Genomic DNA, 56,033 nt, shown 5'->3' with positions numbered 1-56,033 from the left:
CGGCCATGGTGGCCCTGGTGGGCCGCGGGGGCGTCGGGTTCGGGGTGTCAGGGTTTTGCGGCGGCGGGGCCTTGAGGCGGCTAGGGCTTGCGGCGGCGGGGGCTTGCGGTGTCCGCGGCTTGCGGTGGAGGGGCCTTGAGGCGGCCGGGGCTTGCGGCGCCGGGGCTTGCGGCGCCGGGGCTTGCGGCGCCGGGGTCGTCAGGAGCGGCGGCGCTTCTTGGAGGGGTTGCCGGTGCGGCGGGTGCCGCGCTTGGCGTGCCGCTCGCGTGCCGCCTCGTACTCCTGCCGGTGGAGTTTCTCGCCGGGGGCCTCGGTGAGCGAGCGGAAGAAGTAGGCGAGGAGCGAGCCGACGAAGCCGATGGCCAGCAGGCCACGCAGGGAGGCCTGGCGGTCGGGGTCGGGGCGACGGGAGAAGGAGTCCCAGGTGTTGCGGAAGGCCAGCGCGCTGCACACGGCGAACATGACGACGACCAGGACGGTCACGAACGCGCCGGTGTCGGCGATCTGCAGGCCCTGGTAGGCGAAGCGCAGGACCAGGCAGGAGGCGATGGCGGCGACGAGTGAGCCGACGGCCACGGCGGCGCGGCGCAGGGGGTAGCCGTTGTCGTGGTCCACCCAGGTGGTGCCGAAGAAGCGGAGGGGCTCGGGCCGAGGGCCTCCGGTGGAGCCCGCCTTGTCCTGGGTGCCGGGTTCGTCGCTCACGGGACGATTATGGCGGTGGGGCGGGGGCGGGCTCCGGCCGGGCCTAGGAGCAGCGCGGTGCCACGTACCCGTCGCTGCCTGTGTTCACGTAGGTGTCCGAGATGTACTCGCCGCTGTCGATGTTGTCCCAGATGTCGGACGTGCCGTAGTAGCCCGAGACCGTGGTTCCGGGCCGCTGGCAGAAGATCGGGACCGAGGCGCCCACGGGCAGGACGCGGACGATGGAGTAGCCGGTGCCCGGGCCGCTGCGGACGTTGACCCGGGTGTCCGGTGCGATCGGGTAGTACCGCACGGTGGCCGCCGCCGGGGTGGCCACCGCTCCCATCGTCATGAGCAGAGCTCCGGTGGCTGCCGTGAGCAGGACGGATCTACGGCTCTTGGAGATCATGGACGTCCTCAGGATCGGTGGGGTTCGGTCAGGAACCGCAGCGGGGGCGGATGTAACCGTCGCTGCCCGTGAGCACATAGGCGTCCGAGATGAACTCGTCGCTTCCGATGCAGTCCCAGATGCTGCTCGTGCCGTACGGGCCGGCGACGGTCGTACCGGGCGACTGGCAGAGGATGGCGACGCGCGAACCCTCGGGCAGGACACGGACGATGGGGTAGCCGGTGCCCGGGCCGCTGCGGACGTTGAGGCGCACACCCGGCGCGATCGCGTACGTCGTGGATGCCGCCGCGGCCATCGTCGAGACGGCCTCTTCCCCGCCGCCCTCGATCTCTTCCACGTGCTCAACAGACATGAAAAACCTCCCCCGTTGCTCCCCATGACATCCATGGGGCCCCATTGATTCCCCTGAATCGCGCCATGAAACACACGTACGCGATTCGCACGCGGAAGCTAGCACGCCGCCTCTGTCTCGTACGAGCCATCGACTAGGCTCCGTGCGTCGCGCGCGCGGACGTACAGCACGGGGGTGGTTCCATGGCGCCACAGCACGACACCGGAGCGGGCGCGGAAGCGGAACTTCCCGAATACGCCGGTCACTACCGCCTTGAGTCCTGCCTCGGCTCGGGCGGTATGGGTGTGGTGCACCTGGCGCGGAGCACCTCCGGCATGAAGCTGGCGGTGAAGGTCGTCCATGCCGAGTTCGCCAAGGACCCCGAGTTCAGGGGGCGGTTCCGGCAGGAGGTGGCCGCGGCTCGGCGAGTCAGCGGGGCTTTCACCGCGCCTGTGGTCGACGCGGATCCGGAGGCCGAACGGCCCTGGATGGCCACGCTGTTCATCCCCGGGTCCACGCTCTCCGATCATGTGAAGCGGAACGGGCCGATGGACGCCGCCCAGTTGCGCCGGCTGATGGCGGGGCTGGCCGAGGCGCTGCGCGACATCCACCGGGTGGGCGTCGTGCACCGGGACCTGAAGCCCAGCAATGTGCTGCTCGCCGACGACGGGCCGAAGGTCATCGACTTCGGCATTTCTCGGCCAAAGGACAGCGAACTGCGGACCGAGACGGGGAAGTTGATCGGGACGCCGCCGTTCATGGCGCCCGAGCAGTTCCGGCGTCCGCGGGAGGTGGGTCCGGCGGCGGACGTCTTCGCGCTGGGGTCGGTGATGGTGCACGCGGCGACGGGGCGCGGGCCGTTCGACTCCGACAGCCCGTACATCGTCGCCTACCAGGTGGTGCACGACGAGCCCGACCTGGCCGGCGTACCGGCGAATCTCGCGCCGCTGGTGCTGCGGTGCCTCGCCAAGGAACCCGAGGACCGGCCCACACCCGACGAGTTGATGCGGGAACTGCGGTCGGTGGCGGCCTCGTACGACACCCAGGCGTTCATACCGGCGCAGCGGTCGACGGAGCCGTCGCCGCCCGCACGGGATGCGGAGGAGCGGCAAGCGGTACCGATGCACGGACGCCGTCGCAGGCGGGCCGTCCTCGTGGGCCTGGCGCTGGCGCTCGTCGTCGGCGGCGGACTCGCCTGGACGCAGATGCCGGACGGCGGCAAGGCCGCCGCGCACCGGACAGCCGCCGCCGCGCCGTCCGCCTCCCCGGAGTTCAAGTCCTGGGCGACGAAGCCGGCCCGTAAGGCGAGCGGAGTGCCCAAGTGCACCTTCGGCATGCGGAAACTGCTGTGCGTCCAGCACGGACTCGTCTCCGCTCTCGGTCCGGCCGACGGACGGGTGCTGTGGCGGCGCAGCCTGCCCCTGGGCGGCGTCTCCCTGCCGGCACCGGTCGTCTCGGGCGGGCTGGTGCACGTGCTGGCCGGCGGCGGAAAGCGGGTGGAGGCGCTCGATCCGTCGTCCGGCAGGACGCGGTGGAGCCTGGACGTCTCGGCCTACCGCGGCATTCGCTACGCGGGCGGCGTGCTGCTGTTGAGCGGCGCCGACGGCAAGGTGACCGGCGTGGACAGCGCCTCGGGGGCGACGCGGTGGAGCCGACGGATACCCGGGCTGCGCGAGCCGTACTTCGTTTCGTTCCCCGGCAGCCCGCTGGCCATCGCCACGACAGTGACCGAGGACGGGACGAGGACCACCGTCACCGCGGTCGACGCCGCGACGGGGGACGTCCGCTGGGACGCGCTGCTCGACGGCAGCCTGACCCCTGTCGGCGTCACGGGAGGCAGCGTCGTGTTCCTGTCCGTCGACCGGGTGAGCGCCGCGTCGGACACGGTCGTCCGCTACAACCCGGAGACGAAGGCGTCCCGTCGGGTGGCGCTGAGGGTTCCGCTCGGGCAGGCGGGGGCCGTCGTACACAAGCATCTGGTCTACGTCCTGGGCACCGGGGGCTCCCTGACGGTCGTCGACACCGCCGCCGGCAAGCAGCTGTGGTCTCTCGAAACCGCCGTGAGCCGGGGATCGGCACCGGTCACCGACGGCCGACAGGTCTACTTCACCGCCGCCGACGGGCGGCTGCTCGCCGTGGACGCCGCCAAGGGACGGCTCCTCGGGCAGACCTCACCGCGGCTCGGCACGGACACGGCCGCCTTCACGGCCACCTTGCCCACCCCCCAACTCTCCGGCCCCCACGTCTACGCCTCCGCCCCCGACGGCACCGTCTTCTCCGTCGACTCCCGTACGCCCGCCGCCTGGTAGCCCGGCCGCGCCGGAATGCGAAAGGGCCGCCCCCGCAATGGAGGCGGCCCCGTGCTCAGGGCGGCGTCAGCCCAGCTTCGACACGTCCCGCACCGCGCCCTTGTCCGCGCTGGTCGCCATCGCCGCGTAGGCCCGCAGCGCTGCCGACACCTTGCGCTCGCGCGACTTGGGCGCGTATGTGCCGCCCAGGGCCGCGTCCCGGCGCGCGAGTTCGGCCTCGTCGACCAGGAGCTCGATCGTGCGGTTCGGGATGTCGATGCGGATGCGGTCGCCGTCCTCGACGAGCGCGATCGTGCCGCCGGACGCGGCCTCCGGGGAGGCGTGGCCGATGGACAGGCCGGACGTGCCGCCGGAGAAGCGGCCGTCGGTGACCAGGGCGCAGGTCTTGCCGAGGCCGCGGCCCTTGAGGAACGACGTCGGGTAGAGCATCTCCTGCATGCCGGGGCCGCCCTTGGGGCCCTCGTAGCGGATGACGACCACGTCGCCGTGGGTGATCTGCTTGTTGAGGATCTTCTCGACGGCCTCCTCCTGCGACTCGCAGACGACCGCCGGGCCCTCGAAGGTCCAGATCGACTCGTCGACGCCGGCCGTCTTGACCACGCAGCCGTCCACCGCGAGGTTGCCCTTGAGGACCGCCAGGCCGCCGTCCTTGGAGTACGCGTGCTCGGCGGAGCGGATGCAGCCCTCCGCCGCGTCCTCGTCCAGCGCCTCCCAGCGCTCGGACTGCGAGAAGGCCTCCGCGGAGCGGACGCAGCCGGGGGCCGCGTGCCACAGTTCCACCGCCTCGGGGGACGGGGAGCCGCCGCGCACGTCCCAGGTCTTCAGCCAGTCGCCCAGGGACGGGCTGTGGACCGAGTGGACGTCCTCGTTGAGCAGGCCGGCGCGGTGCAGTTCGCCGAGCAGGGCCGGGATGCCGCCCGCGCGGTGCACGTCCTCCATGTAGTACGTGCGGTTCTTCGCGACGTTCGGGGCGACCTTGGCGAGGCAGGGCACGCGGCGCGAGACCTCGTTGATCTCCTCCAGGCCGAACGGGACGCCCGCCTCCTGGGCCGCGGCCAGCAGGTGCAGGATCGTGTTGGTCGAACCGCCCATCGCGATGTCCAGGGCCATCGCGTTCTCGAAGGCGGAAAAGGTCGCGATCGAGCGGGGCAGGACCGTGTCGTCGTCCTGCTCGTAGTAGCGCCGGGTGATGTCCATGACCGTCCGCGCGGCGGAGACGTAGAGCTGCTTGCGCGCGGTGTGGGTGGCCAGGACCGAGCCGTTGCCGGGCAGGGAGAGGCCGATGGCCTCCGTCAGGCAGTTCATCGAGTTGGCGGTGAACATGCCGGAACAGCTGCCGCAGGTCGGACAGGCGTTCTCCTCGATACGGAGGATGTCCTCGTCCGAGATCTTGTCGTTCACGGCGTCGGAGATCGCGTCGACCAGGTCGAGGGTGCGGACCGTGCCGTCGACGAGGGTCGCGCGGCCGGCCTCCATGGGGCCGCCGGAGACGAACACCGTCGGGATGTTCAGGCGCAGGGCCGCGTTCAGCATGCCCGGCGTGATCTTGTCGCAGTTGGAGATGCAGACCAGGGCGTCGGCGCAGTGCGCCTCGACCATGTACTCGACCGAGTCCGCGATCAGGTCGCGGGACGGGAGGGAGTACAGCATGCCGCCGTGGCCCATCGCGATGCCGTCGTCCACGGCGATCGTGTTGAACTCGCGCGGGATGCCTCCCGCTTCGACGATCGCCTCGCTGACGATCCGGCCGACCGGCTGCAGGTGCGTGTGGCCCGGCACGAACTCCGTGAAGGAGTTGGCGACGGCGATGATCGGCTTCCGCCCGATGTCCGCGCCGGGTACACCGGAGGCGCGCATAAGGGCGCGTGCGCCCGCCATGTTGCGGCCGTGGGTGACTGTGCGGGACCTCAGCTCGGGCATCGTCGCTCGCTCCTTCAGACAGATAGGGCTGCTGACGAGACTACGCCGGTCATCCAGGGGTCGGGACGCGGTGTCCGGAATGCGGGACGATCGTCTCGTACGGCCGTGCCGTCGTCGTAGGGACTCGGCAGCGGTAGCGCTCAGCAGCCGGTAGCGCTCAGCAGCCGGTTGCGCTCAGCGCCCGGTGAGATGCCCCTGCACCACCGGCGCCACCCGGGCGATCACCTGCTCGATGTCCGCCGAGGCCAGCGGCTCCAGCTTGATCACGTACCGCATCATGGCGCACCCCACCAGCTGCGCGGCCGCCAGCTCGGCGCGCAGCTCCGCGTCCGGCGCGTCCAGCTGAGCGGCGACGCGGCGCATCAGCTGGGAGGCGATCAGACGTCGGAAGACGGTGGCGGCGGTCTCGTTGTTGACGGCGGAACGCAGGATCGCCAGCAGGGGCGTACGAGTGGCGGGGTTCTCCCAGACGCCGAAGACGAAGCGGGTCAGCCGCTCGCCGACGCCGTCCAGCGGACCGTCGGCGATCGCCTCCGGCGCGTTCAGCGCGGGCGCGAAGGCGACCTCGATGGCTGCCGCGAAGATCTGTTCCTTGGTGCCGAAGTAGTGGTGCACCAGCGCCGGGTCCACGCCGGCCGTCTTCGCGATGCCCCGTACGGACGTCTTGTCGTATCCGCGTTCGGAGAACTCCTCGCGGGCCACGGTCAGGATGCGGTCGCGGGTGCCGGCGGACTCCGTACGGGTACGCCGGCCCCGGCGCCGGGAGGTGACCTCGGGCCCGGTCACGGCCGGGGCACCCGCACCGCGGACGCGAGGTGCAGGCGGGTGAAGGCCAGGGCCTCCGCCAGGTCGGCCTCGCGCTCGGCGCCGGACATCGCACGGCGGGTGTTGACCTCGATGACGACATGGCCGTCGAAGCCGGTCCGGGCGAGACGTTCCAGCAGCTCGGCGCAGGGCTGGGAGCCGCGGCCGGGCACGAGGTGCTCGTCCTTCGCCGACCCCTTGCCGTCCGCGAGGTGCACATGGCCGAGACGGTCGCCCATGCGGTCGACCATCTGCAGCGCGTCGGAGCGGGCCGTGGCGCTGTGGCTGAGGTCGATCGTGAAGTGGCGGTAGTCCTCCTTGGTCACGTCCCAGTCGGGGGCGTACGCCAGCATCTCGCGGTCGCGGTAGCGCCAGGGGTACATGTTCTCGACGGCGAACCGCACGTCCGTCTCGTTCGCCATGCGCCAGATGCCGGTGACGAAGTCACGGGCGTACTGGCGCTGCCAGCGGAAGGGCGGGTGGACGACGACCGTGCTCGCGCCCAGCTTCTCCGCCGCCGCCTGGGCGCGCTGGAGCTTGACCCAGGGGTCGGTGGACCAGACGCGCTGCGTGATGAGCAGACAGGGGGCGTGTACCGCCAGAATCGGGATCTGGTGGTAGTCGCTGAGTCTGCGCAGCGCCTCCATGTCCTGGCTGACCGGGTCGGTCCAGACCATGACCTCGACACCGTCGTACCCGAGGCGCGCGGCGATCTCGAAGGCCGTCGCCGTGGACTCCGGGTACACGGAGGCCGTGGAGAGCGCGACCTTCGCATCCGGGATGCACACTGGCTCCGCCATGCCGACAGATTACGGGGTGCGGTGGGCGGGGTGCGGGGCCCCTATTCGCCGTTGTGGGATTCACCACGGGCGTGTGCGGGTGTTTTGTGGCGTGTCGCACGTTTCCCCGCGCCCCCGGTCGCTACGCCGACCCCATGTGATCGAGTCGGCGCAGGATCACGCCCTCGCGAAGCGCCCATGGGCAGATCTCCAGGCTGTCCACGCCGAACAGGTCCATCGCACCCTCGGCGACCAGGGCGCCCGCGAGCAGCTGGCCCGCCCGGCCCTCCGAGACGCCGGGCAGTTCGGCCCGCCGGGCCGTCGTCATTTCGGCCAGTTTCGGGACCCAGGCCTCCAGGGACTCCCGCTTCAGTTCACGCTGGACGTACAGGCCCTCCGCCGACCTGGCCGCGCCCGCGAGCCGGGCGAGCTGCTTGAAGGTCTTCGACGTCCCCACGACGTGGTCGGGGGTGCCGAGGCGGCTGAACTCGCCGACGGTACGGGCGATCTGGGCGCGCACATGGCGGCGCAGGGCCCTTATCGGCTCCGGGCCGGGCGGGTCGCCGGGCAGCCAGGCCGCGGTGAGACGGCCGGCGCCCAGGGGGAGGGAGACGGCGGCGTCCGGTTCCTCGTCCATGCCGTAGGCGATCTCCAGGGAGCCGCCGCCGATGTCGAGGACGAGCAGCTTGCCCGCGGACCAGCCGAACCAGCGCCGGGCGGCGAGGAAGGTGAGCCGGGCCTCCTCCGCGCCGGTGAGGACCTGCAGCTCGACGCCGGTCTCGTCCTTCACGCGCGCGAGGACGTCGTCGGCGTTGTCGGCCTCGCGGACGGCGGAGGTCGCGAAGGGGAGGACGTCCTCGACGCCCTTGTCCTCGGCGGCCTGAAGGCACTCGTGGATCACGGCGACCAGCTTCTCGACGCCCTCGGGGCCGATCGCTCCGCTGTCGTCGAGGAGTTGGGCAAGGCGCAGCTCCGCCTTGTGCGAGTGCGCGGGCAGGGGGCACGCGCCGGGGTGTGCATCCACCACCAGCAGATGCACCGTGTTCGAACCCACGTCGAGGACACCGAGTCTCATGTACGGAACGCTACTGCCCGCTGGGCCGTACTCCGTCCTCGGTGGGGTCGCGAGAGCCGTAGGCTGGTCCTGTGCCAAAGACGAAAAAGGCAAAGGACGACAAGTCGGCGGTGGCAGCCACGGCCGCCGAGGGTCCTTTGCGGGCGAAGTCACAGAAGCCGTCGAAGACTCCGAAGCAGGTGAGGATGTCGAAGAAGGCCCGGGAGGCCGACGAGAAGGGCCTCGACTTCGCGCGCGCGTGGGTGGAGTTCCCTGATCCGGCGGACGACGAACAGGTCTTCCGGTGCGATCTGACATGGCTGACCTCTCGTTGGAACTGCATCTTCGGCAGCGGCTGCCAGGGCATCCAGGCGGGCCGCGCCGACGACGGCTGCTGCACGCTGGGCGCCCACTTCTCCGACGAGGACGACGAGAAGCGCGTCGCCGAGCACGTGGCGAGGCTCACGCCGGACATCTGGCAGCACCACGCCGAGGGCACGGAGCGCGGCTGGGTCTCCGAGGACGAGGACGGCGACCGCCAGACCCGTCCGTACCAGGGCTCCTGCATCTTCCAGAACAGGCCCGGGTTCGCGGGCGGCGCGGGCTGCTCGCTGCACATCCTGGCGCTGCGGGAGGGCCGCGAGCCGCTGGAGACCAAGCCGGACGTCTGCTGGCAGCTTCCGGTCCGGCGCACCTACGACTGGATCGACCGCCCCGACGACACCCGGGTCCTGCAGGTCTCCATCGGTGAGTACGACCGCCGGGGCTGGGGTCCGGGCGGCCACGACCTGCACTGGTGGTGCACGTCGGCGACCTCGGCGCACGGCGCGGGCGAGCCCGTGTACGTGTCCTACCGGGCGGAGCTGACCGAGCTGATGGGCAAGGCCGGCTACGACCGTCTCGTGGAACTGTGCGAACAGCGACTGGCGTCGCAGCTGCCCCTGCTGGCCCCACACCCCGCCGACCCGACGGTCTGAGGGGCCTGAGCGGCGGAGGGGGGCGACCGCGGGGGGCGGGGCGGGTGACGGCGACGGTGATGGCGACGGCTGCATGATCCGCCGGCGGCGGGCGGCGAGGGCGAGGGCTGCATGATCCGCCGGGCGGCGGTCGGCGCGCGTGACGGCTGCGGGATCCGCCGGGCGGCGGGCGCTGGAGATGCCGACACCGGCTCGACCCGCCGGGCGACCGGCACAGGCGACGGCGGCACCGGCCCGATCCGCGCCCCACGGCCTGCGGGCGACAGCGACACCGGCCCCATCCGCCGGACCGTCGGCACAGGCGACGCCGACACCGGCCCGATCCGCGCCCCACGGCCTGCGGGCGACAGCGACACCGGCCCGATCCGCCGGACTGTCGGCACAGGCGACGCCGACACCGGCCCGATCCGCGCCCCGCGGCCTGCGGGCGACAGCGACACCGGCCCGATCCGCCGGACTGTCGGCACAGGCGACGGCGGCACCGGCCCGATCCGCGCCCCACGGCCTGCGGGCGACAGCGACACCGGCCCCATCTGCCGGACTGTCGGCACAGGCGATGCCGACACCGGCCCGATCCGCCGGACTGTCGGCACAGGCGACGGCGGCACCGGCCCGATCCGCCGGGCGACCGGCACAAGCAGCACCGCCCCTAAGCGCCGGACAGCCTGCACGGGCGACGTCCGCGTGGTCCGCCGGATTGCCCTGGGCGGCGACGGCGTAGGGACGTTCCGCCGGGTGGCCACCGCGGGCTACGACGTGGACGGGCTCGGGGTGCCGCTGTCTCCCGGCGGTGGTGTCGAGCCGCCCGGGTCGGAGGGGGCGGAGTCGGTGGGTGTGGGGTCGGGGGACGAGGGCGGGTCGGTCGGGCTCGAGGGCGCCGAACCGGTCGGGTCCGGGTCGGACGGGGGCGGCGGGTCGGCGGGGGCGGTGGGGCCGGGGCCGGACGGGTCCGAGGGGCTGGGCGCGGTGCCGTAGCCGTCGATGGTGACGACGGCGCCGGCCGGTGCGATCGCCACCCGCGCGCTCCAGTGGCCGGAAGGCTCGCGCAGATGGTCGACGTACACCTTGATCGTGAACGTCTCGCCCGGTGCGAGGGTTCCCGACGACTTGCTGAAGTAGAGCCAGGAGGCACCGGTGGTCGCGGACCAGCTGACCGGTGCGGAACCGGTCGCGGTGAGGGTGACGAGGGTGGTGTCGCCGCTGTGGCCGGCCGACACCCGCAGATGGCCCGCGCCCTTCCCGCCGGCACCGGCGACGCCGATGACCTCGACGGAGACGTCCGTCCTGGCGCCCTTGCCGAAGCGGCTGTCGGGCTTGGCGCTGGCGTTCCCGGCGTTCTCGTAGCCGCCGGCCGCCTCGCCGTCGAGGGTGTCGGCGCCGTGCGCCTCGCTGGCGCTGGCGGAACGGCCGTCCGTGCCCTCCCCAGCCGGGTCGGCCCGGTAGGCGGCCCACAGCGCCAGCACCGGGGCCGCCACGACGGTGGCCACGACCGTCGTCGTCACGGCACGCGCGCGCAGCCGGTCGCGGCGGGCGGCCCGGTCCTTGGGGTCCATGGGGAAGCCGCGCCGGTCGAACCGGGGCAGAGTGGCGCCACGCGTGCGTGCGTGATGCGCCAGCGCGACGTGCAGGGCCGCGCGGGGCGCCTCCAGCACCGGCAGCTCGGCCGGGGTGACCATCGCGCCGGGCCACCGCCCCGGGATCGCGCGCTCGGCGGCGCGCCGGCAGAGCGGGCAGTCGTCGACGTGCCGGACGAGCTCCTTGCGCACCGCCGAGCTGAGCACCAGCTGGTGGTCGCCGGCGAGCCGGGCCACGGCCGGGCAGCCGCCGGTCTCCACGACGGCGAGGGCCGCGCGCGTGCGCTCCACCTCGCAGGCGGCGGAGGCGAGCAGTTCACGGGCGGCCGCGAGGTCCAGTCCGAGGACGGCGGCGACCTCGTGGGCGGCGAGGTGGTGGCGCACGGCGAGTTCGAGGGCCTCTCGCTGCTCCGGGGTGGTGCCGGCCGCCTCCGGCCAGGCGAGCTGGGCGAGTTGGCCCCGGCGCCGCTCCTGGACCTCCTCGGAGACGGGTGGTCCCGGGGGCGCCTTCTCGCCGCCGTGTCGGCCCGCCGCGTGCGTGCCCTGACGTTTCTGCTTGGCCTCGGCGAGCTTGCGCAGGCACGCCCAGCGGGCCAGGGCGTACAGCCAGGCGCGATGGTCACCGGCCGCTTCCGGGCCGCGGCGCTTCTCGGCGAGCGCGAGGACGTCGCCGAGGGCCTCGGTGGCGCTGTCGTGGTCGCACAGGACGGACAGGCAGTAGGTGAACAGCCCGTCCAGATACGGCTCGTAGCGCGCGGGCGGTCGCTGCGCCAAGGTACGCGCGGCGGTGCGGTCACGCGCCTCTCGGCGCGCCCGGTGTGCGCCGGTGGTGCGGGTCGAGGTCTCCGGACTGCTGCTCATCATCCGTGGAAGGTAGGCGCCGGAGAGCAGGCCCTTCTGCCCACTTGAGCACATTTACTCCGTACGGGTGAAACGATCCCTCAATCGAGTACAGGAACCTTTCGTTCCATGGCCGGTTCGACGCTGAGTGGCCGATTCACGTGGGGCGCCTTCCGTGCTGCCGGGCGGTGCTCCGGGGACGCGCCCCCACGTGTTGTCAGTGCCGCCAGCTACGGTTCTCGACATGGCTGCCCGTACCAAGACCACCAAGGACCGGCCCTCCTACCGCTGCACCGAGTGCGGCTGGCAGACGGCCAAGTGGCTCGGTCGCTGCCCCGAGTGCCAGGCCTGGGGGACGATCGAGGAGTACGGCGCGCCCGCGGTCCGTACGACGGCGCCCGGCCGCGTCACCACCTCCGCCGTGCCCATCGGCCAGGTCGACGGCCGCCAGGCCACCGCCCGCTCGACCGGCGTGCCCGAGCTGGACCGCGTGCTCGGCGGCGGTCTGGTGCCCGGTGCCGTCGTCCTGCTCGCGGGCGAGCCCGGGGTGGGCAAGTCGACGCTCCTGCTGGACGTGGCGGCCAAGTCGGCGAGCGACGAGCACCGCACCCTCTACGTCACGGGCGAGGAGTCGGCGAGCCAGGTCCGGCTGCGCGCCGACCGCATCAAGGCGATCGACGACCACCTCTACCTCGCCGCCGAGACCGATCTGGCCGCCGTTCTCGGTCACTTGGACGCCGTCAAGCCGTCCCTCCTCATCCTCGACTCGGTGCAGACGGTCGCCTCTCCCGAGATCGACGGCGCCCCCGGCGGCATGGCGCAGGTCCGCGAGGTCGCGGGCGCCCTCATCCGCGCCTCGAAGGAGCGCGGCATGTCCACACTCCTCGTGGGCCATGTCACCAAGGACGGCGCGATCGCCGGCCCCCGCCTCCTGGAACACCTCGTGGACGTCGTCCTCTCCTTCGAGGGCGACCGCCACGCCCGCCTCCGCCTGGTCCGGGGCGTCAAGAACCGCTACGGCGCCACCGACGAGGTCGGCTGCTTCGAACTGCACGACGAGGGCATCACGGGCCTCGCCGACCCAAGCGGACTTTTCCTGACACGACGTGACGAACCGGTCCCCGGTACCTGCCTGACGGTGACCCTGGAGGGCCGCCGCCCCCTGGTGGCCGAAGTCCAGGCGCTCACGGTCGACTCCCAGATCCCCTCGCCCCGCCGCACCACCTCCGGTCTCGAGACGTCCCGCGTCTCGATGATGCTGGCCGTCCTGGAGCAGCGCGGCCGCATCAGCGCGCTCGGCAAGCGGGACATCTACTCGGCGACCGTCGGCGGCGTGAAGCTCTCCGAGCCCGCCGCCGACCTCGCCATCGCCCTCGCGCTGGCCTCCGCCGCCAGCGACACCCCGCTGCCGAAGAACCTGGTCGCGATCGGCGAGGTGGGGCTCGCGGGCGAGGTCAGACGGGTCACGGGCGTCCAGCGCCGGCTCTCCGAGGCGCACCGTCTGGGCTTCACGCACGCACTCGTTCCGGGCGATCCCGGCAAGATCCCTCCCGGCATGAAGGTCCTGGAAGTCGCCGACATAGGAGACGCTCTGCGGGTCCTTCCGCGCTCGCGTCGCCGAGAGGCCCCACGGGAGGAGGAGGACCGCCGGTAGACTTTGCCCAGGTCTCGCCCGTCCGTACGACCGAATGTGCGACACGGGGGCGCCCCAGAACCTGCGACCGGAGGAGTGCAGTGGCAGCCAACGACCGGGCAGCAGCTCCCGGAAAGTCCGGCGGGAGTTCCGGTGCCGATGGCCTGATGCGCGCCTCTCTGAGCGCCGTGGCACCCGGCACGGCGATGCGCGACGGGCTGGAGCGCGTGCTCCGCGGCAACACCGGCGGACTCATCGTGCTCGGCTTCGACAGGACCGTCGAAGCCATGTGCACGGGCGGTTTCGTCCTGGACGTCGAGTTCACGGCCACGCGTCTGCGCGAGCTGTGCAAGCTGGACGGCGGCATCGTGCTCTCCTCCGACCTGTCGAAGATCCTCAGGGCGGGCGTCCAGTTCGTCCCGGACGCGACGATCCCCACGGAGGAGACGGGCACCCGCCACCGCACCGCGGACCGCGTCTCCAAGCAGGTCGGCTTCCCGGTGGTCTCCGTGTCCCAGTCGATGCGTCTGATCGCCCTCTACGTGGACGGCCAGCGCCGTGTGCTGGAGGACTCGGCGGCGATCCTCTCCCGTGCCAACCAGGCCCTGGCGACCCTGGAGCGCTACAAGCTCCGTCTGGACGAGGTGGCCGGCACCCTCTCGGCTCTCGAGATCGAGGACCTCGTCACCGTGCGGGACGTCTCCGCGGTGGCGCAGCGTCTGGAGATGGTCCGCCGCATCGCCACCGAAATCGCCGAATACGTGGTCGAACTGGGCACCGACGGCCGTCTCCTCGCCCTCCAGCTGGACGAGTTGATCGCCGGCGTCGAGCCCGAGCGTGAGCTGGTGGTCCGCGACTACGTCCCCGAACCGACCGCCAAGCGCTCCCGCACCGTCGACGAGGCCCTCTACGAACTCGACGCCCTCACCCACGCCGAGCTCCTCGAACTCACCACGGTGGCGCGGGCGTTGGGCTACACGGGCTCCCCGGAGGCGCTGGACTCGGCGGTCTCCCCGCGCGGCTTCCGCCTCCTGGCCAAGGTCCCCCGTCTCCCCGGCGCGATCATCGACCGGCTGGTGGAGCACTTCGGCGGCCTGCAGAAGCTGCTCGCCGCGAGCGTGGACGACCTCCAGACGGTGGACGGCGTGGGCGAGGCCCGCGCCCGAAGCGTCCGCGAGGGCCTGTCCCGCCTGGCCGAGAGCTCGATCCTGGAACGCTACGTCTGACCGGGGTCTTCTCTAGTCGTTCTTGAGCACGAAGGACGTCTGCGTCTTCCCGTATCCCGACGCGGCCAGCTCCACCAGATAGGTCCCGGCCCCGGCCGAGCCCGCCGGAGGCGTCGCGCACTCCGGAGCGCTCGGCTTGCGGTCCCACTTCACCGTGTAGGTGATGCTGCTCCCGGCGGGCGCCCGGAACAGCAGGCTGCCCGCGGTCTTCGGGCAGTCCGCCGAGGACCAGTAGTCGTCGGCGCTGTCGGTCGACTTGGAGATCGTCAACACCGCGCTCTTGGGCCCGAGATCGACCTTGCAGTCGCCGCCGGAGGAGTTCTTCGCGGTCACCAGCAGCGTGACGGTGTCACCGGGACTGTAGGTGTTGTGCAGACTCCGCACACTCAACTTCACCGCACCGGCAGTGCAGTTGGGCAACGTGGACCCGGCCGGCACGGTGTCCCCCTGCCCGACCCCGCTCCCGGCACCGCCACCGCTCGCACCGCCGCTGCCGCCGGAGCCGCCGGAGCCGCCCGACGCCGCCCCCGACCCACCGCCGTCACCGGAGCCCGAACTCCCGCCGGAGCCCGTCCCCCCGGCATCCGAACCGGAACCCCCGCCACTCGACTCGTCGCGCCCGCCCGGGGCTTGACTGATCGCGGGCCCCGAACTGGACGGTCCCGCACTGATGGTGGGCGCGGGAGTCTTTCCGTTCGCCCCGTCGTCCTTCTTGCCGCCTCCGCCGCTCGAGGTCACGATCCACGTGATCAACAACGCCAACAGGACCAGCACGGACAGCAGTACGACCCTCCGGCGCCAGTAGATGGTGGAGGGAAGCGGCCCGACAGGATTGCGCAGAGATCCCACGGCGCAAACTGTACGAGAGATCGGCGCCTTCGCTTGCCGTACCCGCCGCCCGCACCGCAACTTTTCCGGATCATCATCCCGGAGACGACGACCAGGCGCACCCGCGCACGCACGGGAGCGCGTCGTGATGCTGCGGTGCGACCCGCCGCACACGCGCCCCGCACGCGTTCCACTTCTCCAGCGGGCGAACGCCCTGCAGGCGGCGGGCTCACGGCACCGCCACGCCACGCCCGCGGCGGGCGCGCCGCACCGCCACGCCCCGACCCACCACACGCCCCCGGCGCCACACCGGCCAAACCACCACACGCCATGGCAGGATCGGAAGGCCATGACTGCGCTCACGAACACCTCCGCGGCCACCGCCGAGCCCCCCACCCCCGAGACCGCCCCGCAGACCGCCACCCCGGAGACGGCCGTCGCCCCCACGGCGCTCCACTCCCCCGTCATCGACTGGTTCACCGAGAACGCCCGCGACCTCCCCTGGCGCCGCCCCGAGGCCGGCCCCTGGGGCGTGATGGTCAGCGAGTTCATGCTCCAGCAGACCCCGGTCAACCGCGTCCTGCCGGTCTACGAGCAGTGGCTGTCCCGCTGGCCGCGCCCCGCCGACCTCGCCGAGGAGCCCCCGGGCGAGGCCGTCCGCGCCTGGGGCCGCCTCGGCTACCCGCGCCGCGCCCTGCGGCTGCACGGCGCCGCGGTCGCCATAGCGGAACGCCACGGCGGCGACGTACCCACCGACCACGCCCAGCTCCTCGCCCTGCCCGGCATCGGCGAGTACACGGCCGCGGCGGTCGCCTCCTTCGCGTACGGCCAGCGCCACCCGGTCCTCGACACCAACGTCCGCCGGGTCTTCGCCCGGGCCGTCACCGGCGTCCAGTACCCGCCGAACGCCACCACCGCCGCCGAACGCAGGCTCGCCCGCACCCTGTTGCCCGAGGACGAGCACACCGCCTCGCGCTGGGCGGCGGCCTCCATGGAACTCGGCGCGCTCGTCTGCACCGCCAAGAACGAGTCCTGCCACCGCTGCCCCATCGCCGCGCAGTGCGCCTGGCGCCTGGCGGGCAAGCCCGAGCACGACGGCCCGCCGCGCCGCGGCCAGACCTACGCCGGCACCGACCGCCAAGTCCGCGGCAAGCTCCTCGCCGTACTCCGTGAAGCCCACGCGCCCGTCCCGCAGTCGGCGCTGGACCGGGTGTGGCACGAACCGGTGCAGCGGGCGCGCGCGCTGGACGGACTCGTCGCCGACGGACTCGTGGAGCCCCTTCCCGGTGGTTTGTATCGGCTGCCGTTGACGTAGACCGCCGAAACATCACGGCCGCCACAGAGCCGAATCACCCCAAACTGCCACCAACTGGTGTGCTGCTTTACCCCGTTCCTACGTCCGTTACACAACCGACGTACAGCCGATTGCCAGCCGAGGGCTGCCGCGCACAGCGCCGTGACAACGCGTCCGTAGCTTCATTCCCACGGAACAGACCGACGGCGAGGGGCCGACGGAAACGGGGATCAGGAGGCGGTTCGACATGGCGCAGGGCGAGGTGCTCGAGTTCGAGGAGTATGTCCGCACCCGGCAGGACGCGCTGCTGCGCAGCGCGCGCCGGCTGGTCCCGGACCCGACGGACGCCCAGGACCTCCTCCAGACGGCGCTGGTGCGGACGTACGGCCGCTGGGACGGCATCGCGGACAAGCGCCTCGCGGACGCCTACCTGCGCCGCGTGATGATCAACACGCGTACCGAGTGGTGGCGGGCGCGCAAGCTGGAGGAGGTCCCGACCGAGCAGCTGCCGGACGCGAGCGTCGACGACTCCACCGAGCAGCACGCCGACCGCGCGCTCCTTATGGACATCATGAAAGTTCTGGCACCGAAGCAGCGCAGCGTCGTGGTGCTGCGACACTGGGAGCAGATGTCCACGGAGGAGACGGCCGCCGCCCTCGGCATGTCGGCCGGCACGGTCAAGAGCACGCTGCACCGGGCGCTCGCCCGGCTCCGCGAGGAGCTGGAGAGCCGCGACCTGGACGCACGCGCGCTGGAGCATGAGGAGCGGGAGCGTTGCGCGGTCTGACCCCCGCCGGGCCCGAACCGGGCCGGGGGAAAGTGCAGGCGGCGTGTACGGCGGTGGCCGTGCTCGCCGCCGTCGGCCTTTTGGCGTCCGCCTGCGCGACCGGCGGCACCGGCGCCCGCGACGAGGGCCCGGCGCACGCGGATTCGGTCGCGGGCGTCGCCAGCACGCCCTCGTCCAGCCCCGCCCCGTCGAAGGCGGTCAAGCGGGTGGACGCGGTCAAGCTCGTCAAGGACGACCCCGCGGTCTCGGCGGAGGTCAAGCGCGAGCTGAAACCGTGCGTGGCCGACGAGTACCCGGTCGACGTGTCGTACGGGGAGCTGACCGGAGGACCGGCCGACGACGTCGTCGTCAATGTGCTGACCTGCGGGGACGCGGTGGGTGTGGGTTCGTACGTGTACCGCGAGCAGGGCGGCCGGTACGAGAATGTGTTCCAGGCCGAGGAACCCCCGGTGTATGCGGAGATCGACCGGGGCGACCTGGTGGTGACCAAGCAGGTGTACGAGAAGGGTGACCCGGTGTCGAGCCCGTCCGGCGAGATCGTCACGACGTACAGCTGGGCCTCGGGTCGCTTCACCGAGCGGTTCCACACGCGCAACGACTACAGCAACGCGGTCGGAGGCGGCGCGTCACCCTCGTCGTAGGGTCGGCCTCGCCACGAGGAAGAGTGAACCGATCGGCCCCCGCGGAACGATTCATCTGTAGCGGGCCGCACACCTCCACCACGACCGAGACAAGAACTGAGAGCACCGGGATGGCAGACCAGACCCACGTCCTGTTCGTCGAGGACGACGACGTCATCCGCGAGGCCACCCAGCTCGCCCTGGAGCGGGACGGCTTCGCGGTCACCGCGATGCCCGACGGCCTGTCGGGTCTGGAGGCGTTCCGCGCGAACCGGCCGGACATCGCGCTGCTCGACGTCATGGTGCCCGGCCTCGACGGGGTCAGCCTGTGCCGTCGTATCCGGGACGAGTCGACCGTGCCGGTGATCATGCTGTCGGCGCGCGCCGACTCGATCGACGTGGTCCTGGGCCTGGAGGCGGGCGCCGACGACTACGTGACCAAGCCGTTCGACGGCGCCGTGCTGGTCGCGCGGATCCGCGCGGTGCTGCGGCGCTTCGGTCACGCCGGCGGCGACGAGAAGCCCGACGACGGCGCCGACGGGATGTCCGGCGGAGTGCTGACCTTCGGCGAGCTGGAGATCGACACCGAGGGCATGGAGGTGCGCCGGGCCGGGCAGCCGGTGGCGCTCACCCCGACCGAGATGCGGCTGCTCCTGGAGTTCTCCTCGGCGCCGGGCACGGTCCTGTCGCGCGACAAGCTGCTGGAGCGCGTGTGGGACTACGGCTGGGGCGGGGACACGCGCGTGGTCGACGTCCATGTGCAGCGGCTGCGTACGAAGATCGGCCAGGACCGGATCGAGACGGTCCGCGGCTTCGGCTACAAGTTGAAGGCCTGAGCGGGGACGGCACGGACATGCGGGGGACCTTCCGGAGCCAGGGGAGACGCGAGGTGGGCGGTATCCGTACCGGCCTGCGCTGGAAGCTCAGCGCCGCCATCGCGCTGGTCGGCGCGCTGATCGCGATCACGCTGAGCCTGGTCGTGCACAACGCGGCCCGGGTGTCGATGCTGGACAACGCGCGCGACCTCGCCGACGAGCGGCTGCAGATCGCCCAGCGCAACTACGAACTGTCCGGCCGGCTGAACTTCCCCAACCTCCAGCGGGACGACCCCGATCTGCCGAGGGCGCTGCGGGAGAAGGTCGACGAGGGCCGGCGGGCGACGTACGTCACCGAGCGGCACAACGGCGTGCCGGACATCTGGGCCGCCGTCCCCGTCAAGGACGGCCATGTGCTGTCCCTGCACACCGGGTTCACCGACCGCAGCACGGACATCCTCAAGGACCTCGACCAGGCGCTGGTCATCGGGTCCATCGCGGTCGTCCTCGGCGGCAGCGCGCTCGGCGTGCTCATCGGCGGCCAGCTGTCGCGCCGGCTGCGCAAGGCGGCGGCCGCGGCGAACCAGGTCGCCAAGGGCGAGACGGACGTGCGTGTGCGGGCCGCGATCGGGGGTGTGGTCCGGGACGAGACCGACGACCTGGCCAGCGCCGTGGACGCCATGGCGGACGCCCTGCAGCAGCGCCTGGAGGCCGAGCGCCGGGTCACGGCGGACATCGCGCACGAACTGCGTACCCCGGTGACGGGTCTGCTGACGGCGGCCGAGCTGCTGCCGCCCGGCCGCCCCACCGAGCTGGTCCTGGACCGCGCCAAGGCCATGCGCACCCTCGTCGAGGACGTCCTGGAGGTGGCCCGCCTGGACGGGGCCTCCGAGCGGGCCGAGCTGCAGGACATCCTGCTGGGTGAGTTCGTCACCCGGCGGGTGGCGGCCAAGGACCCGCACATCGAGGTGCGGGTGGTGCACGAGTCGATGGTCACGACCGACCCGCGCCGCCTGGAGCGCGTCCTGTTCAACCTGCTCGCCAACGCCGCCCGGCACGGCAAGCCGCCGATCCAGGTCACCGTCGAGGGACGGGTGATCCGCGTCCGCGACCACGGGCCCGGCTTCCCCGCCGACCTGCTGGCCGACGGCCCGAGCCGCTTCCGCACCGGCAGCAGCGACCGGTCGGGCCACGGGCACGGTCTCGGCCTGACGATCGCGGCCGGCCAGGCGCGGGTCCTGGGCGCCCGCCTGACCTTCCGCAACGTCCGCCCGGCCGGGTCCCCGGACCACGTGCCGGCCGAGGGCGCGGTGGCGGTGCTGTGGCTCCCGGAGCACGCGCCGACCAACACGGGCAGCTACCCGGTGCTGCCGTAGCCGCTGCCGTGGCCGCCGTCAGACGGTGGCGACGAGCAGCTCCTCCCCGCGCGAGGGCCGCAGGCCGTCCGTGCGGTCGGCGAAGTACCGCTTCTCCAGGTCCGCCGCCGACACATGGCGGGTCTCGTGGAAGCCCGCCTCGCGGGCCAGGGCGAGGATCCGTGCGGGCCGGTAGAAGCTGAGGAAGGGGGTGCCCGCCGCGCGGGCGCCCGCCATCGCCACCCGCAGCTGCGCCTGCTGCTCCGGCTCCACGTCCTCGACGGGCCGCAGGAAGGTCGTGACGAACGCCGACCCCGGGGCCAGCCCGGCGACCAGCCGGAAGGTGGCCGTGACCGCGTCCTCGCTGAGGTACATCGTGACCCCCGCGGAGGCCACGACCGCGGGCCGTGCGGGATCGAGTCCCGCCTCGGTCAGCCGTCCCCACCAGTCGCCCTCGAAGTCGACGGGCACGAACCGCAGCCATTCCGGGACGTCCAGGCCGAGGCCGGCCAGCCGTCGCCGCTTCCAGGCCTGCGGGCCCGGCAGGTCGACCTCGAAGACCCGCAGACCCAGCCGCACGGCGTCCGCCGCCCGCCGCTGGGCGAACGTGTCCAGCCCGGCACCGAGGACGACGTACTGATCCACCCCGTGCTCCGCCAGCTCCTCGAGCAGGTCCTCGACGAACCGGGCGCGCGCGACGATGGAGGCCCGGGTGCGGCGCGTGGCGTCGACGTCCATGTCGGGCCGCTCCCCCCACCCCTCGCCCGGGTCCGCGATCCGCAGCCCGAGCTCGTCCTCGATGACGTGCGGCGGCGCGTCGGCCCGCAGGTGCAGGGCCCGCCACAGGGCGACCCGTACGGCGGTGTGCTCGGGCGCGGGCTCCTCGGCGCTCACCCGAAGTCCTTGGAGAAGTCCAGCTCCTCGCTGCGCTGGGTCAGCGAGTACCAGTTGCCGTTGTCGTCGCGGAAGATCGCCTCGATGCCGTACGGCCGCTCCTGCGGGGCCTGCAGGAACTCCACACCACGGGCCCTGAAGGTCTCGTAGTCGCCGCGGCAGTCGTCGGTACGGAACGCGCCGGCCCCCAGCACCCCCTTGCTGACGAGCTTCTTCAGCGCCGCGGCGGACTCGGGGTCGAGTCCGGGCCCGTCGAGGCTCATCAGGGTGAGTTCGAGGTCGGGCTGGTCCTTCGCCGCGACCGTGACCCACTTCATCTCGCCCATTTCGACCTCGCTGCGGACCTCGAAGTCCAGTTTCTCGGTGAAGAAGGCCTTGGTGCGCTGCTGGTCGAAGGTCCATACCGTGCTGATGCCGAGACCGAGGATCATGGCTGTGCTCCCTGTTCGGTGCCGTCGTCCTGTCCGTCACCGTAGGCAGGGCGGGGTTCAGGGCGCTTCTTCGGAGTTGCTCTCCCTGCGCGGGAACCCGCCGGCCCACAGCATCGCGTAGCAGCCGGGTATGAGCGCGGCTCCCCGGCCGACGTGCTCGGTGCGGTACTCGCTCGGTGTCAGGCCGGTGCGGGTCTTGAAGCGGGCCGAGAACGTCCCGAGGCTGCTGAAGCCGACGAGGTGGCAGATCTCGGTGACGCTCAGGTCCGCGCTGCGCAGCATCTCCTCGGCGCGCTCGATCCGGCGGTGCGTCAGGTACTGCCGGGGCGTCTCGCCGTAGGCCTCCTTGAAGGTCCGCAGGAAGTGGAAGCGGGAGTACCCGGCGTGCGCGGCGACGGCGTCGAGGTCCAGCCCGGGATCGGCCCAGTCCCGGTCCATGGCGTCCTTGGCCAGCCTCAGCTGCCGCATCCTGTCCATACCGTGATGGTGGCACGCGGCACTGACAACGGCCCGTGGCGGCGGTGGATACGGCGATGGCGGCACCTGCGTGCGGTGGCCGCGGCGATGGCGGCCCGTGTCTGGGGTGGACGCGGCGAAGACGGTTCGTGTCTGCGGACGACACAGCGAATCCGCCCCCGCCCGGCCGCGGACATGACGAAGGCCCCCGGGGCGGACACCTGCCGGGGGCCTTCGGGTCACTGCGGGATCAGACGGCCTCGACGACCGTCGGCTGCACCGGCGCGTCCTCCGTCGAACCCTCGCTCTTCGGTCCGGTGCCGCGCAGCGCGACCTCCTTGACGAAGACCGCGGCGATCAGGGCGACGATGGCCACCACCGAGCCGAGCAGGAACGCCGAGTGGACACCCGCGGACACCGCGTGCTGGTACGCCTCGCGCGCCACCGCCGGCAGCTTGGCCAGGCTCTTGGCGTCCAGCGACGCCGACTTCTCGGTGATCTTCGAGCCCAGTGCTCCGGCCCGCTCGGCCATCACGTGCTGGACGCGGTTGTTGAACAGGGCGCCCATGATCGCGACGCCGAAGGAGGAGCCGAGCGTACGGAACAGGGTGGTCGAGGAGGACGCGACGCCCATGTCCTTCATCTCGACGCTGTTCTGCGCGACCAGCATGGTGATCTGCATCAGGCAGCCCATGCCCAGACCGACGACCGCCATGAACACGCCGGAGGTGAACCGCGTGGTGCCGGTGTCCATGGTGGACAGCAGGTACAGCCCGACGATCATCAGGACGCTGCCGACGACCGGGAACAGCTTGTAGCGTCCGGTGTTCGTGGTCACCCGGCCGGCGACCATCGAGGTCACGAGCATCGCGCCCAGCATCGGCAGCAGCAGCAGACCGGAGTTGGTCGCGGACGCGCCCTGCACGGACTGCTGGTACAGCGGCAGGTACAGCGTGGCGCCGAACATCACGAAGCCCGTGATGAAGCCGATGATCGACATCAGGGTGAAGTTGCGGCTGCGGAAGATGTGCAGCGGCACGACCGGCTCGGCGGCCTTGGTCTGCCAGAACACGAACCCGATCAGCGCAGCCACGCCGATGCCGATCAGCTCCATGATCCGCGCGGAGGTCCAGGCGTACTGCGAACCGCCCCAGGTGGTGACCAGCACGATCGAGGTGATGCCGACGGTCAGCAGGATCACGCCGAGGTAGTCGATGCCGGCCTTGGCCCGCTTCTTCGGCAGGTGCAGCACCGCGCTGATCAGGCCGAGGGAGACCACGCCGAGCGGCAGGTTGATGTAGAACGCCCAGCGCCAGCCCCAGTTGTCGGTGATGGTGCCGCCGACCAGCGGTCCGCCGATCATCGCGATGGCCATGACGCCGGCCATCATGCCCTGGTACTTGCCCCGCTCCCGGGGCGGGATCAGATCACCGATGATCGCCATGACGCCGACCATCAGACCACCGGCGCCGAGGCCCTGTACGGCGCGGAATCCGATCAGCTGGCCCATGTCCTGGGCCATGCCGCTGAGCGCCGAGCCGATCAGGAAGATCACGATCGAGGTCATGAACGTGGTCTTGCGGCCGAACATGTCGCCGAGCTTGCCCCAGACCGGGGTGGCCGCCGCGGTGGCCAGCGTGTACGCCGTCACCACCCACGACAGGTGCTCGAGGCCACCGAGCTCGCCCACGATCGTCGGCATCGCGGTGCCCACGATCATGTTGTCCAGCATCGCGAGCATCATGGTGATCATGAGCGCGAGCAGGACGACGCGCACGCTCTTCGGCTGTTTGTCCGGCTCGGTCTCTACCGTCTGTGTGTCCGCCATCGCTCCCACTCCCCTGCGGTCCTGCACACTTCCTCCCGGTCGGCCACTTACTTGCCGACCGGCTAGTTGACTACACTGAGGAAAAGTAGACCCGTAACTAGCCGGGCGTCAAGTAAGTTTTCTAGTCGGGCGACAAGTAAGTTCGCAGGGGGCGTGAGGAGCGCGACAATGGGCGGCACGATGGACGGCACCAAGCGGCAGCGCCGCGGAAACACTCGCCAGCGCATCCAGGACGTGGCGCTCGAACTCTTCGCGGATCAGGGCTACGAGAAGACCTCGCTGCGCGAGATCGCCGAGAGCCTGGACGTCACCAAGGCGGCGCTCTACTACCACTTCAAGACGAAGGAAGAGATCCTCGTCAGCATCTTCGAGGATCTGTCCCAGCCGATCGAGGAACTGATCGAGTGGGGGAAGCTCCAGCCGCACACGCTGGAGACCAAGCAGGAGATCATCCGCCGCTACAACGAGGCCCTGGCCGAGGCCCTCCCGCTCTTCCGCTTCATGCAGGAGAACCAGGCGACGGTGAAGGAACTGCGCATCGGCGAGATGTTCCGCAACCGCATGATGGGCATGCGCGACATCCTCATCGACCCGGACGCCGCGCTCGTCGACCAGGTCCGCTGCATCAGCGCGGTGTTCGCGATGCACGCCGGGATGTTCGCCCTCAACGACCTGCCGGGCACCGACGAGGAGAAGCGCGAGGCGGTCCTGGAGGTGGCGACTGCCCTGGTGGTACAGGCCCACCAGGGCACGCACGCCGCGGACTGACGGCTCAGACGCCCAGGCCCTTGGAGCGCAGGAAGGCCACCGGGTCGATCGCCGACCCGTAGTTGGGGGTCTTGCGGATCTCGAAGTGCAGGTGCGGTCCGCTGGAGTTGCCGGTGTTGCCGGACAGGGCGATGTGCTGGCCGGTCCGGACGACCTGACCGACCCTGACGTCGATCCGCGAGAGGTGGGCGTACTGCGAGTACGTGCCGTTGCCGTGCCGGATGACGATGGCGTTGCCGTACGCCGGGCCGTCACCGGCGCCGTTCGAACCCGCCTTGACCACGGTGCCGCCGTGCGCGGCGACGACCTCGGTGCCGCTGGCCACGGCGAAGTCCTGACCGCTGTGGGTGGACTGCCACATGCCGCCGGCCTGGGCGAACTTCGCGGAGAGCGTGTACTTCCGGACCGGGTGGACCCAGGAGACGGCCTTCTTCGCGGCAGCCTTGGCAGCCGCCTTCTTCTTCGCGGCGGCCTTCTTGGCGGCCGCCTTCTTCACGCTCGCCGCCTTCGCCTTCGCGGCCGCGGCGGCCTTGGCGGCCTTGGCCTGGGCAGCCGCCTGCGCCTCGACGGCGCTCGCCACGCCGGAGACGGAGACGGAGGCGGAGTTGGTCGCCGAGGTGGTGTCGGCGGCGACCGCGACCCCGGCACCCAGCACGGCCGACACGCCGAAGCCGGCGGCCAGGACGGCCGCACGGGTGCGCAGGGCGGACGTACGGGAAGAACGGGACGTGACACGCGGGGACATCGAGACCTCAGGGGGTGGGGGGCAGAGAAAAGCCACCCGGTGCGCAAGCAGCCGCCGGATGGGCAGATCCTTGGTAACCCGAGCCCACATCAATCCCAAAATGGGACATCTACGACGCACTCTAGTAATTGAACGCGAAACTTGATGTTCTGCGACGAAAAAGGCCCTGCCGCAGCACTATCGGTCGTAGTACCGGCCTGATCGCCTGTGCGGCATGTCACCGGCCCCGAAAACTTCGATCGGCCCCATGTGACGTACATCTCTGGCCACTTACCCGTCGGTAACCCTACGGTTCCCCTCGCGCCACCCTTGCCCTCGAACATGCACAGGACAACGACATACGGACGCGAGAGGACCCCCCATGAAGAGCCGACGCCCCTGGGCTCGCCGCACAGCCGTCATCACCGTCTCCGCCTCGGCCCTGGTGGCGCTGGCCGCCCCCGCGAACGCCGCGACGAGCACCGCAAGCGTCGACTACGCCACCTGGCAGAAGGACTGCCAGGGCGTGATGGACCAGGCCCTCCCGTACATCAAGGAGCGCATCGCCGCCGCCGGGGCCGGTGAGAAGCAGGCGATCGTCTTCGACATCGACAACACCACCCTGGAGACCGACTTCGGCTTCAGCTGGCCGCAGCCGGCCAACAAGCCCGTCCTGAACGTCGCCCAGTACGCCCAGCAGCACGGCGTCTCCCTGTTCTTCGTCACCGCCCGCCCCGGCATCATCTACCTGCCCACCGAGTACAACCTCGAGCACGACGGCTACCAGGTGTCCGGCCTCTACGTCCGCGGCCTCATCGACCTCTTCAAGGACGTCGCCGCCTACAAGACCGCCCAGCGCGTCGACATCGAGAACAAGGGCTACGACATCATCGCCAACATCGGCAACAGCGCGACCGACCTCTCGGGCGGCCACGCCGACAAGACCTTCAAGCTCCCGGACTACGACGGTCAGCTGTCCTGACCTCACCGCTCCGCGGGCATGCGGAAGGGGCCGGTGCCCGAAAGCACCGGCCCCTTCTGGCGTCGCCGTGAGGCTTACGCGTCCTTGCTCAGGTTCGGACCCGCTCCGCCGGCCGCCTGCTCGATCGGCGGGACGTCCGGCAGGGCCGACTTCTCCTCGCCGCGGAAGGTGAAGGTCTTGGTCTCGCCCTCGCCCTCCGTGTCGACGACCACGATGTGGCCGGGCCGCAGCTCGCCGAAGAGGATCTTCTCCGAGAGGGTGTCCTCGATCTCGCGCTGGATGGTCCGGCGCAGCGGCCGGGCGCCCAGCACGGGGTCGTAACCCTTCTGCGAGAGCAGCTCCTTGGCGGACTGGGAGAGCTCGATGCCCATGTCCCGGTCCTTGAGGCGCTCGTCCACCTTGCTGATCATCAGGTCGACGATCGCGAGGATGTCGGTCTGGGTCAGCTGCGGGAAGACGACCACGTCGTCGACGCGGTTGAGGAACTCGGGGCGGAAGTGCTGCTTGAGCTCGTCCGACACCTTGTTCTTCATGCGCTCGTAGTTGGTCTTCGTGTCACCCGAGGCCGCGAAGCCCAGGTTGAAGCCCTTGGAGATGTCCCGGGTGCCGAGGTTGGTCGTCATGATGATGACCGTGTTCTTGAAGTCCACGACCCGGCCCTGGGAGTCGGTCAGGCGACCGTCCTCCAGGATCTGCAGCAGCGAGTTGAAGATGTCCGGGTGGGCCTTCTCGACCTCGTCGAACAGGACGACGGAGAACGGCTTGCGGCGGACCTTCTCGGTCAGCTGTCCGCCCTCTTCGTAGCCCACGTAGCCGGGGGGCGAACCGAAGAGACGCGAGACCGTGTGCTTCTCGCTGAACTCCGACATGTCGAGGGAGATCAGCGCGTCCTCGTCACCGAAGAGGAACTCCGCGAGGGCCTTGGACAGCTCGGTCTTACCGACACCGGACGGGCCGGCGAAGATGAACGAGCCACCGGGGCGCTTGGGGTCCTTCAGACCGGCACGCGTACGGCGGATCGCCTTCGACAGCGCCTTGACGGCGTCGACCTGGCCGATGACCCGCTTGTGGAGCTCGTCCTCCATGCGCAGCAGACGCGAGGACTCCTCCTCGGTCAGCTTGAAGACGGGGATGCCGGTGGCGGTCGCGAGGACCTCGGCGATCAGCTCGCCGTCGACCTCGGCGACGACGTCCATGTCGCCGGCCTTCCACTCCTTCTCCCGCTTGGCCTTGGCGGCCAGGAGCTGCTTCTCCTTGTCGCGCAGGGAGGCGGCCTTCTCGAAGTCCTGCGAGTCGATCGCGGACTCCTTGTCGCGGCGCACGCCCGCGATCTTCTCGTCGAACTCACGCAGGTCCGGCGGAGCCGTCATCCGGCGGATGCGCATCCGGGAACCGGCCTCGTCGATCAGGTCGATCGCCTTGTCCGGCAGGAAGCGGTCCGAGATGTAGCGGTCGGCCAGGGTGGCCGCCTGGACCAGCGCCTCGTCCGTGATGGAGACCCGGTGGTGGGCCTCGTACCGGTCGCGCAGACCCTTGAGGATCTCGATCGTGTGCGGCAGGGACGGCTCCGCGACCTGGATGGGCTGGAAGCGGCGCTCCAGTGCCGCGTCCTTCTCCAGGTGCTTGCGGTACTCGTCCAGCGTGGTCGCACCGATGGTCTGCAGCTCACCGCGCGCCAGCATCGGCTTCAGGATCGAAGCGGCGTCGATGGCGCCCTCGGCGGCACCCGCACCGACCAGCGTGTGCAGCTCGTCGATGAACAGGATGATGTCGCCGCGGGTGCGGATCTCCTTGAGCACCTTCTTCAGGCGCTCCTCGAAGTCACCGCGGTAGCGGGAGCCGGCGACCAGCGCGCCGAGGTCGAGGGTGTAGAGGTGCTTGTCCTTGAGGGTCTCGGGCACCTCGCCCTTGACGATGGCCTGGGCGAGGCCCTCGACGACGGCGGTCTTGCCGACGCCGGGCTCACCGATCAGCACCGGGTTGTTCTTGGTACGGCGGGACAGCACCTGCATGACCCGCTCGATCTCCTTCTCGCGCCCGATGACCGGGTCGAGCTTGGACTCACGAGCGGCCTGGGTGAGGTTCCGGCCGAACTGGTCGAGGACCAGGGACGTCGAGGGCGTGCCCTCGGCAGGCCCGCCGGCGGTGGCGGTCTCCTTGCCCTGGTAACCGGAGAGCAGCTGGATCACCTGCTGCCGCACCCGGTTGAGGTCTGCGCCCAGCTTGACCAGGACCTGGGCGGCGACGCCCTCGCCCTCACGGATCAGGCCGAGCAGGATGTGCTCCGTGCCGATGTAGTTGTGGCCCAGCTGAAGGGCCTCGCGGAGCGACAGCTCCAGGACCTTCTTGGCACGGGGGGTGAAGGGGATGTGCCCGGACGGGGCCTGCTGGCCCTGGCCGATGATCTCCTCCACCTGCTGGCGGACCGCCTCGAGCGAAATCCCGAGGCTCTCAAGGGCCTTGGCGGCGACACCCTCACCCTCGTGGATCAGGCCCAGGAGGATGTGCTCGGTGCCGATGTAGTTGTGGTTGAGCATCCGGGCTTCTTCCTGAGCCAGGACGACAACCCGCCGCGCGCGGTCGGTGAACCTCTCGAACATCGTTAATCGCTCCTCAGAGCGGTCAGGCAGTGGGGGGAACTTCCCCTCCCTGTCCTTCCGCAGCTTAGTCCCGCAAGCGGGGACCGCTCATTCCAACTGCCGACACCGTCGATGGCCTCCTGACCCCGAACGCCGACATCTGCTCCAACCCGATGGTGCGAGACGATGTTCCCGCAGGCCAGGCAGTTACCCCACTCGCCAGTACGCCGATGGCGAACGTGAGACCACCTTGCCTGCGTGTCGCCCCCTCCCACTAGGGATGTCTTACCCGCTGGGACTGACACTCCATGCCGCGCGCCCCCCATCCCTCCGCTATGGGCGAACAACCTTGCGCCTCCCCGCACCCCCGCACGCCCCCTTTTCCGAAACTCTGCGCATTCGCAAGAACACCCAGCGTAACTCGACGGCACTTCTCACGGTTGCAATTGGCATGGTTGGCAGCGACCCCCCGGTCATCACGGATCTCACGGTCCCACTCCCCCGCCGGCCTCTCGAGGCGGGCTCGCGAATCCGCGACTGGTACGAGAACGAATTGGAGTGGCCGACGGTGCCCGCGCGACCGGGTACTCCACTGCGGCTTTCCGTGGGCGAGCGCTTCGACGTCCTGGACGTGCCGGCGGAAGCGGGCCGGGCGGGTCTGCGCCATCTCGCGCCGTACTCTCCGGTGGCCCTCCAGGGCGAGCGGATGCGGCTGCTGGTGGCGCCGGGCAGCGCGGAGGAGCTGCCGGGGCTGCTGGACTGGCTGGAGTGGGGAGGTCTGGTGCCCGATCTGATGGCGATCGGCGAGGGCGGCGTCATGGACGCGCCGTCACCGCCGGACCGCGGGAACACCCTGCAGGGGGCCGCCGTATGGCTGCGGCCCCCCGAACCGGGGCGCGCGGTCGAGGCCTCGCTGCCGACGCTGTCGGCCGCGGGGGACGTCGGTGGCGCCCCCGATCTCGTACGTCTCGTGGGCACGGTGGCAGCGCACTGCCACCGGTTGTGGCTGCGGCGCGCGTGCGCCCAGCCTTCGGCCATTGCCGCGGCCAGTGATCAGGCGTTGGCCTTCTCGTAGGCCTCGCGGATGGACGCGGGAACACGGCCGCGGTCGTTGACCTCGTAACCGTTCTCCTTCGCCCATGCCCGGATCTGCGCGGTGTCCTGGCTGCCACCGGAAGCGGCACGCGTCTTTCCGCGCCCACCCGAAGCACGGCCTCCGGTACGACGACCGCCCTTCACGTAAGGGTCGAGAAGGCCGCGGAGCTTGTCCGCATTCGCGGTCGTGAGATCGATCTCGTACGTCTTGCCGTCCAACGCGAACGTAACGGTCTCGTCCGCCTCGCCGCCGTCGAGGTCGTCGACAAGAAGGACCTGAACCTTCTGTGCCACCGGATTTCCTTTCATCGATAACTTGAGGGCCTGGGGTCTGCGGCGTCCGCCGTTTCACCGTCCCCTGTTATATGCAGTACTGCAGTACGTCGGAAAGCAAACCGCTTTTCCGGGAAAAACACAAACCCCTCGACAGCGGGACTGCCGGTCAGGCACAGTCAGGGAAGATGCGCGTTTCGGACATAGGGAACGTGGGCAAGGTGAGCGGCCGAATACTTCCGGTGATCGGTGATCACAGATGCAGAAGCATCCGGCTGTTGCCCAAGGTGTTCGGTTTCACCCGTTCGAGACCGAGGAACTCCGCGACGCCCTCGTCATAGGAACGCAGCAGCTCCGCGTAGACATCCGTGTCCACGGGCGTCTCACCGATCTCGACGAAGCCGTGCTTGGCGAAGAAGTCGACTTCGAAGGTGAGGCAGAAAACGCGGCGAACACCCAGCCAGCGCGCTGTGTGCAGCAACTTCTCCAGCAACTGGTGTCCGACACCGGCGCCCTTCAGGCCCGGCTTCACCGCGAGAGTACGAACTTCCGCGAGGTCTTCCCACATGACGTGCAGGGCACCGCAGCCGACGACCTCCGCGTTGTCGTCTCGTTCGGCGACCCAGAACTCCTGGATGTCCTCGTAAAGCGTGACCGTCGCTTTGTCGAGCAGGATGCGGCCACGCACGTACGTGTCGAGGAGACGACGCACGGCCGTGACATCGCCGGTACGTGCCCGGCGGACGGTGATGGCTTTAGCGCTGACTTCAGGACCTTCGAGACCTTCGGGGCTCTCTGCTGACATGAGCGGACGCTATCGCCCGTCGTCGTCGGGTGCGGAGCCGGGGTTCTCCTGTTCGGTCGTCTCTTCCGGTCCTTGGACGATCCGTACCGCGTCTCGCAGGGCCAGTCGCTGTTCCTCGCTCATCATCCCGAAGAACGCGACGAGAGCGGCCGCGGGGTTGTCACTCTGGGACCAGGCGTCGTTCATCAGCGCGGCCGCGTACGCAGCCCGTGTGGACACGGCCTCATATCGATAGGCCCGGCCTTCGGCTTCGCGGCGCACCCAGCCCTTCTGATGGAGATTGTCCAAAACGGTCATCACCGTGGTGTACGCGATGGACCGTTCCTGCTGAAGGTCTTCCAGGACTTCTCGAACGGTGACCGGGCGGTTCCACTTCCACACCCGCGTCATGACCGCGTCTTCGAGTTCTCCCAATGGGCGAGGCACAGCTCGCACAATAGTGGCAGAACTCGACATTCGCGTGCCGGACGTGCAGCTTTCCTGGCAAACGGCACAAAAAGGGCGTACGACTCGGATGCCGAGCCGTACGCCGGTGCCAGGCGCCAGGGAGCGGGGCCCCGTCAGCCGTCGGTCTTCGCGATCTCCTGCCGCACCGCCTCGGTGCGCGCGAGGGCGGCGTCGACGACCGCGTCCTCCTTGGCCTTGTTGGCCCCGCCCTGGGTCTTCACGATCACCCTGATCACGCCGATGAAGAACACGGCCATGACGACCGGGGGCACGAGCGCGGAGACGTAGTCCATGCCTCCAGAGTAGCCAGCGGGCGAAGGAGGGCCGGGGCGGGGGCGGGTGTCGGCCGGGCAGGCCCTGTCGTCTCAGCCCACGGCGAGCTGCGGGGGCGGGGTTGCCGAGGTGGGCGGCGGGGTCGGCCTGCGGCGGGGGAAGACCTCGCCGGGGGTGGGGATGGGGCGGCCCGGCTTGGGATCGGCCGGTGCGGGAGCGGGAGCGGGGGCGGGCTTGGCAGGCGCCGGCTTCTCCGCGGGTTTCTTCTCGGGCTTTCGCGCGGGGTCCGGGCCGGCTTCGCCGCAGGAATCCGTCCTCGCGCCCTCCAGAACGCCCGAGAGGCCCCCGGGGAGCGCCGTCAGGCGGGTACGGGAGGCGGGGACGGCCGCGGCTGCCGGACGGGCCGTGGCGCGCGCCAGGCGGGCGCGCACGTCCTGCTCCGCGAGCACCTGACAGCGCCCCAGCAGAGCGGCCGCGACCGAGTTGCCCCGCAGCGCCCTGAGCGCGGCCAGGTCGTCGGGGCCAGGCCGGTACCCGGTCCCCAGCGTCTCCTCCAGCAGTGCCAGATAGCCGACGGCGGTTCCGGGCAGGGCGGCGCGGTAGCGGGCGAGGTCGGCCACCAGGAAGGCCCGCAGCCGGGCGCCCTCGCGCATCGCCTCGTCGAGGGACTCGGCGAGGCGGAGGCAGTCCTGGACGTCCTCGGCCGAGGCAGGGCTGGGGTGGAGGGCGAGGGCGAGGGCGCGACGGAGCACACGCAGCTCCTCCACGCCGAACGCCATGCCGCCTCGGGATCCGTATGGCGTGGGCATGCGGCGACGATACGCGCTAATCAGACAAATTCGACATAAAGGTCCGGTGTGGCGTACGAGAGCCACCCGGTTGCCGTGCGGGGCCGCTCGCCCCCGACGGCGAGCACCGCGCTGGGCGCGCGGCACCCGCCGGACTCAGCCGTGCCCTCGCCCGGCCGCCCCGCCCGTCCTCACATCCGCGACACGTTCCGCTCGTACACCAGGCGCAGTCCGATCAACGTCAGCCACGGCTCGTGCTCGTCGATCACGGACGACTCCCCGAGCACCATCGGCGCCAGTCCACCCGTCGCGATCACCGTCACCTCGTCCGGGTCGTCCGCGAGCTCGCGCGCCATCCGGCCCACCACTCCGTCGACCTGACCGGCGAACCCGTAGATGATGCCGGACTGCATCGCCTCGACCGTGTTCTTGCCGATCACGCTGCGGGGCCGCGCCACCTCGATCTTGCGCAGCTGAGCGCCCCGGACGCCGAGCGCCTCGACGGAGATCTCGATACCGGGGGCGATGACCCCGCCGACGTACTCCCCGCGCGCGGAGACCGCGTCGAAGGTCGTCGCCGTACCGAAGTCGACGACGATCGCGGGACCGCCGTAGAGCTCGACGGCCGCGACGGCGTTGATGATCCGGTCGGCGCCGACCTCCTTGGGGTTGTCGGTGAGGATCGGCACACCGGTCTTGACGCCGGGCTCGACGAGCACGGCGGGCACGTCCCCGTAGTAGCGCCGGGTCACCTCTCGCAGTTCGTGCAGCACGGAGGGGACGGTCGCGCAGATGGCGATGCCGTCGATGCCGTCGCCCAGCTCGTCACCGAGCAGCGGGTGCATCCCCATCAGGCCCTGCAGCAGCACCGCCAGTTCGTCCGCCGTGCGGCGCGCCTCCGTGGAGATGCGCCAGTGCTCGACGATGTCCTCCCCGTCGAAGAGGCCCAGGACGGTGTGGGTGTTGCCCACGTCGATCGTCAGCAGCATGGCCCGTACCTACTCCGCCGCTCGCAGGTCGAGACCGATGTCCAGGATCGGGGAGGAGTGGGTGAGCGCTCCTACGGCGAGGTAGTCCACGCCGGTGGCCGCGTACGCGCGCGCGTTGTCCAGCGCGAGCCGTCCCGAGGCCTCCAGCGCGGCCCGCCCGTGCACGAGGGCGACGGCCTCCTCGCACTCGCCGGGCGTGAAGTTGTCCAGCAGGATCAGGTCGGCTCCCGCGTCGACCGCCTCGCGCAGCTGGTGCAGCGTGTCGACCTCGACCTCGATCGGCAGGTCCGGGAAGGCCTCCCGCACGGCCTTGAAGGCCTGCGCGACACCACCGGCGGCGACCACGTGGTTGTCCTTGACCAGGGCCGCGTCGGACAGCGACATCCGGTGGTTGACGCCACCGCCGCAGCGGACGGCGAACTTCTCCAGGGACCTGAGCCCCGGCGTCGTCTTGCGGGTGTCACGGACCCGGGCCTTGGTGCCCTCCAGCACGTCCGCCCACGCGCGCGTGGCGGTCGCGATGCCGGACAGGCGGCACAGGAGGTTGAGCGCGCTGCGCTCGGCGGTGAGGAGGTCACGCGTGCGCGTGGTGACCGACAGCAGCTTCTGCCCGGCCTCCACCCGCTCGCCGTCCTCCACGTGCCGCTCGACCTCGAACTCGTCCGTGCACACCACGGACAGCACCGCTTCGGCGACCCTGAGGCCGGCCACGACGCCCGCCTCGCGCGCGGTGAAGTCGCCGGTGGCCACGGCGTCCTCGGGGATCGTCGCGACGGTGGTCACGTCCACGCCGTGGTCGAGGTCCTCCTGGATGGCGACATTGGCGATGTCCTCGACCTCGACGGGGTCGAGACCGGCGTCGGCCAGGAGTTGGGCGAGCGCGGGGTCGAGCCCGCACTCCAGGTATTCCGCGTCCGCGTCGGCGCCCGCGCCACAGGCGCAGCCGTCACCGCAGCCGCCGTTGGACGCGAGGGGGAGGTCGGGGGTGCTCACTTCTGTCACTGCTCCTGAAGGCGCTGCCGGGGCTGCCGAGTCGGCCGGGTAGGGGGGAAGTCTGGGCTATCGGTGGTGTCTACGGCGAGTGTGCGGTCCGGATTCAGCCGTACGACGATGTGGCGGCGCCATGCCGCGTCGTCGCGCTCGGCGTGGTCCTCGCGCCAGTGGCAGCCCCGCGTCTCCTCGCGCAGGCGGGCCGCGGTGACCAGGACACGGGCGACGCACAGGAGGTTGGTGGCCTCCCAGGTGTCGACGCCCGGCTCGGAGGTCTTGCCGTTCTCGTCGAGGGCGTCGCGGGCGTCCGCGTGCAGCCGCTGGAGCTCGTCGGCGGCCTTCTGCAGGGACTGCGCCGAGCGCAGGACGCCCGCTCCGTCGGCCATGATCCGCTGGATCGCGAAGCGGTCCTCGGGGGCGAGGAGCGGGTGCGCGGGCCTGTCCGGGTGCTCGACCGGTTCGGGCACGCGCGCGTGGAGGCCGTCGGCCGCGTGCACCGCCGCGATGTCGGCCGCGATGCGCTCGGCGTAGACGAGGCCCTCCAGGAGGGAGTTGGACGCCAGCCGGTTGGCGCCGTGCACGCCGGTGCAGGCGACCTCGCCGCACGCGTACAGGCCCGGGACGGTGGTGCGGCCCTGGGAGTCCGTGCGGACGCCTCCGGAGGCGTAGTGGGCGGCCGGGGCGATCGGGATGGGCTCGGTGACCGGGTCGATGCCGTTGGCGCGGCAGGCGGCCAGGATCGTCGGGAAGCGCTGCTCCCACATGTCGGCGCCGAAGTGCCGGGCGTCGAGGAACATGTGCTCGGCGTCCTGCTCCTGCATGCGGCGCATGATGCCCTTGGCGACGATGTCCCGGGGCGCGAGCTCGGCGAGTTCGTGCTGTCCGACCATGAACCGCACACCGTCGGCGTCGACCAGGTGGGCGCCCTCGCCGCGTACCGCCTCGGAGACCAGCGGCTGCTGGCCCTCGGCGTCCGGGCCGAGGAACAGCACGGTCGGGTGGAACTGCACGAACTCCAGGTCGGAGACCTCCGCGCCGGCGCGCAGGGCGAGCGCCACGCCGTCACCGGTGGACACCGACGGGTTGGTGGTGGCGGAGAACACCTGTCCCATGCCGCCGGTCGCGAGGACGACCGCGGGGGCGTGCACGGCGCCCACGCCGTCGTGCTGACCCTCGCCCATGACGTGCAGGCTCACACCCGCCGTACGGCCGTCGGCGTCCGTCAGCAGGTCCAGCACGAGCGCGTTCTCGACGGTGCGCAGCCCGCGCGCGCGTACCGCCTCCACCAGCGCCCGGGAGATCTCCGCGCCGGTCGCGTCACCGCCCGCGTGCGCGATACGGCGGCGGTGGTGGCCGCCCTCGCGGGTGAGCTGCAGATCGCCCTCTTCGGACTCGTCGAAGTGCGCACCGGTGGCGATGAGGCGGCGCACGGCGTCGGGGCCCTCGGTGACGAGGATGCGCACGGCCTCCTCGTCGCACAGGCCGGCGCCGGCCACCAGGGTGTCTTCCAGGTGCTGTTCGGGGGTGTCGCCCTCGCCCAGGGCCGCGGCGACGCCGCCCTGCGCCCAGCGGGTGGAGCCGTCGTCGAGGCGGGCCTTGGTGACCACGACCGTGTTCAGACCGGCGGCCTCGCAGCGCAGCGCGGCGGTCAGGCCGGCGACTCCGGAGCCGACGACCACGACGTCGGCGGAGATGGCCCAGCCCGGTGCGGGCGCGTGCAGTCGTATGCCTGTGCTGGTCACGAGGCGGCTCCGAAGGTGAGAGGAAGGTTGTCGATCAGCCGGGTCGTCCCGACCCGGGCGGCGACGGCAAGCACGGCCTCGCCGGTGAAGTCGTCCCCGATCTCGGTGAAGTCGGCGGGGTCGACCAGGGCGAGGTAGTCCAGCTGGAGCGGCGGCGACAGGCGCGCGGCGTCGTCGAGGACCTGACGGGCCGCGGCGCGTACGGCGGAGGGGGCGCCGTGGAAGGTGCGGCGCGAGGCGTCCTCGCCGAGGGCGGTGGCGGGACGGGACTTGGCGACGGCGTGCGCGTCGGCGGCCGCCCGGGACTCCCCGAGGGCGCTGAGCGCTTCGGCCCGCGCGTGCGTGGCGGGTGCCGCCAGCGCCCGCGCGCGCAGCGCCTCCTGCGCCGCGTGCCGGTCGCGGCCGGCGAACAGCGCGCGGGAGAGGTTGAGCGCCGTGCGCCGTTCCGCGGGCGAGAGATAGCGGTTGCGGCTGGAGAGCGCGAGGCCGTCCTCCTCGCGCACCGTGGGGACGCCGACGATCTCGACGCCGAAGTTCAGGTCGCGCGCCATACGGCGGATCAGGGCGAGCTGCTGGGCGTCCTTCTGCCCGTACAGGGCGACGTCCGGGCGGGTGAGGTGCAGCAGCTTGGCGACGACGGTGAGCATGCCGTCGAAGTGGCCGGGGCGGGAGGCACCCTCCAGGCGCTCCCCCATCGGGCCGGCGCTGACGCGCACCTGGGGCTCGCCGCCCGGGTAGACCTCGTCCACGGAGGGCGCGAACACGACGTCCGCGCCGGACAGCCCGGCGAGCTTCACGTCGGCGTCCAGGGTGCGCGGATAGCGGTCCAGGTCCTCGCCCGCGCCGAACTGCAGCGGGTTGACGAAGACGGTGACGACGACCTGGCCGTCCGGCCCGGCGATCTCGCGCGCGGTGCGGATCAGGGTGGCGTGCCCCTCGTGCAGGGCGCCCATGGTCATCACGACGGCGCGACGGCCGGTACGCGTGCGTGCGTGCAGTTCTTCGGCGGTGCGCAGCAGGGTGGTGGTCATCGGGCGTCTCCCTCGGCGCCGTCGGTCCCGGTGGCGAGTACCCCGAGGAGGTCCTCGGCGAGCTCCGGCTTGAGCAGGCCGTGGGCGAGTGCCCGGTCGGCGGTCGCGCGGGCCATCGCCAGATAGCCGGCGACGGTCTGCGGGGCGTACCTGCGCAGCTCCGCGACATGGGCGGCGACCGTGCCGGCGTCCCCGCGCGCGACCGGGCCGGTCAGGGCCGCGTCACCGGAGCGCAGGGCGTTGTCGAGGGCGGCGCCGAGCAGCGGGCCGAGCATCCGGTCGGGGGCCGATACCCCTGCCTCCCGCAGCAGCTCCATGGACTGCGCGACCAGCGTGACCAGGTGGTTGGCCCCCAGGGCGAGCGCGGCGTGGTAGAGCGGGCGCATCTCCTCGGCGATCCACTCCGGTTCGCCGCCCATCTCGATGACGAGGGCCTCGGCGGCCAGCCGCAGCTCCTCCGGCGCCGTGACCCCGAAGGAGCATCCGGCGAGCCGCTGCACGTCCACGGGGGTGCCGGTGAACGTCATCGCCGGGTGCAGGGCCAGCGGCAGCGCGCCCGCGCGCAAGGCGGGGTCCAGCACCTTCGCGCCGTAGCGCCCGGAGGTGTGCACGAGCAGCTGCCCGGGCCGCACGGCCCCGGTCTCGGCGAGGCCCTCCACCAGGCCGGGCAGGGCGTCGTCCGGCACGGTCAGCAGGACCAGGTCGGCACGCTGCAGCACCTCGGCGGGCGGGACGAGGGGCACGTCGGGCAGCATCTCGGCGGCGCGCCTGCGGGAGACGTCGGAGACTCCGGAGACGGCGACCGGGCGGTGTCCGGCGAGCTGGAGGGACGCGGCGAGTGCGGGGCCCACACGACCGGCGCCGACGACGCCGACGGTGAGCCGCGCGGGGCGGTCCCTGGGGTCTGGCTGTTGGCTTGTACTCACGCGACGGCGGCCTTCCCGTTCCAGTCCGCTCCGGGTACCGGACGATTTCTCGTCATGTTAACGCGATCGGTTCGAGGGGCGTCCGGTTGTCCACAGGCTGTGGGTTATCGCACGTTGTTCGCCCGGCCCGAACGCCCGTGGAAATCCGGGTGCTCGCACGGAGCGGGGACGGGCATGATCCGGGCCATGAGCGATGCGGTGGAGCAGGACGGGCGGGCGGGGGAGCCGGAGTCCGAGGAGGAGCGGGTGCCCGGGAGGGAGCCCGTGTCCGAGGACAAGCGGGTGCACGAGGAGGAGTCGGTGCACGAGGAGGACTCCATTTCCGAGGAGGACCCGGTTTCCGAGGAGGAGCGGGCCAGGCGCCGGCGCGCACGGCGCATCAGCGCGCTGCGGGGCGCGCGGCGCGTGCTCGGGCGCCCCGGTCACCTCAACACGCTCCGGGAGCGCCTGGCGCTGCTGGACGGCGTGGGCGACGTCCACGACCTCGACCAGCCGTCGGACATCTACGGCGACGGCGTCGTCGAGGCACTGGAGACGAAGGTCGCCGGGCTGCTCGGCATGGAGGCCGCCGCGTTCTTCCCGACGGGCACGATGGCCCAGCAGGTGGCCCTGCGCTGCTGGGCGGGCCGCACCGGCGACCCGACGGTCGCCCTGCACGCCCTCGCCCACCCCGAGGTGCACGAACGCGACGCGTTCAGCCGGGTCAGCGGACTGCGCCCGGTGCGGGTGACGAGCGAGCCGCGGCTCCCCACCGCCGACGAGGTACGCGACTTCGACGAGCCCTTCGGAGCGCTGATGCTCGAACTGCCCCTCAGGGACGCCGGTTTCGTGCTGCCCTCCTGGGAGGAGCTCACCGCGGTCGTGGACGCCGCGCGCGAGCGCGACGCGGTGGTGCACTTCGACGGCGCGCGCCTGTGGGAGACCACCGCGCACTTCGGCCGCCCCCTGCATGAGATCGCGTCCCTGGCCGACAGCGTCTACGTGTCGTTCTACAAGTCCCTCGGCGGCTACGGCGGTGCCGCCCTCGCCGGCCCGAAGCCTCTGGTCGAGGAGGCGAAGGCCTGGCGGCACCGCTACGGCGGCCAGATCTTCCAGCAGTTCCCGACCGTGCTGTCGGCCCTCGCCGGACTGGAGCGCGAGCTGCCCCGGCTGCCCGAATACGTCGCCCACGCGCGCGTGGTGGCCGCCGCGATCCGCGAGGGGCTCGCGGCGGCCGGCGTTCCGTGGGCGCGCGTGCACCCTGGAACACCGCACACGCACGAGTTCCAGGTCTGGCTGCCGTACGACGTCGACGTGCTCTCGGAGGCGGCGATCCGGCAGGGCGAGGAGACGGGGACCGTTCTCTTCGCCAACGCCTGGGCCGAGAGGGGCCCAGGCGTCGCCGCCACCGAGGTGAGCGTCCGCGCCGAGGCCCTGGAGTGGACGGCCGACGATGTGCGGGCGGCGGTCGCGGAGTTCGTCTCCCGCCTCACCGAGGAGACCGGCGAGGCGGGCACGGCCGGTACGACCGGAGGCGTCAGCAGGTAGAGCGCTGCCGCCGATGCAGCCACCGGCCCAGGGCCAGCCGCATCGGCCCGTGGGCCGGGCGGCCGGCGACGACGGCGCGGAATTCGCGCTCGTCGCGCCACTCGCGCACGACCTGCCAGTCGTTCACGCCCGGCGCGGGCGGGGCGGGCTCGCCGGCCTGCCGGGCGCGGTAGGCGTCGAGGAAGTACTGCTGCGTGATGCTCATGGCCGATGGCCCTCTCGGGACGTGGAGACGGGAATTCGTGGGCTCCGCGGCTGCCCCGGAGTCCCAGGCTGCGCCGCGCCGGCCGGGAAGTCGTGCCGATTGACGGGCCCCGTCAATCGGGGTCGGCGTTGTCAGTGGCGGGGTGCACCATGAGGTCATGAGCGTGCGCATCGACATCGCGGGGCTGCGGCCGGAGAGGGTCGCCGTCGTCCCCTCACCCCTGGCCGAGCTCTGCATGGCGCTGCACGCGCTGTCCGAGCCGGGCCACCACCCCGGGCTGCAGGGCTGGGTGACCGGCGTGACCGCCCGGCTGGACTCGCACCTGGCCGACCGGTTGTGCGAGGCGGACTTCCTGTGGCGGACGACGTTCTCGGACCTCTTCCTGCCGTACGCGGGCATCCCGGGCGCCCTCCCCGGCGCGACCCTCGCCGAGGAACTGGACCTGCTGGACAAGCTGTCGGACGAGCAGTTCGTGGACGCGGCACTGGAGTTCTCCTGCGCCCTCCCCTACGGCGTGCCGGGCCCCGGGCCGCTCTCCGACGCGGATCTGCGCCGCCGCGCTCTGGAGCTGGCCGCCGCGCGCGGCCCGCAGCAACTGCGGTTCGGCGAACGGCTGCTGACCGACCCGCCCCGCATCCGGGCCTGGCTCAGGCAGTTCCTGCAGGACTGCGACGAGGCGTTCTTCGCGGAGACCTGGTCCCGGCTGCGCCACCAACTCACGGCCGACGCACGCCACAAGACGGATCTGCTGCGCCGCAGGGGTCTCACCGAGGCGCTGACCTCGGTCTCCCCGGCCGTGACCGTGGACGAGACGGCCGGCCTGATCACGATCGACAAACTGGGCAGCGGCCGTACGGCCACGGCGGGCCGCGATCTGCTCCTGGTGCCGACGAGCCTGGGCTGGCCGCACCTGATGGTCCTGCACCGGTACGGCTGGCAGCCGGTGCTCCACTACCCGGTCGGCTCCCCCGAACTCGCCGCCCCACCCTCCGTGGAGCAGCTCACCCTGCGGATGACCGCGCTGTCCCACCCCGTGCGGATGAGACTGTGCCGCAGCCTCGCCCGCAGCGCGTTCGCGACGAGCGAGCTGGCGCAGATACACGGCATGTCGGCCCCCGAGATATCCCGGCACCTTGGCGTCCTGAAGAAGGCGGGCCTGATCACCACCCGCCGCCGCGGACGGTACGTCCAGCACCAGCTGGACGTGACGGTGGTGGCCCGTCTGGGCAGCGACTTCCTGGAAGGCGTGCTCAGGTAGTCCAGAGGGCGGACGCTCCCCGCGCGACCCGTCAGTCGAACCGGATGTGCCGGACGCCCACCCGGGCCTGCCGCATCCTCGTGCGCAGGACGCCCTCGTTGTTGGGCCGCAGCGTCAGCCCCGCGAGCACGGCGATACGGTCCGCCGTCTTCGGGACGGTCGACTGGTCCGTCCACAGGTGCTCGGCGAACTGCGGTTCCTGCAGCCGCTCCAGACAGTGGTCGAGCTGCCGCACGGCCCAGGTCTCCCGCCCCAGACCTGCGTTCTTCCCGCCGAGGAACTGAAAGAGGTGCCCCAGGCCGCGCTCACGCAGCCGCTTGAGTACGGTCTCGCGCTGGGCCAGCAGCGTGAAGTGCCGTACGTCGTGGCCGAGTTCGCGCAATCGACCCACGGTCTCCTCGAAGTGACCGGAGTCCGTGACCGTCATGGGAGCGATGACGACACCCTCGTGCTGGGTGAGGGCGAGGTCCAGTACCTCCACCACACCCTGCCGCCAGGCCTTCAAGTCCTGGAAATCGCCGCGCAGTTCGGGCGGGAGCATCCGGCGCAGACCGAAACCGGCGTGCTCGGGGTCGCAGATGACGCTGCCCCGCAGGCGCCGCTGGATCTCATGCGCGGTCTGGGTCTTGCCGCCCCCGAAAGGGCCGTTGATCCACAGGAGCATGCGCAGACCCTAGTGGCCGCCGGTCACGCGAGGATCACGCTCCCGTGGATCACCCGTGCCCACCCGCGCGCACCAGCCCCGTCTCGTACGCCAGCACCACCACCTGGACCCGGTCCCTGAGCCCCAACTTGGTCAGTATGCGGCCGACATGGGTCTTCACCGTCGCCTCCGACAGCACGAGCCGGGCCGCGATCTCACCGTTCGACAGCCCCTGCGCGACCAGCACCATCACCTCGCGCTCGCGGTCGGTGAGCCGCTCCAGCTCCTTGTGCTGGGGCTCCTTGCCGGCGCTCGGCAGCATCGGCGCGAACCGGTCGAGCAGCCGGCGCGTGGTCGACGGCGCCACCACCGCGTCGCCGCTGTGCACGGCACGGATGGCGTGCAGGAGCTCAGCGGGCGGCACGTCCTTGAGCATGAACCCGGAGGCGCCCGCCTTCAGCCCGGAGAAGGCGTACTCGTCGAGGTCGAAGGTCGTCAGGATCAGCACCTTCGGCGGGTTCTCCTCCTGGCAGATACGGCGGGTGGTCTCCACACCGTCGAGCTTGGGCATCCGGACGTCCATCAGGACGACGTCCACGGCCGTCGAACGCAGCACCTGAAGCGCCTCGACACCGTCCCCCGCCTCCGCGACGACCTCCATGTCCGGCTGCGCGGCGAGCACCATCCGGAACCCGGTGCGCAGCAGCACCTGGTCGTCCACGAGCATCACGCGGATCGTCATCGGGGCCTCTTCCGTTCGCTTCGGCTGGGTCGTTCCATGGGCGTTACAGGTGTCAACGGGGTGCGTATGCGCATGTCAGTGCGCGGACTTCAGCGGCAGCAGGGCACTGATGCGGAATCCGCCGCCCGGGCGCGGGCCCGCGTCCAGGGTGCCGCCGACCATACCGACCCGCTCGCGCATCCCGATCAGGCCGTGCCCCTGTCCGTCGGCGCCGCCCTCCTCGTACAGCTCGTGCGGGGCGCCCTTGCCGTCGTCCTCCACGAGGAGTCCCAGGCCGTCGTCGAAGTACACCAGCCGCACGCTCGCGCCCGCGTTGGGCCCGCCGTGTTTGCGGGTGTTGGTCAGCGCCTCCTGGACGATGCGGTACGCCGTCAGCTCCACGCCGCTGGGCAGCGGGCGCGGGGTGCCCTCCACCTTGAAGTCCACGGGCAGGCCGGAGGTGCGGCACTGCTCGATCAGCTCGTCGATCTGCTCGACGTCGGGCTGCGGGACGTACTCACCGACCTCCTTGTGCTCGCCGGTGCGCAGCACGCCCAGCAGGCGGCGCATCTCGGCGAGCGCCTGGCGACCGGTGGTGGAGATGGTCTCCAGGGCCTTCTTCGCCTGGTCGGGGGCGGTGTCGAGGACGTAGGCGGCGCCGTCGGCCTGCACCACCATCACCGACACGTTGTGCGCGACCACGTCGTGCAGCTCGCGCGCGATCCGGGCGCGTTCGGCCGCCACCGCGACCTTGGCCTGCGCCTCGCGCTCCTTCTCCAGCCGGGCGTTGCGCTCCTCCAGCTGCGCGAAGTAGGCGCGCCGGGTGCGGATCGAGTCGCCGAGCACCCAAGCGAGCGCGAACGGCACCGTCTGGAAGACCACCACCGCGACATGGCCCAGGGTGCTCGAGTGCTCCACCGGCCAGCGGATCTCCGCCGCCGTCGCGGCGGACAGGCCCACGGCCAACCCGATCCGGGAGGCCCAGCGGGCACCCATCACGGCCACCGTGTAGACGATCACCAGCATTGCGAAGTCGGCGACCATCGTCGCGACGTTCAGCGCGAGCTGCGCGACGCCGAGGCCGATGGTCAGCAGCAGCATCTTCTCCGGCATGCGCCGCCGCAGGGCGATCACCAGGCACAGGAGCAGCGAGATCGGAACGATCAGGGCCGGCGACAGCGTCCCCCGGGTGTCCCCATGGCCGGCCTCGCTGACCAGCGAGATCCCGAACACGAAGACGGCCCAGAAGGTGTCGACCCCGGTCGGGTGTCTGCGGAGGAAGTCATAGAGGCGCTGCACGTAACCCAGCGTAGGGAAGCGAGATGCGTGCAGGGGTCAACCGGAGGGCCGATCCGCGTCGGGCGCGCGTACTCCGCAAGGTGGAGGCTCCGTTCGCCTGTGCGCTTAGCCTGGGCCGGTGACGGAAGAGGCGGCGGGCGAGTGGCACGGCTGGCGGGCGGCGACGGAGGCGGCCCTGTACGGGCCGGAGGGCTTCTACCGCCGGCCCGAGGGACCGGCCGGGCACTTCCGTACGTCCGTCCACGCCTCGCCGCTGTTCGCCGGGGCCGTGGCGAGGCTGCTGTGCCGGGTCGACGAGGCTCTGGACCGGCCCGCCCGCCTGGACTTCGTCGACATGGCGGCGGGGCGCGGGGAACTGGCCGCCGGCGTCCTGGCCGCCCTGCCCGCCGACGTGGCCGCACGCACGCGCGTGTACGCCGTCGAAGTCGCCGACCGCCCCGCCGGCCTGGACGAACGCGTGCAGTGGCTCCCCGAGCCGCCGCACGGCGTCACCGGACTGCTGTTCGCCAACGAGTGGCTCGACAACGTGCCGCTCGACGTCGCCGAGGTGGACGCCGACGGCGTGCCGCGCCGGGTCCTCGTACGCCGGGACGGGACCGAACGCCTCGGAGAGCGAGTCGACGGGGCCGAGGCGGAGTGGCTGGCCCTGTGGTGGCCGCTGAGTGGTGGGGCGGGGACGCCCGGGGGCGGCAAGGCCGGGTCCTCGGGCGGCGAGGAAGGGCTGAGGGCCGAGATCGGGCTTCCACGGGACGAGGCCTGGGCCGGGGCGGTCGCCGCGGTCGACCGGGGGCTCGCGGTCGCCGTGGACTACGCACACACCGCGGGCGCGCGCCCCCTGTTCGGGACGCTCACCGGGTTTCGCGCGGGGCGCGAGACGGCGCCCGTGCCGGACGGGTCGTGCGACATCACGGCGCACGTCGCGCTGGACGCGTGCGCGGCTCGCGGAGAGGCGACGGTGGGGGCGCGCACGGCGCGCGAAACCGGGGGCGGAGCGGCGCACACGGCGCGCGATATGGAAAACCGAGAGGCGCGCACGGCGCACTCAGCGGCGCATACCGTCCCCCGCGCGCTCCTCCTGCGCCAGCGCGACGCCCTGCGCGCCCTCGGCATCACCGGCGCACGCCCCCCGCTCACACTGGCGTCCACGCAACCCGCGGCCTACGTACGCGCCCTCGCGAGCGCCGGCGAGGCAGCCGAACTCACCGCTCCCGGCGGCCTCGGCGACTTCGGCTGGCTGCTGCAGCCGGTGGGCATCCCGGCCGCGCCGATCGACTGACCGACCGACCGCCGCACCCACCGGCCCGGCCCGGCGACCGGCCCGCCCCCACGAGCAGCCCGGCCCCGAGACCACCCCGGCCCCGCGACCGCTACTTGTCGATGTCCCCGACCACGAAGAACAGCGACCCCAGGATCGCCACCATGTCCGCGACCAGCGTCCCCGGCAGCAGCTCCACGAGGGCCTGGATGTTGTTGTACGACGCGGAGCGGAGCTTCAGCCGGTACGGGGTCTTCTCGCCCTTGCTGACGAGGTAGTAGCCGTTGATGCCGAGGGGGTTCTCGGTCCAGGCGTAGGTGTGGCCCTCGGGCGCCTTGAGGACCTTCGGGAGCCGTTGGTTGATCGGCCCGGGCGGGAGCTCGGCGAGCCGGTCGAGGCAGGCGTCGGCGAGGTCGAGGGAGTTGTGGGTCTGCTCCAGGAGCACCTCGAAGCGGGCGAGGCAGTCGCCCTCCTGCCGGGTGACGACCCTGAGGGTGTCCTGCAGCTCGCCGTAGGCGAGGTACGGCTCGTCGCGGCGCAGGTCGAAGTCCACGCCCGAGGCGCGCGCGATCGGCCCGCTCACGCCGTAGGCGTGCACCGCTTCGGGGGCGAGCGGCCCCACGCCGCGCGTGCGCCCACGGAAGATCTCGTTGCCGAGCACCAGGTCGTCGAAGCGGTCCATGCGCGAGCGCACGTCGGCGACGGCGGCACGCGCGCGTGCGGCCCAGCCCGCCGGCAGGTCCTCCTTCAGGCCGCCGACGCGGTTGAACATGTAGTGCATCCGGCCGCCGGAGACCTCCTCCATGACGTTCTGGAGGACCTCGCGCTCCCGGAACGCGTAGAAGACCGGTGTGATGCCGCCGAGCTCCAGCGGATAGGAGCCGAGGAACATCAGGTGGTTGAGCACCCGGTTCAGCTCCGCGAGCAGGGTGCGCGTCCACACCGCGCGCGTGGGCACCTCCATGCCGAGCATGCGCTCGACGGCGAGGACGACACCCAGCTCGTTCGAGAAGGCCGACAGCCAGTCGTGGCGGTTGGCGAGCATGATGATCTGGCGGTAGTCGCGCGCCTCGAAGAGCTTCTCCGCACCGCGGTGCATGTAGCCGATCACCGGCTCCGCGTGCGTGATCCGCTCGCCGTCCAGCACCAGCCGCAGACGCAGCACGCCGTGCGTGGACGGGTGCTGCGGTCCGATGTTGAGCACCATGTCGGTGCTCTCCGCGGCGCCGCCGATTCCGACCATGGTCTCCGTCGTGGGAGTCATGGACACAGTCTCTCCTACGTACGCTGGCCGTATGGAAACGGGGAGCCCGCGGGACGCGGGCACGCGGGGGGACGGGACGACGGAGCCGGTGTGGCGCGGACTGCCGCCCGGCCTGCTGCGGATGCGGCGCCTGCTGCTGGTGGTGTGGCTGGGGCTGATCGCCCTCGTCCTGGGGGTGCTGCTGAACCTGTTCGCCGGGCCGGCCTGGGCGGCCTTCGCCCTGCTGCCGCTCGCGCTGATGGCCTGGGGCTGGGTGCTCCTCGGCCGCAACTGGCGCTCCTGGCGGTACGCCGAACGCGCCGACGACCTGCTGATCAGCCGGGGCGTGCTGTGGCGCGAGGAGACCGTCGTGCCGTACGGGCGCATGCAGCTGGTGGAGGTGACCTCCGGGCCGGTCGAGCGGCACTTCGGGCTGGCCAGCGTGCAACTGCACACGGCGGCCGCGGCGACCGACGCGACCATCCCGGGGCTCGAACCGGCGGAGGCGGAACGTCTGCGCGACCGGCTCACCGAGCTCGGCGAGGCACGATCGGCGGGCCTGTGACCACGCAGGACGTCGACGACGCCGTACGGGAGAAGAAGCCGGTCGCCGAGCGGCGGCTGCATCCCGTGACGCCCCTCAGGCGGGCCTGGGCACCGGTCGCGGTGGTCATCGGGTGGGCCCTGCACGACCCCGACCAGGCGCAGCGCCAACTGACCAGGCTGACGACCATGACCCTGCTGATCGCGCTCGCCGTCCTGGTGCCGACCGCCGCCCTGTACGGCTTCCTCAGCTGGTGGTTCACGCACTTCGCCGTGACGGAGAGCGAACTGCGCATCAGGACGGGGCTGTTGTTCCGGCGCACCGCGCACATCCGGCTCGAGCGCGTCCAGGCCATCGACGTCACCCAGCCGCTCCTCGCGCGCGTGGCGGGCGTCGCGAAGCTGAAACTCGACGTCATAGGGGCCGACAAGAAGGACGAACTCGCCTTTCTCGGGGAGGGTGAGGCGCGTGCGCTCCGCGCGGAACTCCTGGCGCGCGCCGCCGGTTTCGCGCCAGAGACGGCGCATGAGGTCGGAGAAGCGCCGGCGCGCGAGCTGCTGCGCACTCCCCCGTTCCAGCTCGCGATCTCCCTCCTGCTGACGGGCTCCACCTGGGGCGCCCTGGCCGCCGCCCTCGTCGTACCGCCCGTGCTGTGGCTGGCCACCCACAGCGTGTGGACGGTCCTCGCGACCGGCGTGCCCTTGCTCGGCGCGGCCGCCACGAGCAGCGTGGGGCGCTTCGTCGGCGAGTACGACTGGACGGTGGGCGAGTCGCCGGACGGGCTGCGCATCGACCACGGACTGCTGGACCGGACGCACGAGACGGTGCCGCCCGGGCGGGTGCAGGCCGTGCGGATCGTGGAGCCGCTGCTGTGGCGGCGGCGCCGCTGGGTCCGGGTGGAGCTGGACGTGGCCGGGTCGTCCAACTCGGTGCTCGTGCCGGTCGCTCCGCGCGAGCTCGCCGAGGACGTCGTCGCGCGCGTGCTGCCCGGGGTGAGCGTGCCCGCGGCCGCGGCGCTGTCGCGGCCGCCGCGCCGGGCCTGGCGGTGCGTGCCGGTGTGGTGGCGCGGTCACGGACTGGCCGTCACCGAGGCGGTGTTCGCCTCTCGGCACGGCCTGCTGCGACGGCGCCTGACGCTCGTACCGCATGCGAAGGTGCAGAGCGTGCGGCTGACGCAAGGGCCCTGGAAGCGGCTGTGGCGGCTCGCGGACGTGCACGTGGACACCGGGGCCAACAAGTCCGTCACGGCCCGGCTGAGGGACGCCCAGGAAGCGGCGGAGCTGCTGCGGGCGCAGGCGGAGCGGTCACGGACGGGACGGCGTGACGCCCTGCCGGACCGGTGGATGGCCTGACCGGCGCCGGACCGGTGGATGGCCTGATCGGCGCCCGGGTGGTCTGATCCCAGCCCGGGCCGCTGCCGCGCCGAGTCTCCGCCGCGAGGCCGAGCGTCTAGGAAACCGCGCTCCGTACGCTCCGCAGCCCCTGCAGGTCGATCTGTTCCGTCTCGTCGTGTGCCGTCAGGTCGATCACCTGGCCGACACCGCGCGACTCCTCGTCGGCGGGCTTGAAGTCCGCCTCGGCCTCGGCCTTGTGGAGAGCGAGGGCCTCCTGGCCGACCACGTCGGCGAGGTCCTCGTTCTGCACGGACTCCAGGTCGCCGGACGACGACTCCTTCTTGGTGCCGAAGAAGTCGAACCCGCCCTCGACCGAGGGGCGCCGCACGGGCGCGGCCGGCACGACGGCCACCGCGGTCGGCTCGACGAAGTGCCCGGAGGGCTGCTGGGCGGAGGGCGCGGGCGTCCGGGCCGGAGTGGTGGCGGCCGCGCGCTCATGCTCGTCGACCGCCTCGGGCTGCCCCTGCGCCTCGTCCTCCTGCGCCGCGGCCTCCGTGTCGTCCTCGGCGGCCCCGGTCACCGTGGCGACCGGCTCGGCGGCGCCCTTCGCGGCGGCCTCGGCCGCGTGGGCCTCGGTGCCGGCCTTGGCCCGCACCGGCCCGCCCTTCGCGGCCTTGGTCGTCCCCGGACCGACACCCTTCCCGGGACCGTCACCCTTCCCGGGGCCGTCCCCCTGCGGGGAACCGTCGTCCTCAGGTCCGGTGCCGTCCTCGGCACCGCCCTCACCGCTCACACCGGCGTCACCCTCAGGAGAACCGTCACCGTCCCCCGCGAAGCCCTCGTCCTCCTCGAAGCCCTCTTCGAAGTCGTCCCCGAAGTCGTCCTCGGAGTCCTCGTCGAACTTCTCCAGCGCCGCCTTCGCCCGAAGGAACAACTGCGACCCCTCGGGCGAGAAGACGGCGGAAGTCTCCACCTTGCCGTCAGCCTTCTTGCCGTCCGCCTTGCCGTCAGCCTTGTCTTCCGCGTCGGCCGCGGCCTCGCCGTCGGCCGCAGAGGCAGCCACAGCCTCGGCGTCCTTCGGGGACTTCGCCCCCTGCGCCGGCACCGGCGGCAACGCGCGCGTGGGGGTGGGCTCCCCGGCCTCTATCTCGAGCAGCCGGCGGCCCTCCAGGGCGCTCGCGCGCTCGGTCTCCGCCGTGGCGTACCGCCGCAGCAGGGCCGCGTGTTCGTTGCGCAGGCCCGCCAGTTCCGCCCGTTTGGCGCGCAGCCGCTGCTCCAGCTTGGTGCGCAGCTCGCGCGACTCGTCGAGGTCGGCCTCCAGCTCCGCGACCCGCTCCTCGTGCCGCCACTCGTCGCTCGCACGCGCGCGCGTGAGGTCGGCGACCTGTTTGCCGGCCTGCGCGTCCCAGCGGCGCATGACGGCCGCGCCGACGACCGCCGTGGCGGCGGCGAACGCGGCGACGACACGGAGCGCGGCCGGCGAGGAGAAGACCCAGGGACCGAAGGCGCAGACAAGGGAGACGCCTGCTATCGCCGACGGAGGCAACAGCCTGTGCAGAGGCGGGGAATGGCGGTGACGTCCACGTGGCATGGCCAGAAACTTACCGCGCGTAGGCGACCCATGGCGCCCCGCCCCGCAAAAACACAGCCATAACGAAACGTTCACAGGGCATCAGGAAATGGCTCCCGTCAATTCGGCAAGATCATCGTCTGCCGAACCCGGCGAATCCCCTGTCACCGGTCGCTCAGCCGTCCACTGATCCACTGCAGTGTCGCGGGAATCTCGCGCCGCCAGGTGTTGAAGTTGTGACCTCCGCTGTCGAGGATGATCGACGAGATCCGCGTCAAGCGGGTGGCCTGCACACGCTCTATGAACTTCAGGGTGTCCTTGTAGTTGGATTCCCCGATCCGGCTGCTGGTGACGAGCAGTGAAGTGTCGGGCGCGGGCAGGTGCTTGAGGCACCACCACAGATCCGCCCGGTCGCGCAGATTCCTCTCACCCCGGAAGAGATCACCCGTGGTCGGGTCCAGGGGCGCCTTGTAGTACGGCGACAGCCCCGCTCCGGCCGCGTAGGAGCCGGGATGGTGCATGGCGAGTTTCAGCGCGCAGTAGCCGCCCGTGGAGTCGCCGATGATCCCCCAGCCACCGGGTTTTCTGCCCACCCTGTAGTGCGCGATTACGGCATCCGGCAGATCCTTGGCGAAAAACGTCTCCGTCTGCGGGCCGCCCGGGATGTCGACGCACTCGGTGTCCCGCGGCGGCGCGACCGTCGGCCGCATCATCACCAGGATCATCGGCTGCATACGGCCGTTCTTCGCGAGCGTCTCCGCGGTGCTCGGATAGCGCAGTTTGTCCACGAGCGCCCGCGCCGTACCCGGATATCCGGTGAGAACGACGGTCGCGGGAAACGTACGGGTCCGGTACCGCGGCTGGAAGTACTCCGGCGGCAGATACACGTACGCGGGCGTGGCGATGTGGGTGCGGCGGCCGACGATGTCGACCTTCTGGATCTGCCCGCCGGACTGCGGCGGGGCTCCGCCGGCCCCACGCACGTGTGCCGTGTCGATCACCTGCAGCGGGCCGCCCGAACCGCCGAGCGCCGTGTGGTTGACCACCACGCCCTGGTCCTTCTCCTGACCGAACAGGTCCGCCCAGCTGGCGTAGAAACCGAAGGCCTGGTTGGCGGCGAGACCCAGGGAGGCGAAGAGGGCCAACTGGGTGCCCAGCAGCAGGCACACGCGCCCGCTGACGGCCCGCCAGTGCCGCCGCGCCAGACGCGGCCACAGCCACACCGTGCCGACGAACAGCAGCACGGCGAACGCGATCGCCAGCCACAGCACCTTGTTGCTCGTAAGACCCATGACCTGCTTCCTGCCTGCGGTTCTCAACCGGCTCCCCCGCGCCTTCGCAAGGGCTTGTCCGGGACTTTCCATGGCCTTTGGACCGGCTTTGAGGAGACGCTGGAACCTGGCTCCCCGAGACACCGTCCTAGAGGGCGCAATGTCGCCGGATGCCCCGATCGGCACCGGATTCAAGGTCTCTCGCAGAACTACGGGATGCGATGTCTGTCAGGACAGATGAGGAAATGTCGGGCGGGGTTCCCTCTCGATCACGCAACGCTCGGCGCGTACTGCGAGGTCCGCGCCCCGAGGCCGTCCCCGTCCTCGTCGCCAGAGCCTGTGCGCTCGTGGGCGTCCTGGACATCGCCGCGGGCGTCTTCCCGCGCTTCCGGCACAGCCGTATGCACACCATCGCCGAGGTGCTGCCGGGAGCGTTCGGGCCGTTCGCGGCCGCGCTCTCGCTCTGCGCCGGCGTGCTGTTGCTGCTGCTCGCGCACGGGCTGAAGCGGGGCAAGCGGCGGGCGTGGCGGGCCGCGGTGGCGCTGCTGCCGGCAGGTGCCGTCGCGCAGTTCACGTACCGCCACTCCCTGATCGGAGTGGTCATCTCGCTGGCGCTGCTCGCTCCGCTGCTGCGCCACCGCGACCAGTTCAACGCGCTGCCCGACCCGCGCAGCCGGTGGCGCGCGCTCGCCAACTTCGTCCTCATGGGCGCCGGATCCCTCGTTCTCGGGTTGATCATCGTCAGCGTCCACCCGAATCGCATGGTCGGCGACCCGAGCCTGGCCGATCGCATTACGCACGTCCTCTACGGCCTGTTCGGCTTCGAGGGCCCGGTCGACTACCAGGGCAACACCTCCTGGACCGTCGGGTTCTCCCTGGGCGCCCTGGGGCTGCTCACCGCGGTGACGACGATCTACCTGGCGTTCCGCCCCGAGCACCCGGCGGCACGCCTGACCCCGGAGGACGAGGCGCGTCTGCGCTGCCTGCTGGAGAAGCACGGCCGGCGCGACTCCCTCGGCCACTTCGCCCTGCGGCGCGACAAGGCCGTCGTCTTCTCGCCCAGCGGCAAGGCGGCGGTGACGTACCGCGTCGTCTCCGGTGTGATGCTCGCCAGTGGCGACCCCATCGGTGACGTGGAGGCCTGGCCGGGCGCCATCGAGCGCTTCATGGACGAGGCCAAGGCCCACTCCTGGACGCCCGCCGTGATGGGCTGTTCGGAGACGGGCGGTGAGGTGTGGACCCGCGAGACCGGCCTCGACGCCCTGGAACTGGGCGACGAGGCGGTGGTGGACGTCGCGGATTTCTCTCTCGCCGGCCGCGCGATGCGCAACGTGCGCCAGATGGTCAAGCGCATCGAGCGCGCCGGTTACGAAACCCGGGTACGACGTGTACGTGACCTCGGCGACACCGAGCTGGCGCGGATCCGGCAGGCCGCCGAGGACTGGCGCGGCACCGACACCGAGCGCGGCTTCTCCATGGCCCTGGGCCGGATCGGCGACGCCGCCGACGGCGACTGCCTGATCGCCACCGCCCACAAGGCGGACGACCAGCCGGGCGAGTACGGCGATTTGAAGGCGATCCTGCACTTCGTCCCCTGGGGCGATGACGGTGTCTCCCTGGACCTGATGCGCCGTGACCGCTCGGCGGACCCCGGCATGAACGAACTCCTCATCGTCGCCGCCCTCCAGGCGGCCCCGAAGTTCGGCATCACGCGCGTGTCGCTCAACTTCGCGATGTTCCGCTCGGCACTCGCGCGGGGCGAGAAGATCGGCGCGGGCCCGGTGCTGCGCGCCTGGCGCGGGCTGCTGGTCTTCCTCTCGCGCTGGTTCCAGATCGAGTCGCTGTACAAGTTCAACGCGAAGTTCCAGCCCCGCTGGGAGCCCCGCTTCGTCGTCTACCGCGCCTCGGCGGACCTGCCCCGCATCGGCTTCGCCGCCATGCAGGCGGAGGGCTTCGTCAACCTCGCCCTGCCGCTGCCGCGCTTCCTGCGCCGTCGCAGGTCCGCGCCGCGCGTGTGCGCCCACTCCGTCGCGGAGCGCGACGTACGCGCCGCGTGAGGGACCCCGAGCGCGTGGCGTGACCGACGGCCGGACGGGACGACCGGACGGCCGTACGCCCCGAAGGACAGGCCCGGACGGAAGCCCCGCCCCTCCAGCCCGAGGGGCTTCCGTCCGGGCCGTCGCGTTCCACGGCGGACCGTGGCGTCTTACGGTCCGGTCCGGGGCCTACGCTGAACGTATGAGCAAGCAGAGCGGACGCGGGCGCGTCGCGGGCCTTCCCGAGTGGGACCGCTGCGCGGTCATGGGAGTCGTGAACGTCACCCCCGATTCCTTCTCCGACGGCGGCCGCTTCTTCGACACCACGGCCGCGGTCAAACACGGGCTGGAGCTGGTCGCCGAGGGCGCGGACCTGGTCGACGTCGGCGGTGAGTCCACCCGCCCGGGCGCCACCCGTGTCGACGAGGCCGAGGAACTCAGGCGCGTCATCCCCGTCGTGCGCGGCCTCGCCTCCGAGGGCGTCACCGTCTCCGTCGACACCATGCGCGCGTCCGTCGCCGAGCGGGCCCTCGCCGCCGGCGCCCGCCTCGTCAACGACGTCAGCGGCGGGCTCGCGGACCCCGCGATGATCCCCGTCGTCGCCGCCTCCGGCGCCCCCTTCGTCGTCATGCACTGGCGCGGCTTCCTGGAGGGCGGCAACGTCAAGGGCGCGTACGACGACGTCGTCACCGAGGTCGTCGACGAACTGCACGCGCGCGTGGAGGCCGTCCTGGCCGGCGGCATCGCCCCCGACCGCGTCGTCGTCGACCCCGGCCTGGGCTTCTCCAAGGACGCCGAACACGACCTCACCCTCCTGGCCCACCTCGACCGCCTGCTCGTGCTCGGCCACCCGCTCCTCGTCGCCGCCTCCCGCAAGCGGTTCCTCGGGCGCGTCCTCGCGGGGCCGGAGGGCGCGCCGCCGCCCGCGCGCGAGCGCGACGCCGCGACGGCCGCCGTCTCCGCGCTCGCGGCGCACGCCGGCGCGTGGGCGGTGCGCGTGCACGAGGTGCGCGCCACGGCGGACGCGGTACGGGTCGCGCGCGCCGTGGAGGAGGCGCGCACCGCCGAGCGCGCGCCCCACCCGACCGCCCCCGGCGCAGAGGGAGCCCGGTGAGCGCCCCCCACACCGACGTCGAGCAGGTCGAGGCGGCCAACACCGCCTTCTACGAGGCCCTGGAGCGCGGCGACTTCGAGGAGCTGTCCTCTTTCTGGCTCACCCCCGCCGACCTGGGCGTCGACGAGGAGTACCACGACCCGGCGGACGCCGGCGTGGTCTCCTGCGTGCACCCCGGCTGGCCGGTGCTGACCGGCCGCGGCGAGGTCCTGCGGTCGTACGCCCTGATCATGGCGAACACCGACTACATCCAGTTCTTCCTCACCGACGTGCATGTCTCCGTCACCGGCGACACCGCCCTGGTCACCTGCACGGAGAACATCCTCAGCGGCGGCCCCGCGCCCGAGGGCGGCGAGGAGCTCGGACCGCTCGTCGGCCAGCTGGTGGTCGCCACGAACGTGTTCCGCCGCACACCCGACGGCTGGAAGATGTGGTCGCACCACGCCTCCCCGGTTCTGTCCGAAAACGACGAGGCCGAGGACGAGGACACCCCCACCTGACGGGGTAGGCGACCCTCCGAGAAGACCCGCCGGCACCCTCACGGGTCACATCGGCACCCGCCGGGAGCAAGAAGTGGTTGGAATCACGACGTGCCGGGTAGGGGCGGCTACCAACCCGTGAGCCGCCGGGTTCCCCAGGGGAAACACACGATGAAACCTCCTGGTCCCGGCACTGGCTCGCGCCCCCGTGGCCGGGGCCTGTCAGTGTCCGCGGGTAGATTCGTTCGAGGCCGGTGTGCCGCCCGCACACGGCAGTGACCGGCCGTCACCGACGATTGCAGGAGTGATTCGCGTGGATCGTGTCGCGCTGCGCGGCCTGAAGGCCCGCGGGCACCACGGTGTGTTCCCCAAGGAACGCGAGGAGGGCCAGACCTTCATCGTGGACCTCGTCCTCGGGCTGGACACCCGGCCGGCCGCGGCCGACGACGACCTGACGAAGACCGTGCACTACGGCATCGTGGCGGAGGAGGTCGTGGCCGTCGTCGAGGGCGAGCCCGTCAATCTCATCGAGACGCTCGCCGAGCGCATCGCCCAGGCCTGTCTGAAGCACGACGGGGTCCAGGAGGTCGAGGTCCGCGTCCACAAGCCGGACGCGCCGATCACGGTCCCCTTCGACGACGTGACCGTCACCATCACCCGGAGCCGAGTATGACCGCGTTCTTCACCGAGGGTCACAGCGACCCGACCGTACAGCCGGTGCCCGCCTCCGTCGTGCAGCAGGTGGACGCCGCCGACACCACCCTGCACAACCCGAAACGCGCCGTGATCTCCCTCGGCTCGAACCTCGGCAACCGCCTGGAGACCCTCCAGGGCGCCATCGACGCCCTGGAGGACACCCCGGGCGTCCGGGTCAAGGCCGTGTCGCGGGTGTACGAGACGGAGCCGTGGGGCGTCGAGCCGGGCAGCCAGCCCTCGTACTTCAACGCGGTGGTGCTGCTGAAGACCACCCTGCCCCCGTCCTCGCTCCTGGAGCGGGCCCACGCGGTCGAGGAGGCCTTCCACCGTGTACGGGACGAGCGCTGGGGCGCGCGCACCCTCGACGTCGACATCGTCGCGTACGACGGTGTCCTCTCCGACGACCCGCTGCTGACCCTTCCGCACCCCCGCGCCCACGAACGCGGCTTCGTCCTCGCCCCCTGGCACGACGTCGACCCCGACGCGCAGCTGCCCGGCCGCGGCCCGGTCGCCGGCCTCCTGGACACCGTCACCCGGCACGGCGTGGAGCCCCGTGAGGACCTGGAACTCCACCTGCCCGA

The 56,033-nt window shown here is 71.6% G+C and carries 54 protein-coding genes (1 of these 54 only partly in view); 22 read left to right on the top strand and 32 right to left on the bottom strand.

What is annotated here, in order from left to right; translation table 11 throughout:
* Positions 1–198: 198 nt before the first annotated feature.
* The 3 genes from ACIGDI_RS40730 to ACIGDI_RS40720 form a co-directional block, all read right to left on the bottom strand.
* Positions 199–702 carry an EamA/RhaT family transporter gene (locus ACIGDI_RS40730; protein ID WP_200705972.1) on the bottom strand — a complete coding sequence of 168 codons (504 nt, stop codon included), beginning with the start codon at positions 700–702 and terminating at the stop codon, positions 199–201.
* Positions 703–745: 43 nt separating this feature from the next.
* Positions 746–1,033 carry an SH3 domain-containing protein gene (locus ACIGDI_RS40725; RefSeq protein WP_272177578.1) on the bottom strand — a complete coding sequence of 96 codons (288 nt, stop codon included), beginning with the start codon at positions 1,031–1,033 and terminating at the stop codon, positions 746–748.
* 85 nt (positions 1,034–1,118) lie between these two features.
* Positions 1,119–1,442 (bottom strand): SH3 domain-containing protein, encoded by a 324-nt coding sequence (locus ACIGDI_RS40720; protein WP_399907543.1) that lies wholly within the window; start codon positions 1,440–1,442, stop codon positions 1,119–1,121.
* Positions 1,443–1,624: 182 nt separating this feature from the next.
* Here ACIGDI_RS40720 and ACIGDI_RS40715 point away from each other — a divergent pair, with 182 nt between their 5' ends.
* Positions 1,625–3,730, top strand: a complete 2,106-nt coding sequence (locus ACIGDI_RS40715) for a serine/threonine-protein kinase (RefSeq protein ID WP_399907541.1) — start codon at positions 1,625–1,627, stop codon at positions 3,728–3,730.
* A 66-nt stretch (positions 3,731–3,796) separates the two neighbouring features.
* Here ACIGDI_RS40715 and ilvD read toward each other — a convergent pair whose 3' ends face one another.
* From ilvD to ACIGDI_RS40695, 4 genes are all read right to left on the bottom strand, one after another.
* A complete protein-coding gene (gene ilvD / locus ACIGDI_RS40710; protein ID WP_399907539.1) occupies positions 3,797–5,650 on the bottom strand; it encodes a dihydroxy-acid dehydratase in 1,854 nt (617 codons plus the stop codon).
* Positions 5,651–5,824: 174 nt separating this feature from the next.
* Positions 5,825–6,436: a TetR family transcriptional regulator gene (locus tag ACIGDI_RS40705; protein ID WP_399907537.1), complete on the bottom strand. Its 612-nt coding sequence runs from the start codon at positions 6,434–6,436 to the stop codon at positions 5,825–5,827.
* The gene (locus tag ACIGDI_RS40700) at positions 6,433–7,254 is read right to left on the bottom strand and encodes a sugar phosphate isomerase/epimerase (protein WP_142154288.1); all 822 of its coding nucleotides are present in this window, start codon (positions 7,252–7,254) and stop codon (positions 6,433–6,435) included. Before ACIGDI_RS40700 ends, ACIGDI_RS40705 begins: the two co-directional genes overlap by 4 nt.
* Before the next feature lie 121 nt (positions 7,255–7,375).
* Positions 7,376–8,308, bottom strand: coding sequence for a Ppx/GppA family phosphatase (locus ACIGDI_RS40695; RefSeq protein WP_399907535.1), 933 nt, complete (start codon positions 8,306–8,308; stop codon positions 7,376–7,378).
* A 71-nt stretch (positions 8,309–8,379) separates the two neighbouring features.
* Between ACIGDI_RS40695 and ACIGDI_RS40690 the strand changes: the two genes are divergently transcribed.
* Positions 8,380–9,264 (top strand): hypothetical protein, encoded by an 885-nt coding sequence (locus ACIGDI_RS40690; protein ID WP_399907533.1) that lies wholly within the window; start codon positions 8,380–8,382, stop codon positions 9,262–9,264.
* A gap of 749 nt (positions 9,265–10,013) precedes the next feature.
* Here ACIGDI_RS40690 and ACIGDI_RS40685 read toward each other — a convergent pair.
* The gene (locus ACIGDI_RS40685) at positions 10,014–11,702 is read right to left on the bottom strand and encodes a hypothetical protein (protein ID WP_399907531.1); all 1,689 of its coding nucleotides are present in this window, start codon (positions 11,700–11,702) and stop codon (positions 10,014–10,016) included.
* Positions 11,703–11,922: 220 nt separating this feature from the next.
* Between ACIGDI_RS40685 and radA the strand changes: the two genes are divergently transcribed.
* Both radA and disA read left to right on the top strand, forming a co-directional pair.
* Positions 11,923–13,332, top strand: coding sequence for a DNA repair protein RadA (gene radA, locus ACIGDI_RS40680; RefSeq protein ID WP_058923983.1), 1,410 nt, complete (start codon positions 11,923–11,925; stop codon positions 13,330–13,332).
* Positions 13,333–13,412: 80 nt separating this feature from the next.
* A complete protein-coding gene (gene disA, locus ACIGDI_RS40675) occupies positions 13,413–14,537 on the top strand; it encodes a DNA integrity scanning diadenylate cyclase DisA (RefSeq protein ID WP_399907529.1) in 1,125 nt (374 codons plus the stop codon).
* Between the two features lie 12 nt (positions 14,538–14,549).
* Here disA and ACIGDI_RS40670 read toward each other — a convergent pair whose 3' ends face one another.
* The gene (locus ACIGDI_RS40670; RefSeq protein ID WP_399907527.1) at positions 14,550–15,386 is read right to left on the bottom strand and encodes a hypothetical protein; all 837 of its coding nucleotides are present in this window, start codon (positions 15,384–15,386) and stop codon (positions 14,550–14,552) included.
* 328 nt (positions 15,387–15,714) lie between these two features.
* Here ACIGDI_RS40670 and ACIGDI_RS40665 point away from each other — a divergent pair, with 328 nt between their 5' ends.
* From ACIGDI_RS40665 to cseC, 5 genes are all read left to right on the top strand, one after another.
* A complete protein-coding gene (locus ACIGDI_RS40665; protein ID WP_399907525.1) occupies positions 15,715–16,680 on the top strand; it encodes an A/G-specific adenine glycosylase in 966 nt (321 codons plus the stop codon).
* A gap of 226 nt (positions 16,681–16,906) precedes the next feature.
* Positions 16,907–17,446 carry a SigE family RNA polymerase sigma factor gene (locus tag ACIGDI_RS40660; RefSeq protein WP_142154274.1) on the top strand — a complete coding sequence of 180 codons (540 nt, stop codon included), beginning with the start codon at positions 16,907–16,909 and terminating at the stop codon, positions 17,444–17,446.
* Complete coding sequence (locus ACIGDI_RS40655) at positions 17,434–18,087, top strand: hypothetical protein (protein ID WP_200704721.1); 654 nt, start codon at positions 17,434–17,436, stop codon at positions 18,085–18,087. Before ACIGDI_RS40660 ends, ACIGDI_RS40655 begins: the two co-directional genes overlap by 13 nt.
* Before the next feature lie 110 nt (positions 18,088–18,197).
* A complete protein-coding gene (gene cseB, locus ACIGDI_RS40650; RefSeq protein ID WP_399907523.1) occupies positions 18,198–18,902 on the top strand; it encodes a two-component system response regulator CseB in 705 nt (234 codons plus the stop codon).
* Between the two features lie 17 nt (positions 18,903–18,919).
* Positions 18,920–20,257 carry a two-component system sensor histidine kinase CseC gene (cseC, locus tag ACIGDI_RS40645; protein ID WP_390630006.1) on the top strand — a complete coding sequence of 446 codons (1,338 nt, stop codon included), beginning with the start codon at positions 18,920–18,922 and terminating at the stop codon, positions 20,255–20,257.
* An 18-nt stretch (positions 20,258–20,275) separates the two neighbouring features.
* Here cseC and ACIGDI_RS40640 read toward each other — a convergent pair whose 3' ends face one another.
* From ACIGDI_RS40640 to ACIGDI_RS40625, 4 genes are all read right to left on the bottom strand, one after another.
* Positions 20,276–21,130, bottom strand: a complete 855-nt coding sequence (locus tag ACIGDI_RS40640; protein WP_399907521.1) for a class I SAM-dependent methyltransferase — start codon at positions 21,128–21,130, stop codon at positions 20,276–20,278.
* Positions 21,127–21,561 (bottom strand): VOC family protein, encoded by a 435-nt coding sequence (locus ACIGDI_RS40635; RefSeq protein WP_399907519.1) that lies wholly within the window; start codon positions 21,559–21,561, stop codon positions 21,127–21,129. The genes ACIGDI_RS40640 and ACIGDI_RS40635 overlap by 4 nt, the downstream gene beginning before the upstream one ends.
* A gap of 57 nt (positions 21,562–21,618) precedes the next feature.
* Positions 21,619–22,038, bottom strand: coding sequence for a helix-turn-helix transcriptional regulator (locus ACIGDI_RS40630; RefSeq protein ID WP_390630004.1), 420 nt, complete (start codon positions 22,036–22,038; stop codon positions 21,619–21,621).
* A 229-nt stretch (positions 22,039–22,267) separates the two neighbouring features.
* The gene (locus ACIGDI_RS40625) at positions 22,268–23,845 is read right to left on the bottom strand and encodes an MDR family MFS transporter (protein WP_399907516.1); all 1,578 of its coding nucleotides are present in this window, start codon (positions 23,843–23,845) and stop codon (positions 22,268–22,270) included.
* Between the two features lie 168 nt (positions 23,846–24,013).
* Here ACIGDI_RS40625 and ACIGDI_RS40620 point away from each other — a divergent pair, with 168 nt between their 5' ends.
* Positions 24,014–24,613, top strand: a complete 600-nt coding sequence (locus ACIGDI_RS40620; protein WP_200704716.1) for a TetR/AcrR family transcriptional regulator — start codon at positions 24,014–24,016, stop codon at positions 24,611–24,613.
* A gap of 4 nt (positions 24,614–24,617) precedes the next feature.
* On the opposite strand, the gene ACIGDI_RS40615 is transcribed toward ACIGDI_RS40620, so the two are convergent.
* The gene (locus ACIGDI_RS40615) at positions 24,618–25,358 is read right to left on the bottom strand and encodes a M23 family metallopeptidase (protein WP_399907514.1); all 741 of its coding nucleotides are present in this window, start codon (positions 25,356–25,358) and stop codon (positions 24,618–24,620) included.
* Between the two features lie 361 nt (positions 25,359–25,719).
* Between ACIGDI_RS40615 and ACIGDI_RS40610 the strand changes: the two genes are divergently transcribed.
* Positions 25,720–26,319: an HAD family acid phosphatase gene (locus ACIGDI_RS40610; RefSeq protein ID WP_399907512.1), complete on the top strand. Its 600-nt coding sequence runs from the start codon at positions 25,720–25,722 to the stop codon at positions 26,317–26,319.
* Positions 26,320–26,393: 74 nt separating this feature from the next.
* On the opposite strand, the gene ACIGDI_RS40605 is transcribed toward ACIGDI_RS40610, so the two are convergent.
* Complete coding sequence (locus ACIGDI_RS40605; RefSeq protein WP_200704713.1) at positions 26,394–28,919, bottom strand: ATP-dependent Clp protease ATP-binding subunit; 2,526 nt, start codon at positions 28,917–28,919, stop codon at positions 26,394–26,396.
* Positions 28,920–29,349: 430 nt separating this feature from the next.
* On the opposite strand from ACIGDI_RS40605, the gene ACIGDI_RS40600 reads away from it, so the two are divergent.
* Positions 29,350–29,973 (top strand): SCO3374 family protein, encoded by a 624-nt coding sequence (locus ACIGDI_RS40600; RefSeq protein WP_399907509.1) that lies wholly within the window; start codon positions 29,350–29,352, stop codon positions 29,971–29,973.
* Here the strand turns inward: ACIGDI_RS40600 and ACIGDI_RS40595 are convergent.
* The 10 genes from ACIGDI_RS40595 to ACIGDI_RS40550 form a co-directional block, all read right to left on the bottom strand.
* Entirely contained in the window at positions 29,952–30,287 is a 336-nt protein-coding gene (locus ACIGDI_RS40595; protein WP_200704711.1) for an Lsr2 family protein, read from the bottom strand. The genes ACIGDI_RS40600 and ACIGDI_RS40595 overlap by 22 nt on opposite strands.
* A gap of 232 nt (positions 30,288–30,519) precedes the next feature.
* Positions 30,520–31,071: an amino-acid N-acetyltransferase gene (locus tag ACIGDI_RS40590; protein ID WP_142154248.1), complete on the bottom strand. Its 552-nt coding sequence runs from the start codon at positions 31,069–31,071 to the stop codon at positions 30,520–30,522.
* A gap of 9 nt (positions 31,072–31,080) precedes the next feature.
* Positions 31,081–31,485 (bottom strand): BlaI/MecI/CopY family transcriptional regulator, encoded by a 405-nt coding sequence (locus ACIGDI_RS40585; RefSeq protein WP_272177579.1) that lies wholly within the window; start codon positions 31,483–31,485, stop codon positions 31,081–31,083.
* A 146-nt stretch (positions 31,486–31,631) separates the two neighbouring features.
* Positions 31,632–31,811, bottom strand: coding sequence for a hypothetical protein (locus ACIGDI_RS40580; protein ID WP_399907507.1), 180 nt, complete (start codon positions 31,809–31,811; stop codon positions 31,632–31,634).
* A gap of 72 nt (positions 31,812–31,883) precedes the next feature.
* On the bottom strand, positions 31,884–32,570 hold the full coding sequence (locus ACIGDI_RS40575; RefSeq protein ID WP_399907561.1) for a hypothetical protein: 687 nt from the start codon (positions 32,568–32,570) through the stop codon (positions 31,884–31,886).
* A gap of 200 nt (positions 32,571–32,770) precedes the next feature.
* Positions 32,771–33,568: a type III pantothenate kinase gene (locus ACIGDI_RS40570; RefSeq protein WP_399907505.1), complete on the bottom strand. Its 798-nt coding sequence runs from the start codon at positions 33,566–33,568 to the stop codon at positions 32,771–32,773.
* 9 nt (positions 33,569–33,577) lie between these two features.
* Positions 33,578–34,561, bottom strand: a complete 984-nt coding sequence (gene nadC / locus ACIGDI_RS40565) for a carboxylating nicotinate-nucleotide diphosphorylase (protein ID WP_399907503.1) — start codon at positions 34,559–34,561, stop codon at positions 33,578–33,580.
* A 5-nt stretch (positions 34,562–34,566) separates the two neighbouring features.
* Entirely contained in the window at positions 34,567–36,300 is a 1,734-nt protein-coding gene (locus tag ACIGDI_RS40560; RefSeq protein WP_399907501.1) for an L-aspartate oxidase, read from the bottom strand.
* Positions 36,297–37,331, bottom strand: a complete 1,035-nt coding sequence (gene panC / locus ACIGDI_RS40555) for a pantoate--beta-alanine ligase (protein WP_399907499.1) — start codon at positions 37,329–37,331, stop codon at positions 36,297–36,299. The genes ACIGDI_RS40560 and panC overlap by 4 nt, the downstream gene beginning before the upstream one ends.
* A complete protein-coding gene (locus tag ACIGDI_RS40550; RefSeq protein WP_399907497.1) occupies positions 37,328–38,257 on the bottom strand; it encodes a Rossmann-like and DUF2520 domain-containing protein in 930 nt (309 codons plus the stop codon). Before ACIGDI_RS40550 ends, panC begins: the two co-directional genes overlap by 4 nt.
* Before the next feature lie 186 nt (positions 38,258–38,443).
* On the opposite strand from ACIGDI_RS40550, the gene ACIGDI_RS40545 reads away from it, so the two are divergent.
* A complete protein-coding gene (locus ACIGDI_RS40545; protein ID WP_399907495.1) occupies positions 38,444–39,784 on the top strand; it encodes a threonine aldolase family protein in 1,341 nt (446 codons plus the stop codon).
* Here the strand turns inward: ACIGDI_RS40545 and ACIGDI_RS40540 are convergent.
* Positions 39,774–39,989: a hypothetical protein gene (locus tag ACIGDI_RS40540; RefSeq protein ID WP_399907494.1), complete on the bottom strand. Its 216-nt coding sequence runs from the start codon at positions 39,987–39,989 to the stop codon at positions 39,774–39,776. The two genes, ACIGDI_RS40545 and ACIGDI_RS40540, sit on opposite strands and share 11 nt — an antisense overlap.
* 157 nt (positions 39,990–40,146) lie before the next feature.
* On the opposite strand from ACIGDI_RS40540, the gene ACIGDI_RS40535 reads away from it, so the two are divergent.
* Positions 40,147–41,247, top strand: a complete 1,101-nt coding sequence (locus tag ACIGDI_RS40535; protein WP_399907492.1) for a DUF5937 family protein — start codon at positions 40,147–40,149, stop codon at positions 41,245–41,247.
* Between the two features lie 31 nt (positions 41,248–41,278).
* Here ACIGDI_RS40535 and ACIGDI_RS40530 read toward each other — a convergent pair whose 3' ends face one another.
* The 3 genes from ACIGDI_RS40530 to ACIGDI_RS40520 all read right to left on the bottom strand — a co-directional run bounded on the left by ACIGDI_RS40530 (position 41,279) and on the right by ACIGDI_RS40520 (position 43,910).
* The gene (locus ACIGDI_RS40530) at positions 41,279–41,911 is read right to left on the bottom strand and encodes an AAA family ATPase (RefSeq protein WP_399907490.1); all 633 of its coding nucleotides are present in this window, start codon (positions 41,909–41,911) and stop codon (positions 41,279–41,281) included.
* A gap of 49 nt (positions 41,912–41,960) precedes the next feature.
* Positions 41,961–42,632, bottom strand: a complete 672-nt coding sequence (locus ACIGDI_RS40525) for a response regulator transcription factor (RefSeq protein WP_200699812.1) — start codon at positions 42,630–42,632, stop codon at positions 41,961–41,963.
* Positions 42,633–42,707: 75 nt separating this feature from the next.
* Complete coding sequence (locus tag ACIGDI_RS40520; protein ID WP_399907488.1) at positions 42,708–43,910, bottom strand: sensor histidine kinase; 1,203 nt, start codon at positions 43,908–43,910, stop codon at positions 42,708–42,710.
* A 118-nt stretch (positions 43,911–44,028) separates the two neighbouring features.
* Here ACIGDI_RS40520 and ACIGDI_RS40515 point away from each other — a divergent pair, with 118 nt between their 5' ends.
* Positions 44,029–45,186: an SAM-dependent methyltransferase gene (locus tag ACIGDI_RS40515; RefSeq protein ID WP_399907486.1), complete on the top strand. Its 1,158-nt coding sequence runs from the start codon at positions 44,029–44,031 to the stop codon at positions 45,184–45,186.
* Positions 45,187–45,277: 91 nt separating this feature from the next.
* On the opposite strand, the gene ACIGDI_RS40510 is transcribed toward ACIGDI_RS40515, so the two are convergent.
* Positions 45,278–46,429: an NADH-quinone oxidoreductase subunit D gene (locus ACIGDI_RS40510; protein WP_399907484.1), complete on the bottom strand. Its 1,152-nt coding sequence runs from the start codon at positions 46,427–46,429 to the stop codon at positions 45,278–45,280.
* Positions 46,430–46,460: 31 nt separating this feature from the next.
* On the opposite strand from ACIGDI_RS40510, the gene ACIGDI_RS40505 reads away from it, so the two are divergent.
* Together ACIGDI_RS40505 and ACIGDI_RS40500 are read left to right on the top strand one after the other, a co-directional pair.
* Positions 46,461–46,973 carry a PH domain-containing protein gene (locus ACIGDI_RS40505; RefSeq protein WP_399907482.1) on the top strand — a complete coding sequence of 171 codons (513 nt, stop codon included), beginning with the start codon at positions 46,461–46,463 and terminating at the stop codon, positions 46,971–46,973.
* A complete protein-coding gene (locus tag ACIGDI_RS40500; RefSeq protein ID WP_399907480.1) occupies positions 46,970–48,304 on the top strand; it encodes a PH domain-containing protein in 1,335 nt (444 codons plus the stop codon). The genes ACIGDI_RS40505 and ACIGDI_RS40500 overlap by 4 nt, the downstream gene beginning before the upstream one ends.
* A 97-nt stretch (positions 48,305–48,401) precedes the next feature.
* On the opposite strand, the gene ACIGDI_RS40495 is transcribed toward ACIGDI_RS40500, so the two are convergent.
* The gene (locus ACIGDI_RS40495; protein ID WP_399907478.1) at positions 48,402–49,877 is read right to left on the bottom strand and encodes a hypothetical protein; all 1,476 of its coding nucleotides are present in this window, start codon (positions 49,875–49,877) and stop codon (positions 48,402–48,404) included.
* Positions 49,878–50,020: 143 nt separating this feature from the next.
* A complete protein-coding gene (locus tag ACIGDI_RS40490) occupies positions 50,021–51,148 on the bottom strand; it encodes an alpha/beta hydrolase (protein WP_399907476.1) in 1,128 nt (375 codons plus the stop codon).
* Positions 51,149–51,372: 224 nt separating this feature from the next.
* Here ACIGDI_RS40490 and ACIGDI_RS40485 point away from each other — a divergent pair, with 224 nt between their 5' ends.
* The 5 genes from ACIGDI_RS40485 to folK form a co-directional block, all read left to right on the top strand.
* Complete coding sequence (locus ACIGDI_RS40485) at positions 51,373–53,184, top strand: phosphatidylglycerol lysyltransferase domain-containing protein (RefSeq protein ID WP_399907474.1); 1,812 nt, start codon at positions 51,373–51,375, stop codon at positions 53,182–53,184.
* 181 nt (positions 53,185–53,365) lie between these two features.
* Positions 53,366–54,277 carry a dihydropteroate synthase gene (gene folP, locus ACIGDI_RS40480; protein WP_272177481.1) on the top strand — a complete coding sequence of 304 codons (912 nt, stop codon included), beginning with the start codon at positions 53,366–53,368 and terminating at the stop codon, positions 54,275–54,277.
* Complete coding sequence (locus ACIGDI_RS40475; protein ID WP_200699822.1) at positions 54,274–54,777, top strand: nuclear transport factor 2 family protein; 504 nt, start codon at positions 54,274–54,276, stop codon at positions 54,775–54,777. Before folP ends, ACIGDI_RS40475 begins: the two co-directional genes overlap by 4 nt.
* A gap of 292 nt (positions 54,778–55,069) precedes the next feature.
* Entirely contained in the window at positions 55,070–55,429 is a 360-nt protein-coding gene (folB, locus tag ACIGDI_RS40470) for a dihydroneopterin aldolase (protein WP_399907472.1), read from the top strand.
* Positions 55,426–56,033: the 5' portion of a 2-amino-4-hydroxy-6-hydroxymethyldihydropteridine diphosphokinase gene (folK, locus tag ACIGDI_RS40465; RefSeq protein ID WP_399907470.1), read on the top strand. It continues 4 nt past the right edge of the window; the window shows 608 of its 612 coding nt (coding positions 1–608); it begins with the start codon at positions 55,426–55,428; its stop codon lies beyond the right edge, outside the window. Before folB ends, folK begins: the two co-directional genes overlap by 4 nt.

The sequence above is a fragment of the Streptomyces sp. NPDC085900 genome, from assembly GCF_044540925.1.
Taxonomy (GTDB): Bacteria; Actinomycetota; Actinomycetes; order Streptomycetales; family Streptomycetaceae; genus Streptomyces; species Streptomyces gilvifuscus.
This window is presented reverse-complemented; position numbering and strand designations above follow the sequence as displayed.

Coding starts and splice junctions, on each gene's coding strand:
- ACIGDI_RS40600 (WP_399907509.1), top strand. CDS start 29,350: ATGGTTGGCAGCGACCCCCCGGTCATCACGGATCTCACGGTCCCACTC.
- ACIGDI_RS40695 (WP_399907535.1), bottom strand. CDS start 8,308: ATGAGACTCGGTGTCCTCGACGTGGGTTCGAACACGGTGCATCTGCTG.
- ACIGDI_RS40625 (WP_399907516.1), bottom strand. CDS start 23,845: ATGGCGGACACACAGACGGTAGAGACCGAGCCGGACAAACAGCCGAAG.
- ACIGDI_RS40530 (WP_399907490.1), bottom strand. CDS start 41,911: ATGCTCCTGTGGATCAACGGCCCTTTCGGGGGCGGCAAGACCCAGACC.
- ACIGDI_RS40725 (WP_272177578.1), bottom strand. CDS start 1,033: ATGACGATGGGAGCGGTGGCCACCCCGGCGGCGGCCACCGTGCGGTAC.
- ACIGDI_RS40635 (WP_399907519.1), bottom strand. CDS start 21,561: ATGATCCTCGGTCTCGGCATCAGCACGGTATGGACCTTCGACCAGCAG.
- ACIGDI_RS40610 (WP_399907512.1), top strand. CDS start 25,720: ATGAAGAGCCGACGCCCCTGGGCTCGCCGCACAGCCGTCATCACCGTC.
- ACIGDI_RS40485 (WP_399907474.1), top strand. CDS start 51,373: ATGTCGGGCGGGGTTCCCTCTCGATCACGCAACGCTCGGCGCGTACTG.
- ACIGDI_RS40715 (WP_399907541.1), top strand. CDS start 1,625: ATGGCGCCACAGCACGACACCGGAGCGGGCGCGGAAGCGGAACTTCCC.
- ACIGDI_RS40525 (WP_200699812.1), bottom strand. CDS start 42,632: ATGACGATCCGCGTGATGCTCGTGGACGACCAGGTGCTGCTGCGCACC.
- ACIGDI_RS40630 (WP_390630004.1), bottom strand. CDS start 22,038: ATGGACAGGATGCGGCAGCTGAGGCTGGCCAAGGACGCCATGGACCGG.
- ACIGDI_RS40540 (WP_399907494.1), bottom strand. CDS start 39,989: ATGAGCATCACGCAGCAGTACTTCCTCGACGCCTACCGCGCCCGGCAG.
- ACIGDI_RS40510 (WP_399907484.1), bottom strand. CDS start 46,429: ATGACTCCCACGACGGAGACCATGGTCGGAATCGGCGGCGCCGCGGAG.
- ACIGDI_RS40660 (WP_142154274.1), top strand. CDS start 16,907: ATGGCGCAGGGCGAGGTGCTCGAGTTCGAGGAGTATGTCCGCACCCGG.
- ACIGDI_RS40580 (WP_399907507.1), bottom strand. CDS start 31,811: ATGGACTACGTCTCCGCGCTCGTGCCCCCGGTCGTCATGGCCGTGTTC.
- ACIGDI_RS40490 (WP_399907476.1), bottom strand. CDS start 51,148: ATGGGTCTTACGAGCAACAAGGTGCTGTGGCTGGCGATCGCGTTCGCC.
- ACIGDI_RS40665 (WP_399907525.1), top strand. CDS start 15,715: ATGACTGCGCTCACGAACACCTCCGCGGCCACCGCCGAGCCCCCCACC.
- ACIGDI_RS40575 (WP_399907561.1), bottom strand. CDS start 32,570: ATGGCGTTCGGCGTGGAGGAGCTGCGTGTGCTCCGTCGCGCCCTCGCC.
- panC (WP_399907499.1), bottom strand. CDS start 37,331: ATGACCACCACCCTGCTGCGCACCGCCGAAGAACTGCACGCACGCACG.
- ACIGDI_RS40605 (WP_200704713.1), bottom strand. CDS start 28,919: ATGTTCGAGAGGTTCACCGACCGCGCGCGGCGGGTTGTCGTCCTGGCT.
- folP (WP_272177481.1), top strand. CDS start 53,366: ATGAGCAAGCAGAGCGGACGCGGGCGCGTCGCGGGCCTTCCCGAGTGG.
- cseB (WP_399907523.1), top strand. CDS start 18,198: ATGGCAGACCAGACCCACGTCCTGTTCGTCGAGGACGACGACGTCATC.
- ACIGDI_RS40495 (WP_399907478.1), bottom strand. CDS start 49,877: ATGCCACGTGGACGTCACCGCCATTCCCCGCCTCTGCACAGGCTGTTG.
- ilvD (WP_399907539.1), bottom strand. CDS start 5,650: ATGCCCGAGCTGAGGTCCCGCACAGTCACCCACGGCCGCAACATGGCG.
- ACIGDI_RS40720 (WP_399907543.1), bottom strand. CDS start 1,442: ATGTCTGTTGAGCACGTGGAAGAGATCGAGGGCGGCGGGGAAGAGGCC.
- ACIGDI_RS40535 (WP_399907492.1), top strand. CDS start 40,147: ATGAGCGTGCGCATCGACATCGCGGGGCTGCGGCCGGAGAGGGTCGCC.
- ACIGDI_RS40590 (WP_142154248.1), bottom strand. CDS start 31,071: ATGTCAGCAGAGAGCCCCGAAGGTCTCGAAGGTCCTGAAGTCAGCGCT.
- ACIGDI_RS40505 (WP_399907482.1), top strand. CDS start 46,461: ATGGAAACGGGGAGCCCGCGGGACGCGGGCACGCGGGGGGACGGGACG.
- ACIGDI_RS40545 (WP_399907495.1), top strand. CDS start 38,444: ATGAGCGATGCGGTGGAGCAGGACGGGCGGGCGGGGGAGCCGGAGTCC.
- ACIGDI_RS40620 (WP_200704716.1), top strand. CDS start 24,014: ATGGGCGGCACGATGGACGGCACCAAGCGGCAGCGCCGCGGAAACACT.
- ACIGDI_RS40615 (WP_399907514.1), bottom strand. CDS start 25,358: ATGTCCCCGCGTGTCACGTCCCGTTCTTCCCGTACGTCCGCCCTGCGC.
- ACIGDI_RS40570 (WP_399907505.1), bottom strand. CDS start 33,568: ATGCTGCTGACGATCGACGTGGGCAACACCCACACCGTCCTGGGCCTC.
- radA (WP_058923983.1), top strand. CDS start 11,923: ATGGCTGCCCGTACCAAGACCACCAAGGACCGGCCCTCCTACCGCTGC.
- cseC (WP_390630006.1), top strand. CDS start 18,920: ATGCGGGGGACCTTCCGGAGCCAGGGGAGACGCGAGGTGGGCGGTATC.
- ACIGDI_RS40685 (WP_399907531.1), bottom strand. CDS start 11,702: ATGATGAGCAGCAGTCCGGAGACCTCGACCCGCACCACCGGCGCACAC.
- ACIGDI_RS40700 (WP_142154288.1), bottom strand. CDS start 7,254: ATGGCGGAGCCAGTGTGCATCCCGGATGCGAAGGTCGCGCTCTCCACG.